Source organism: Roseburia hominis A2-183 (assembly GCF_000225345.1).
Lineage (GTDB): Bacteria > Bacillota > Clostridia > Lachnospirales > Lachnospiraceae > Roseburia > Roseburia hominis.
Window position 1 is genome coordinate 315858 of the sequence record NC_015977.1, and the last position, 57671, is coordinate 373528.

Here is a 57671-nt window from a genome sequence, read left to right on the forward strand (position 1 = left end):
AAGCCTGAACGTAAAGGATGACGATTTCGACGGGGATGTCACCATTCCGGATTACGTTGAGGTAAAGGCAAAGGTTGAGAACTTCAAGCTTGATACCACGATGACGGTGGTTATGAATGCAACGAACTTCATCAGCGCCGACAGTGACAATGACACCTCGAAGCTGGATGAGGTATTTGATACTCTCGCAGACGCGATGGATCAGCTGACCGACGGTTCCGCAGAACTGGCAGACGGCGTAGACACCTTGAAGTCCAAGATGGGCGACTTTAAGGACGGCGTTGGCACCCTGCAGTCCGGCGTTCATGCATACACGGACGGAGCGGGAAAAATCGCAAGCGGTATCACGCAGCTTTCCGACAGCATTCCGACATTATCTAACGGTGTCGGCACATTGAACAGCAGTGCGGCAACGATTGCGGACGGCGTAGAACTGTTAGACAATACTTTAAAGACTTCCTTCACCGATCAGGAGAAGGCAGCGATGCAGACACAGGCATCGTCCGCAGTGGATGCACAGGCAGAGGCGATCAAGAACCGGGCATCCGCTGCGGTAGATGCGCAGGCAGAAGCGATTAAAAATCAGGCATCTTCCACGGTAGATGCACAGGCAGAAGCGATCAGGAGTCAGGCATCTGCAGTGGTAGATGCGCAGGCAGAAGCGATTAAGACACAGGCAGAGGCAGTAGTGGACGGTCAGGCGGAAGCGATTAAGAATCAGGCGACACAGCAGGTAACCGCAAAGTTTGATAATGGCAAGTATGATGAGGTCAAGAATCAGGCGGCGCAGGAGATCGGCGCGAATATGAGCAGCATGACGGGCGCCCTGACATCTTCCGCGGATGTGCAGACCCTGATTAACGGAGCGGCGTTTGCAACGATCGCGGCGCAGTATCCGACAGAGACGGCAGCAGAGATTCAGACAAATCATGCAGCTGAGATCGCAGCCGCACAGCAGCAGATTGCAGCGCAGTTTGGAAATACAATCACAACTGCGATGGGCGGAGCGGTAGATACCCTGGCACAGGGCGTTGCAAATGCAGCAAAGCAGGCAGCACTGGAAGCAGCCGGAGAGGCAGCCTTAGGCGGAGCGAAGATCGCAGCCGGGGAAGCGGCGGTAACCGGAGCGAAGCTGGCAGCCGGAGAGGCAGCGGTAACCGGAGCGAAGGAGGCGGCCGGGGAAGCGGCGGTAACCGGAGCGAAGATCGCAGCCGGGGAGGCAGCAGTAACCGGAGCGAAAGCAGCGGCCGGAACGGCAGCCGTGTCAGCGGCAGAACAGACAAAGTCCACGATGGCGGCAAGTATTGAGCAGCAGAGCTCGGGCGGATACAGTCTGGTAACCGGAGCGAGAGCACTGGCTAATGGTACCCAGAGTCTGGCAGATGCGGTACCGGCACTGACATCCGGTGTGGCGCAGCTTAAGAACGGAAGTGCAGAACTGGTTTCCAACAATCAGAAGCTCAACGATGGCGTCAACGCGTTAAGTGATGGTACCGACGCAGTGATCGACGGTGTGGATCAGTTATCGGACGGCGCACATCAGCTGGCAGACGGAATCGTTACCTTCAACGAGGAGGGAATTGAGAAGATCTTAAATTCCTACCACGGTGATATTGAGCCTCTGATGGATCGTATCCAGGCGGTTCTGGATGCCGGTGAGGACTATCAGACCTACACGGATATTGCGGACGGCGTGAACGGAAGCATTAAGTTCATCTACAAGACAGATGCGGTGAAAGAGGACTAATGAAAATTGTCTCAATAAATCCGTATTTGTTCTGGAAATATTGTAAGAAGAGAGTATAATAATAAGGAGTCATGTGAGGGAGGACGGAAATGAACTGGATAGAGAATGTTCTGATTATAGCGGGAGTGTCGCTTGATATTTTCGCGGCGATGGAGTGCCAGGGCGCATTGGTCGCAAAAGTGGACAAAAAACAGTTGTCCGTCATCTGCGCGTTGATCGCTGTATGGCAGCTTTGCGCGCTGGCGCTCGGGAACTATCTGTCCGGTCTCCTTTACAGAAATGAGCTGGCACACGATGAGAATTTTGTAGGACTTGTGATTGCGGCGGTGATCTTTTTCGGACTCGGCATCCGTCTGATTGCGAAGGCAATCAAGAACGAATGGGTCAATGAGCGCCGGGAGGAGAGCCTTGATGTGAAAAAGTTCCTGAGGATGACTGCGGTGACAAGCATCTATACGCTGCTTGCGGGGATCGCATTCGGATTCCTGGGGACGAACGTTGCGCTGATGCTGATCATCATCGTATGTATGACGATTGCATTCGTTGTGCTTGGCGTGTATACGGGTTATCATCTGGGATTTCAGCACAAGACAAAAGCATATGTCGGCGGAGCGCTTCTGCTTTGGATTGCCGGCATCGATGTGATTGTAAGACACATCATGTGCTAAAAAGAGGGAGAGTATTTCAAATAGAACCAGAGACGGTTGGGGAGCTGTCTCTGGTTTTTTCTGATCGGGGTGCGTTTACTCGTCGTTGAAAGAATCGGTGTGATACAGTATAATATTCTAGGAAGAAAGTATTACGTTTCGTAATGAGGGGAAAAGATGGAGAAGATCAGACATGACAGCAGCTATGAATGGCTGAGTGGCGAAAGCTGGAAGGAGTGGAGCGCGAGCTTCTTTTCGATGGGCTGGAAGATCTGGGGCGTGGTGTTAATCACAGAACTGTTTTTGTTTCTGTTTTTTAAGCCGACTGCAGACTGCGGCAGACTGCGCTATGGATGGCTGTTCATTGTGCGGCCGAGCGGGCTGCAGCTGTTGCTTCTTTTTGTGTACCGCCTGCTGACCGGCAGACAGAAGCGTGTATACAGCAGACGGGCGATGGCGGGATGCGCCATATTCCTGCTGACATCCTACGCGGCTGTGATGGCGTGGGTGCATACGAGCGTGACGCTGATGCCGATGGTTCTGTTGCTGCCGATGCTGCTGACGCCGCTCTACAAAGACCAGGTCATGACGCTTGTGCAGGCGGCGCTGCTCGTTGCAGCCTATGTGCTGGACTGTGTCTATTTTATACCTGCCAGTTCTTATTTCCCGCTGACAACCCCGTTTATTGAGGGCAGCATCTTCGTGGGAACGGTGTGCGGTATGCTGGTGGCGCTGGAACTGGTCAACGATTCGGCGATCGTGAACGATGAGCGTTCCAAGCGGGATTCCCTGACCAAGCTCTACAACCATGAAAGCTTTTATGAGGAGTTAGAGTATTACCAGAGAAGGTACGAGGAGAACCGGGAGCGTTTTTCGCTTGCGGTGATCGATATTGATAATTTTAAGAATGTCAATGATACCTACGGACATGCGTTTGGAGATGTCGTTTTAAAAGAAGTGGCAGACATCTGCGCCAGACACAAAGGCGCGGCGGGATTCTGTGCCCGCTATGGCGGCGAGGAGTTTGCCATCATATTTAAGGGAGCGGGAGTCGGACAGGCGGAAGAGATGGCGGAGCAGATCCGGCAGGAGTTTGAACAGAAAATGTTTACAACGCCGCAGGGGGAGCGGTCGTTTTCCGTGAGCATCGGTGTGGCGGAGTACGACAGGGCTTATGCGGGTGCCAGCGCATTTTTTGAAGTGGCGGACGCTGCTCTTTACCGCGCAAAAAGAGAGGGCAAGAATCAGGTGAGACGATGAAAGTATTGTTGACGGCGGTGAATGCAAAATACATTCACTCAAATCTGGCAGTGTATGATCTGCGCGCCTATGCGGAGGCTTATGGCACCGGCGGGGCGCAGGTGGAGATCGGGGAATATACGATTAACCATACGATAGACTACATATTGGAAGGAATCTATAAGGCAAAGCCGGATGTGCTTTGCTTTTCCTGTTATATCTGGAATCTGGACTATGTGGAACAGCTGATGGACGAGTACCACAAGATCTGCCCCGAAGTGCCGATCTGGGTCGGAGGTCCGGAAGTGTCTTATGAGACAGAGGCGTTTCTAAAGGAGCATCCGCAGGTGACCGGGGTGATGGTCGGCGAGGGAGAAGAGACTTTTCTGGAACTGTGCGAGAGTTACGCAAAAGCGGGTATCGGTGAGATGGCGGAGAAGATGAATCTTTCGGGAATCAAGGGAATCATGTACCGTGCCGGAGAGAGCCTTGTAAAAACCGGAGCGCGCGAGCCGCTGGATTTAAACCGGATTCCGTTCTGCTACGGAGGCGTCGAAGATTTCCGGAACCGCATCATCTATTATGAATCGAGCAGAGGGTGTCCGTTCCGGTGCAGTTACTGTCTTTCCTCGGTGGAAAAGACACTGCGGTTCCGGGATGTGGAGCGGGTGAAAAAAGAACTGGCATTTTTTCTGGAGCAGGAAGTCGCGCAGGTGAAGTTTGTGGACCGCACCTTTAACTGCAGGCATGAACATGCCATGGAGATCTGGAAGTTTTTAATCGAACATGATAATGGCGTGACCAACTTCCATTTTGAGATATCTGCCGATCTTCTGACGGATGAGGAGATTGCGCTGATCGGTCAGATGCGGCCGGGACTGATCCAGCTGGAGATCGGCGTGCAGTCCACGAACGACGCCACAATCACCGAGATTCACCGGACGATGCAGCTGGACCGCCTGAAAGCGGTAGTAAGGAGCATCCAGGAAAAAGAGAATATTCACGAGCATCTGGATCTGATCGCAGGTCTGCCCTATGAGGGCTATGAGACATTTGCGCGTTCGTTTGATGAGATTTACGCGTTAAAGCCCAATCAGCTTCAGCTTGGATTTTTAAAAGTGCTAAAAGGTTCTTACATGTATGAGCATGCCACAGAGTATGGTCTGATCTACCGCAGCAGACCGCCGTATGAGGTGCTTAAGACAAACTGGCTGGGGTTCGGGGAGATCCTTCGCATCCGGCAGGTGGAAGAGATGCTCGAGGTGTATTACAACAGCGGACAGTACGCCACAGCAATCCGGCTTCTGGAGACGCAGTATGCGAGTGCGTTTGCCATGTTTGCGGAACTGGGAACTTTTTATGAGGAGCACGGTTATTTTGGAATGGGTCATTCCAGGATGCGCAGGGCGGAGATCCTGCTGGAATTTGCAAAAGAGCGTAGGCCGGGGGTGCTCCCAGTGCTTGGAGAGGGTCTGGTATATGACCTGTATGAAAGAGAGAATCTCGGAAGCAGACCCGCGTGGGCAGCAGATGCGAATGAATGGAAACAGATGACGCGTCAGTATGGTAAAAATGGAAAGCAGTCGCACATTGAGCGGTTTTTCTACCGGTTTTCCGGTCACAGACAGGATACCGCATCGCTCCCGGAGAGGCTGGAAGATCCGGTCTATGTGAGATTTGACTATACCAGAAGAGATCCGCTCGATCATCAGGCGCAGCATGAATATCTGGAGTATTCCGGGGAATAACCGGAAAGAGGGGAGAATAGATTGTTAGAGGATTATGTGGTCATTGATCTTGAGATGACGGGATTGAATGCGAAGACGGATGCCATTCTGGAAGTGGGAGCCGTGCGCGTCAGAGACGGCAGACAGACGGAAACGTATGGCGCTATTTTAAAGTGCGGGCGGGAACTGTCAGAGCGTGTGGTAGAACTGACGGGCATCACGCCGGAGATGGCGGCAGACGGCAGGGAACCGGAAGAGGCGATGCAGGAATTTTTTACATTTCTGGGGGACGATGTGCTGGTCGGTCAGAATGTGATTTTTGATTACAGTTTTCTGAAACAGTGGGCGGTCAACCACAGGCAGACATTTGAGCGAAATGCCGTGGATACCTTAAAGCTGGCAAGGCGCTTTCTCCCGGCGGAGCAGAAAAAGGATCTGGAAAGCCTGTGTACCTATTTCGGAATCGGGCGTGCGAGGGCGCACCGTGCACTCGATGATGCGATGGCGACCGGAATCGTGCTGGAGAGATTAAAACAGGAGTACGGTACGGTACAGCCGGAGGCGTTTCTGCCGTATGCGCTCTGTTACCGCACAAAAAAACAGACGCCCGCAACGGGGCGTCAGATGGATGGTCTCAAGAAATATGCTGCGCATTACGGCATCCCGGAGACGGAGATCCCGGAGCAGATGACGCGGAGTGAGGCGTCGAGACTGCTTGACCGCTGGATCGCCGTGCACGGGCGGATGCCCCGGGATTAAGCATTTACTTTTTCCTCGAGCAGTGCTACGATGGCACTCTGTCTGGGGGATTCCAGTGCTCTGGCAGAGGCGAGAAGACGGTCGAGTGCGGCGGAATCCCTGGCGTTTAGATAATAGTCTGCGAGCATCCGGTAGTTTCCGCTGTGATCGGACCCGCAGCTGATGCCGTACTCGAGAACCCGGACTGCCTCCGCGTCATGACCGAGCTTTTTCAAACATTCGGCGTACTCATAGATGGTGCGGCAGAGGGTGGTGTAGTTCTCGTCACAGGCGGAGAGCGTTTCCAGATTGGCAACGCCGTACTCCAGTTTGAGATCGGTGTTGGTCTTGCCGCCGAGGTTTAAGATTTTCTGTCCGGCAAGCGATTGGAGAGTCTCCTCATATTTTTTTAATTCGGGATTGTCATAGATACCCATTGGAAAATCGGCAAGAGGTATGGTAATATAGGGAAGTCCGCTGATGTCCTTGCGGCGTGTGTGGTTTGCTTCGTTCTCGCGGTTCCAGAAGCTCTCGGCTGCGGCTTCTTCGGCAGCGGTGCTTTTATGGCGCAGATAAGCGAACATACATACAAAAAAGATAAAAAGTCCTAAAAAAATCATGAGAATCATCCCTTCTTGTGGTATAGTGTAAAAGGTTCGCGCGGTATACAGGGCGTGAACGGAAAGGTGGTAGAACGAAATGTACGATTTTGGTAAAAAAAAGAATAAAAAACTGCTTGCAGGAATCATCATTGTGGTTGTGGCAGCCATGCTTCTGACAACGGTGCTTGCAGCGTTATTATAAGCGCATTCCGCCGTTTTGCTTTCATGTAAAATATACTAAAAATCTCAGAGTGAGTCAAACATATTCGTGTTTATGCACCTTGAAAAGAAAGGCGCGTATGGGCTATAATGAGCGGAAGCAGAGTATATGCTTGGCAAAACAGGCGTTAGCAGAGCAGAGAACAGATATTTCAGAGGGAAGAATATGAAAAAGGGAACAGGTTTTTTGACATTGTTTGGAGGTGCGGTGGCACTTTGTGCATTGCTGGCGGCACCGGTTTCCATGAGAGCACAGGGGACGGAGACGATTGAGGACGGTGTCTATATTGGCAATATTTATGTGGGCGGCATGACGGAGGAAGAAGCGGTCAGCGCGGTAGAAGCGTACGTGGAGAGCGCAGATTCGGCGGAGATGACATTGAAGACCGGCGATAAGAGCGTTTCCGTGACGGCGGCTGATCTGGGAATATCTTTTTCCAATTTAAACGTGGTGGACGAGGCGATAGATGTCGGCAGAAGCGGCAACCTCATCAAGCGGTACAAGGACAAGAAGGATCTGCAGCAGGGGGACAAAGTGATTGCACTCTCACTGGATGTGGATTCCGATGCGGTGGCATCCATCCTTTCCGAGAAAGCGGCGCAGCTGAACCAGGAGGCTGTGGATAATGGTCTGGTTCGTGAGAACGGTGCGTTTAAGATCATTAAGGGCGAGCAGGGCATCGAGGTCAACGTGGAGGATTCCATTGCGGCGATCGAGAACTATATCAGCAGTGAGTGGGACGGTGGCAACGCCGAGATCGAGCTCGTGGCGGAAGTGGTGGAGCCGCGCGGCAGCGAGGAAGATCTGGAGCAGATCACGGATATGATGGGAAGCTATACGACGAATTACAAGGATTCCGGTCAGAACCGCTGCGACAACATCTCCAATGCAACCAGCAAGATCAATGGTACACTGCTTTATCCGGGCGAGGAATTTTCCGTCTATGAAGCGATCGGACCGCTGGATGCGGCAAACGGATACGAACTGGCAGGAGCTTATGAGAACGGTCAGACGGTCGAGTCCTACGGCGGCGGTGTGTGCCAGGTATCTACGACATTGTACAATGCGGTCATTCTGGCAGAGCTTGAGATCACGCAGCGCTCGAATCATTCCATGATCGTAAGCTATGTGAAGCCATCCATGGACGCAGCGATTGCAGGCGATTACAAGGATCTGCGTTTTGTCAATAATCAGGACATTCCGATTTATATTGAGGGATACACTGAGGGAAAGAATGTCACCTTTAAGATCTACGGACATGACACGAGACCGTCGAACCGGGTTGTGACCTATGAGAGTGAAGTGGTATCCGAGCAGGATCCGGGCACACAGTATGTGGCGACCGGAGATCCGGCGGGTTATATGAAGACTGCGCAGGGCAAGCATATCGGCTATGTGGCAAGACTTTGGAAAGTTGTCACGGTAGACGGTGTGGAGGAGAGCCGGGAGATTTTTAATAAGAGTACCTACAAGGCGTCTCCGAAGATTGTAAACGTGGGAACGGCATCAGCAGACCCGAATGTGTCTGCGGTGATTGGCGCGGCGCTTGCGACCGGGGATGAGGCAACCATCAATGCGGCGGTTGCACCTTATGCGGCGAGTGCGGCAGCAATCTTAAATCCGGCACCGGTAGAACAGCCGTCGCAGGAAGAGCAGGCGATTACCGGAACGGTGGATGAGAGCCAGATCACAGGCGGAGAATAAAAGTATAAGAGATTGTTTAAGGCTGCCTCAGAAGAGACAGCCTTAAGCTGTAAATAAACGGGAGAACACAGATGAAGATCGGAAAACTGCCGGAGAGCGTACTGAAGCGCTCCGTATTCAAACAAATACATACCAGACGCCCCGAGGTTGTCTTAGGAGCCGGCGTCGGAGAGGACTGCGCCGCGATCAAGCTGGCAGAGGATGAGACGCTTGTGATGTCCACAGATCCGATTACCGGAACGGCGAAGGACATCGGGACACTTGCGATTCAGATTACAGTGAATGATCTGGCAAGCGCGGGGGCGGAGCCGGTGGGCGTGCTGCTCACGGTGCTGCTGCCGGAGAGCGTGGAGGAGCCCGAACTGCGTGCCATGATGGCACAAGTGGAGGAAGCCTGCGCCAAGGCAAAGATCCAGGTGATGGGGGGACACACGGAAGTGACGGCGGTGGTCAATCAGCCGGTGATCTCCGTCTGCGGTGTCGGCAAAGTGAAGGATGGCTGTCTGATCTCGACCGGAGGGGCGAGACCGGGTATGGATATTCTTGTCACAAAGTGGATCGGAATTGAGGGAACTTCCATTATCGCAAAGGAAAAAGAGACAGAACTAAAGACAAAGTTCTCGGTGCCTTTTGTCGAGAAGGCAAAAGCACTGGATGCTTATATATCGGTACAATCAGAGGCCGCAGTCGCCGTCAAGTCTGGCGTTAGTGCAATGCATGACGTCACAGAGGGCGGAATATTCGGTGCGCTCTGGGAAATGGCGGAAGCATCTGGCGTCGGACTTGAAATCGATTTGAAAAAGATACCGGTCCGTCAGGAGACCATTGAGGTCTGTGAATTTTTCGGAATCAACCCCTACCAGCTGATTTCCAGCGGCTGTATGCTGATGGCGGCAGAGGATGGCAATCTGCTGGTAAGAGAACTGGAGAAGGCAGGAATCCCTGCAACGATTATCGGAAAGGCAACCGCGGGGAACGACCGCGTCCTTTTGAACGAGGAGGAGCGCAGATTTTTGGAGCCTCCGAAGGCGGACGAATTATATAAGGCGATATAAAGGAGAAGAAGCGATGCGTGAAAAGATTTTGACATTTATAGAGAAGAACAGCCGGATTGACTTAAAGGAGCTTGCCATTGTGCTCGGTGTCGATGAGACAACGGTTATGAATGAGCTTGAGAAAATGGAAGAGGAGCACATTATCTGCGGCTACCACACACTGATCGACTGGGATAAAGCGGGCATTGAGAAGGTGACCGCGTTAATCGAGGTCCGTGTGACACCGCAGCGCGGCATGGGCTTTGACAAGGTGGCAGAGCGGATCTACAACTATCCGGAGGTCAATTCCGTTTACCTCATCTCCGGAGGCTTTGATTTTATGGTGACGATCGAGGGAAAGACCCTGCGCGAGGTTTCGCAGTTCGTGTCTGATAAGCTTTCCCCGCTGGATTCCGTGCTCAGCACGAAGACCAACTTCATCCTGAAGAAGTATAAGGATCATGGAACCGTAATGGCAGAGCAGCCCAAAGATGAAAGGATAGAGATGTAAGATGAGAGATCCGTTAAATAAGACAATCACAACGATCCAGCCGTCTGGTATCCGAAAGTTCTTTGACGTCGTCCATGAGATGAAGGACGCGATCTCTCTGGGTGTCGGCGAGCCGGATTTTGATACCCCGTGGCATATCCGCGACGAGGGTATTTATTCCCTGGAAAAAGGAAAGACACACTATACATCCAATGCCGGACTCAAGGAATTAAAAGTGGAGATCGACCATTATCTGGACCGGCATTACGGGGTGTCCTATGATCCGGATCATGAGATCATGGTGACGATCGGAGGCAGCGAGGCGATCGATGCGGCGATGCGCGCCATGCTTGATCCGGGAGATGAGGTTTTAATCCCGCAGCCGAGCTACGTGTCCTACGTGCCGTGCGCCGTGCTTGCAGGAGGCGTTCCGGTGATCATTGAGCTGAAGGCGGAGAATGAATTCCGTCTGACACCGGAAGCGCTGGAGGCTGCCATCACACCGAAGACCAAGCTTCTGGTGATGCCGTTCCCGAATAATCCGACCGGCGCCATTATGGAGAAAAAAGATCTGGAAAAGATCGCGGACATCGTAAGAGAGCACGACCTTTATGTCATTAGCGACGAGATCTACTCGGAGCTGACGTATCTGGAGCGGCATGTGACGATTGCCTCCCTGCAGGGAATGCGTGACCGGACGATCGTGATCAACGGTTTCTCCAAATCCCATGCCATGACAGGCTGGCGTCTGGGGTATGCGTGCGGACCGCGCATCATCATCGAGCAGATGTTAAAGATTCATCAGTTCGCGATTATGTGTGCGCCGTCCACCAGCCAGTATGCGGGCGTGGAGGCACTGCGCAACGGAGATGAGGATGTGGCTGCCATGCGCGAGGAGTATAACGGCAGACGCCGCTATCTGCTGCACCGGTTTAAAGAGATGGGATTGTCCTGTTTTGAGCCGTTTGGCGCATTTTACGTGTTCCCGTGCATCAAGGAGTTCGGAATGACGTCCGAAGAATTTGCGACGGAGCTGCTCAATCAGCAGAAATTAGCCGTTGTCCCGGGCACTGCGTTCGGAGACTGCGGAGAGGGATTTGTGCGCATTTCCTATGCTTACTCGCTGGATAACCTGAAGAAGGCGATGAACCGCATGGAGGCGTTTATCACAGATCTTCGCAAGAGATCATAAGAAAAAGGGAGGAGGGCGTTTCCTCCCGAATGGAGACTGACATGGCAAAGCTGAATGTTGTATTATATGAGCCGGAGATTCCGGCAAACACCGGAAATATCGGCAGAACGTGCGTGGCGACAGGGACAAGACTGCACCTGATCGAACCGCTGGGATTCCATCTGGATGAGAAAGCAATCAAGCGTGCGGGCATGGATTACTGGAGTGAACTGGATGTGACCACCTATGTCAACTGGGAAGATTTCTGCGAGAAGAACCCGGGCGCTAAAATTTATATGGCGACGACGAAGGGCAGACATGTATACACTGAGGTATCCTATGAGCCGGACTGCTACATTATGTTTGGAAAAGAGAGTGCCGGGATTCCGGAGGAGATCTTAAAAGCCAATCCGGACACCTGTGTGCGGATTCCGATGATCGGCGAGACGCGGTCACTCAATTTATCCAATTCGGTTGCGATTGTGCTGTATGAGGCATTGCGGCAGAATGAGTTTGACCACATGAAGCTGCAGGGCGAGCTGCACCGGCTGCGCTGGGAAGATTAGAGAGGGTACAGATGGGAATTATCAAGGCAAGACAGTTGGTTCATGAATATATCAGACGCGATGAGGAGGGCAATGTGGAGTCCATCTCCACAGCGCTCGACCACGTCGATCTGGATGTGGAAGCGGGAGATTTTATTGCCATTTTAGGACACAATGGTTCCGGCAAATCCACGCTTGCAAAACACATTAACGCGCTCCTTCTGCCGAGCGAAGGCTCGCTCTGGGTGGATGGCAGGGATGTCACAAAGGAAGAGAATACATTTGCGGTGCGTCAGACTGCGGGTATGGTATTTCAGAATCCGGACAACCAGATCATTGCGAGCGTCGTGGAGGAGGATGTCGGCTTCGGACCGGAAAATATCGGCGTGCCGACGGATGAGATCTGGAAGCGCGTGGAAGAAAGCCTTGGTGCGGTAGGGATGCTCTCGTACCGTCATCATTCGCCGAACAAGCTTTCCGGCGGACAGAAGCAGCGCGTGGCGATCGCCGGGGTCATGGCGATGGAACCGAAGTGCATTGTGCTCGACGAGCCGACTGCCATGCTTGATCCGAACGGGCGGAAGGAAGTCATCCGCACGGCGCATGAACTGAACCGGAAAAAAGGCGTGACGATCATTTTGATCACACATTATATGGAGGAAGTCGTGGACGCCGACAAGGTGATCGTGATGGATCAGGGAAAAGTCGTCATGCAGGGAACACCGCGGGAAGTGTTCTCCCAGGTGGGAAAACTCAAGGAGTACAGACTGGATGTGCCGCAGGTGACGATTTTAGCAGATCTGCTGCGCCAGTCCGGCATTGATGTACCCGTCGGTGTGCTGCACCGCCAGGAACTTGTGGACGCGATTCTTCGTGTGGCACAGATCGGAGAGTAGAAATGTCAATTATTTTAGATAAAGTGAATTTTGTATATAGTGAGGAGACCGCGTACCAGATTCAGGCGTTAAAGGATGTGAACCTTGAGATTAAGGACGGACAGTTCATCGGCATCATCGGACATACCGGTTCCGGCAAGTCAACGCTGATCCAGCACCTGAACGGTCTGATGAAGGCAACCTCGGGAACGATCTATTTTCATGGACAGGATATTTATGAGGAAGATTTTGACCTGAGAGAACTGCGCAACCGGGTGGGACTGGTGTTCCAGTATCCGGAGCATCAGCTTTTCGAGACGACAATTTTTGATGACGTCTGCTTTGGTCCGAAGAACCAGGGACTTTCCAAGGAAGAGGCGGGACTGCGGGCGTTTGAGGCACTGCGCAGTGTTGGTATGCCGGAGGAGCTTTATTACCAGTCGCCGTTTGATCTCTCGGGAGGGCAGAAGCGCCGTGTGGCGATCGCCGGAGTGCTTGCCATGAAGCCGGAGGTGCTGATCCTGGATGAGCCGACCGCGGGACTTGACCCGGCAGGAAGAGACGAGATCTTAGACCTTGTGGCACGGATGCACCGCGAGCGAAACATGACGGTCATTCTGGTGTCGCACAGTATGGAGGATGTCGCCAAGTATGTGGAGCGCATTATCGTGATGAACCATGGACAGGTGATGTTCGACGACACACCGAAGGAAGTGTTCCGGCACTATAAGGAGCTGGAGACGATCGGACTCGCGGCTCCACAGGTGACTTACCTGATGCACGAACTGAAGGAGCACGGGCTTTCCGTGGATACGGAGGCGACGACGGTGGAGGAAGCCAGAGCCAGCCTGATGCAGGCATTGACGGGAATTGATTCCGGCAGGAGCGATATTCACCGGTAAGGTGTGCCGCGGCAGGAATCATTTTACGGAGGAAAGAGTCACCGGCGGGCGCCGATGAAGAATTCCGGTAGGGAGGAAGTTTATACATGTTGAGAGATATTACACTGGGCCAGTATTATCCGGCAGATTCTGTGATCCATAAACTGGACCCGCGTGTGAAACTGTTTAGTACAATGATCTATATCATATCCCTGTTCTGCTTCCGTGGCGTGGCAGCGCTTGCGATTGCAACGGTATTTCTGATTACAGTCATAAAGCTGTCGAAGGTGCCGTTTAAGTTCATGGTAAAGGGATTAAAGGCAATCATGATTCTGATGTTAATCACGGCGGTGTTCAATCTGTTTTTGACGCCCGGTGAGGCACTGGTAAGCGTCTGGCGTTTTACGATCACGAAGGAAGGCGTGACCAGCGCGGTGCTGATGGCGATCCGCCTGACCTATCTGATTCTCGGAACCTCAATCATGACGCTGACCACAACGCCGAACCAGCTGACAGATGGTCTGGAAAAAGCGCTGATGCCGCTTTCTAAGATCGGTGTTCCGGTGCACGCGATTGCAATGATGATGTCGATTGCGCTCCGCTTTATTCCGATTCTGATTGAGGAGACGGATAAGATCATGAAAGCGCAGATGGCACGCGGAGCCGATTTTGAGAGTGGCAATCTGTTAAAAAAAGTCAAAAGCATGATCCCGCTTCTGGTGCCGCTGTTCGTGTCAGCATTCCGGCGCGCGGATGATCTTGCAATGGCGATGGAGGCGCGCTGCTATAACGGCGGAGAGGGCAGAACGAAGATGAAGCCGCTGCGCTATGAGGGACGCGACCGCCTGTCCTATCTGATCATGTGGCTGTATCTGGCGCTCATTATTCTGTGCAGAATCTTTGTGCCGTGGCCACAATAAAGCTGCAAGGAGAAATGGTTTGGAGAAAGAGGTAAAACGTGTAAAAATGATCGTGGCGTACGACGGCACGAATTATAAAGGATGGCAGGTGCAGCCCAACGGAATCACGATCGAGGAGGTGCTGAACCGCCATCTTTCCTCGCTTTTGGGGGAGGAGATCACAGTGACCGGCGCGAGCCGCACGGATTCCGGCGTACATTCGCTGGGAAACGTGGCAATTTTCGATACGACGACGCGCATGCCGGCGGATAAGATTTCGTTTGCGCTGAATCAGCGTCTGCCCGAGGATATTGTCGTGCAGGATTCCTGCGAGGTTCCTGCGGACTGGCATCCGCGCTATCAGAACAGCCGCAAGACATATGAGTACCGCATTTTGAACCGGACATTCCGCATGCCGACGAGACGGCTGGATACTTACTTTTACCACCACAGCCTGGATGTGGAGAAGATGAGCCGGGCGGCGGTGTACCTGGAAGGAGAGCACGACTTCAAGAGCTTCTGTGCGGTCAACGCGCAGGTGAAGACCACGGTCCGGACAATCTATGCGTGCAGCGTCACAAAAGCGGACGACATCATCACAATCCGGGTGACCGGCAACGGGTTTTTGTACAATATGGTCCGCATTATTGCCGGGACGCTGATACAGGTCGGCGGAGGTCAGATCGAGCCGGAGCAGATAGAGCAGATCCTCGCGGCGCGCGACAGGGAGGCTGCGGGACCGACCGCACCGGCGCACGGACTGACCATGATGGGAATTGAATATATGGAAGAAAAAGATATTGACACGCAAGGAGTCGTGTAATATAATATGTAAGTCTGTGATAGTGAATAAATGTCATTCCAAAGCCCCGGAGTGCCATTTAACTATAAACAATATGACATGGAGGACAGTGTGCCGGACATTCACGCTGCCTGAGATGAACAGCATTTTTCTAGGAGGAATAACGATGAAGACTTTTATGGCTAGCCCAGCTACCATTGATAGAAAATGGTATGTAGTTGACGCTGAAGGTATGACATTAGGACGCCTGGCATCTGAAGTTGCCAAGGTATTAAGAGGAAAGAATAAACCAATCTTTACACCACATATCGATACAGGTGATTACGTAATCGTAGTGAACGCTGAGAAGGTAAAGGTTACCGGTAAGAAGTTAGATCAGAAGGTTTACTACAATCACTCTGATTATGTTGGCGGTATGAAAGAGACCACATTAAAAGAGATGATGGCTAAGCACCCGGAGAGAGTGATCGAGCATGCTGTTAAGGGAATGCTTCCGAAGGGACCTCTTGGAAGAGAGATGTATACAAAGTTATTCGTATACGCAGGTCCGGATCACAAGCACGCAGCTCAGAAGCCAGAAGCTTTAACATTTTAATGAGGAGGTAAAAGACATTGGCTAACGCAAAATATTACGGAACAGGAAGAAGAAAATCATCTGTTGCCAGAGTATACTTAGTACCGGGTACAGGTAAGGTTACAATCAATAAAAGAGATATGGACGAATACTTCGGATTAGATACACTGAAGGTTATCGTTCGTCAGCCGCTTGCAGCTACAGAGACAGCTGATAAGTTTGACGTATTAGTAAACGTTCGCGGTGGTGGTTACACAGGTCAGGCAGGAGCTATCCGTCATGGTATCGCCCGTGCATTACTGAACGTAGATGCTGATTACAGACCGATCTTAAAGTCCGCTGGATTCTTAACAAGAGATCCGCGTATGAAAGAGCGTAAGAAATACGGTCTCAAGGCAGCTCGTCGTGCTCCGCAGTTCAGCAAGCGATAATCGACTGCTCAGACTATATCAAAATGGTTCAAAAAGCCCGGAAAATCAAGGTTTTCCGGGCTTTTGCTATATCTAAACGGGCTGATATGGTTTGACCAAATTTGGCAAAACGAGAGCCGATTTCATCCAATTTTTAGTGGTCCGCAAGTGGTTAACTGGCCAAAAAGAGGGCAAAAAGAGGGGGAAGTGGTTCCCAAAGTGGTTAACCGAGAGCCGATTTTTGGGGTGCTTTTCAGCCCTCCTTCCCCTCGTTTTTTGGCTGTGGCAGTTTGGCATAGTTTGAGCTAATTTGAATAATTGAATATGAATTTGATGTAGCACACAGTATAAATGCTGGGTGCTTTTTTCATTTCAGGAACTCGTATTCCGGCGATAGAAAGAGCCGTCACTTCACTGTTAATTTTGAAGTGGCGGCTTTTTCTATTTCCAGAAACAACAGCAACAATCAGAAATGAGGTGAAGTCATGAACACACAAATCATCGCCATCGCCAACCAGAAAGGCGGCGTTGGCAAAACAACAACCTGTGCGAACTTGGGAATAGGTCTGGCACAGGCCGGAAAGAAAGTGCTTCTGATCGACGGGGACCCACAAGGAAGCCTGACAATCAGCTTGGGAAATCCGCAACCAGACAAGCTGCCATTTACACTGTCGGATGCAATGGGCAAAATTCTGATGGATCAGCCTATACGCCCCGGAGAAGGTATTCTGCATCATGCAGAAGGCGTTGACCTGATGCCTGCGGATATTCAGCTTTCCGGTATGGAGGTTTCTTTGGTAAACGCCATGAGCCGTGAAACGATTTTACGGCAATATCTGGACACACTGAAGGGACAATATTCCCATATCCTGATTGACTGTCAGCCCTCGTTGGGAATGCTTACGGTCAATGCGCTGGCGGCTGCGAACAGGATCATAATTCCCGTTCAGGCAGAGTATCTGCCCGCCAAAGGGCTGGAACAGCTTCTATCTACGGTCAGTAAGGTGAAACGGCAGATCAATCCAAAGCTCCAGATTGACGGTATCCTGCTGACGATGGTGGATAACCGCACCAACTTTGCCAAAGAGATTGCTGCTTTGCTGCGGGACACCTATGGAAGTAAAATCAAAGTCTTTGGAACGGAAATCCCCCATTCTGTCCGGGCAAAGGAAATCAGCGCAGAGGGAAAAAGTATTTTCGCCCATGACCCTGGCGGCAAGGTGGCAGAGGGGTATCGAAATCTGACGAAGGAGGTGTTGAAACTTGAAAAGCAGCGCGAAAAAAATAGAGCTGGCCTCGGTAGATGATTTGTTCTCCACCGAAGAAGGCCGTCAGGATGCAAAGCTGGAAAAGATTCAGGAGATTCCGCTGTCTGAACTGCATCCCTTTAAGAACCACCCATTCAAAGTCAAGGATGACGAAGCCATGATGGAAACCGCAGACAGTATCAAGCAGTATGGCGTTCTGGTTCCGGCGATTGCTCGACCAGACCCGGAGGGCGGTTATGAGCTGGTAGCCGGACACAGGCGGCACAGAGCCAGTGAGCTGGCAGAAAAGGAGACCATGCCGGTCATTGTTCGGGATTTGGATGATGATGCCGCCACGATCATTATGGTTGACAGCAACCTGCAACGAGAAAGTCTGCTCCCCAGTGAAAGAGCATTTGCCTACAAGATGAAGCTGGATGCCATGAAAAGACAGGCTGGCAGACCGAGTAAAGAAAATGTGTCCCAAGTTGGGACACAAAAGCGATCAGACCAGTTGCTTGCTGAACAGGTGGGGCAAAGTCGAAATCAAATTCAGCGCTATATCCGTCTGACAGAGCTGATTCCTGAATTGATGGACATGGTGGATGAAAAGAAAATTGCCTTAAATCCTGCTTATGAGCTGTCCTTTCTCAAAAAGGAGGAACAGGTAGACCTGTTGGACGCGATGGACAGCGAACAGGCTACCCCTTCTCTTTCTCAAGCCCAGCGGCTCAAAAAATACAGTCAGGAGGGGCATCTGACCCTCGATATGATGCGTGTCATCATGGGTGAGGAAAAGAAAAGCGATCTGGACCGAGTGACATTTACCTCTGACACCTTGCGGAAGTATTTCCCTAAAAGCTATACGCCCCAGCGGATGCAGGAAACCATCATCAAGCTGCTGGAGGCATGGCAGAAAAAGCGTCAGAGAGACCAGGAACGATGAAAGGAGCCGCCTATGAGGGATATTTCAGCCCGTGAGCTGAAAGGACACAAGATTCTCGCCGTAGAGAGATTTTGGGATAACACCCGCTGGATGATTGAGTTTTCCGTCCTGCGTCCCAGCACAGCTTACGGCAGCCCCGGAGAGGAAATGCGGCTGTTTTTGACCGAGGACGGGTATCAGGCTGCCCTGCAAAGCCAGCAGTGCCGGGAGATCAAGATCAAGCGTTACGCTCGTGTGATTGAGGGACATATCCTCGATTTCAAACCGGGAAAACGCCGCCGCTCATAAACTCATACAACGAAAGGAAAGGAATGACTATGTGTACGGTAAAGGAAATTCAAGAAGCAATCCGGGAAGATTGCAAATCTCAGCATGACATGGAATCAACTGATATTGACCGAGTGATGCAAACACTTCCTTTTGCCCAGGAGGAGCCATTTACAGAGGCGCGTCCTCGAAAGCCGCTGTTTTGGTTCTATGCAAGAAAATTTGAAAAGTGTTGAACACCGCAATTCTTTGGAATGAGGATTGCGGTTTTTTTGTACCCAAAATTCGGAAGGAGTGAGGTCGATGGCCGTTTTTCGCATTGAACGGACCCGTGATTATACCGTGATGAGCAATCATCATTTACGAAATGCAAACCTGTCGTTAAAAGCCAAGGGACTGCTTTCCATGATGTTATCTTTGCCAGAGGACTGGAATTACACCACCCGTGGTCTTGCAAAGATCTGTAAGGAGGGCGTGGATGCCATAGGCGCTGCGTTGCGGGAATTGGAGGCTGCCGGTTACATTGTGCGGCACAAGCTGCGTGACCGGCAGGGACGCATCAGCGATATAGAGTATGTCATATACGAGCAGCCACAGCTTAGAAAACCGGATACGGATTCACCAGATACGGAAAACCCGTATATGGATAAACCGGATACGGAAAAGCCCGCAGAATTAAATATAGAGAAATCAAATACTCAAAAACAAAATATTTATGGATCAAGTACCGATTCCATTCCCTTCCGGGATTGCGCGGCAGATTGTCTGCCGGAACGGAAAGGAAGGGATGCGATGTCACTCACAGAGATAGAGAGTTATCGGGAATTGATTCAGGAGAATATCGGGTATGAATACCTGTGTCAGCAGTATGAAACTTATCGGGAGGATTTGGATGAGATTGTGGAGCTAATCGTGGAAACGGTCTGTGCAAAGCGAAAGACCACCCGTATTGCAGGAAGCGATTTTCCGCATGAAATCGTTCGTTCCAGGTTCTTGAAGCTGGATAACTCGCACATTGAGTTTGTCATGGACTGTTTACAGAAGAACACCACGGAAATTCGCAACATGAAGCAGTATCTTCTGACCGTTCTGTTCAATGCACCGACCACGATAAGCAATCATTACACCTCACAAGTAAATCACGATCTGTATGGCGGCTGGTAAATGGTCGCTTTTTTATTGCCCGGAACTGCCGGGAGAAAGGAGCAAGCATGATGTCTGAGGGAAAGACCATAGGGCAGCTGATGGAAGAAATGCGGGCAAAGGCAGGAGCGCAGAATTATCACGGTCATGGATATATGGACCTCCAGCGTTTTGCGGAGGACACCCGGCACATGATTATTTTTGATGTGCTGACAAACGATTCCCCTGTTGGCTGGAAAGGCGAACGAACCCGCCTGTTCCTGTCGGATACCGGTTATGAAAAAGCACTGGATAGTCAGGAAAAGGGGCAGATTAAGATTTTGAGCCACGCAAAGGTACGCCAGGGCAATCTGCACTATGACCATTCTGACCAGTTACGCTAAGGAGGGCGGTATGAAGCGTTATCTTCTGCGGCGGCTGGTGGTTCCGCCTTAGCAAAAAAAGAGATTCCCTGCAAACTTCGTGGAAAGGAGGCGAGAAAATGCAGGAAGAAGTGGAAAACAGAACTTTGACGCTGGTTGTCAGTGGAACAAAGTTTACCGGCAGAATGTTTAAGGCTGCCATAAGCAAGTACATGGCACATCGAAAGGAAAAGAAGCTGGAAAAACAGAGAAGCCGTGATGCGCCGGTTGTTCCGCATGGAAAACAGACTGTGAAGCAGCTTGTCGGGCAGAATCAGGGAATATCCAACATTGAGATCACAGACCCCTCTATCAAGGAGTTTGAGAAAATCGCCCGGAAATATGGTGTGGATTATGCGGTGAAAAAGGACCGCAGCAGTTCTCCGCCAAAGTACCTGATTTTCTTCAAGGGTCGCGATGCGGATGCGCTGACAGCAGCCTTTACAGAGTACACCAATAAAAAAGTCAAGAAGGCCGAGAAAACGGAACGCCCGTCTGTGCTGGCAAAACTCAGTCAGTTCAAAGAGATGGTCAAAAATGCTGTGGTGGATCGCACCAAGCGAAAGGAGCTGGAACGATGAAAAAGACATTGGACATCAAAAAGCTCGTTTTGCTGAATATGCCGTATATCCTGCTGGGGCTGTTTGCTACCAATTTTGGAGAGGCATGGCGAATGGCACAAGGGGCGGATGCTTCAGAAAAGTTTCTTTCGCTGGTTGCGGTTCTGCCTGGGGCGCTGCAAAGTTTCTGGCCAAGCCTGCATCCATTGGACTTGTTGGTAGGGCTGTGTTGTGGAGGCTGTCTGAGGCTGGCGGTTTATCTTAAAAGCAAGAACGCTAAGAAATATAGACATGGATTGGAATATGGTTCGGCCCGCTGGGGAACCCGTGAGGATATTGCACCTTACGTTGATCCTGTATTTCAGAACAATGTGATTCTGACGAAAACGGAGAGCCTGACCATGAACAGCCGCCCCAAGGACCCAAAGACTGCCAGAAACAAAAATGTACTGGTGATTGGCGGCTCCGGTTCCGGTAAGACCCGCTTCTGGCTCAAACCGAATCTGATGCAGATGCACAGCAGCTACGTCGTGACTGACCCGAAGGGAACCATTTTGGTGGAGTGCGGAAAAATGCTCCAAAGGGGCGCACCCAAGCCGGGGAAAGACGGAAAGCCCATGAAGGATAAGCACGGCAAGGTCATTTATGAGCCGTACCGAATCAAGGTCCTAAATACAATCAACTTCAAGAAGTCCATGCACTATAACCCTTTCGCCTATATCCATAGCGAAAAGGACATCTTGAAGCTGGTAACAACGCTGATCGCCAATACCAAAGGCGAAGGCAAGGCTGGAGACGATTTCTGGGTCAAGGCGGAAACATTGCTGTATTGCGCATTGATCGGATATATCCACTATGAAGCTCCGGTGGAGGAGCAAAACTTCTCCACCCTCATCGAGTTCATCAACGCCATGGAAGTCCGGGAGGATGACGAGGAGTTCAAAAATCCTGTAGACCTGATGTTTGATGCACTGGAATCGGAAAAGCCAAACCACTTCGCAGTGCGGCAGTATAAGAAATATAAGCTGGCAGCCGGTGTTGTATGCTCTAAAAGACTTCTTAATCAAGCGGTTGGGAAGTCTCTTAGAACACACAACCTAAAACCGAAGAAAGGAGCACAAGTTATGAGAAAAAACGAGAAAATCACAGCTCTGTACGAACGACTGAGCCGTGATGACTTCGGCAAAGATGATGACCAACAGCGTGAGAGCAATTCCATTTCCAATCATGATGTAATGTATAGAGGGTGGATTACACCAAAAAACATTACATCATGACTGGCGGCTCATTTGTGGCGAATGAAAAGACAGTTATGATAAAGGAGGGATGCCCTCAAACCTACCGTAACTGTCAACCACATTCTCACGAAAGGAGCCTTGTATGGAACTGACTTACACCCAATGCGGCGACTATCTCATTCCCAACCTTGTGTTAGCAGACACCAAAGAGTACCATATCGGGAAATATGGCCGGATGCGCCGTGCCTACTTAAAAGAACATCGGCCCATTCTGTATACCGATCTCATTGTCACTGAAAAGCTGCTTCCCCACTTGGAGGAAATCGACATCGCCTGCCGGGAGCGGCTGGAAATCATTGAAAAATCCATGATGCAGCAAGAGGGCGTCACAGAAGCCCTGAAAGCTGCCGACCAGATGGCATGGGTGCGCTCCATGAACTCCATCCACAACAGAGCCGAGGAAATTGTCCTGGCTGAGCTGGTCTACTGTTGAGGGAGGGAACACCATGATTTTAGAAGCCATGTATAATGGAGAGTTTTATCCCTGTGAAACAGTCGTACCCACGTCCCCGGAATACCACAAGGCGATCCAAACCTGTGCAGCGTTGATGGAGCAGTTATCCCAGCGGCTCAGCAAAGAGGACTATGCGCTGGTGGAGGAACTCCGGGCGCAGAACGCTATCGCCCAATGCGAGGAAAGTGAGAGCCATTTCAAGTATGGCTTTTCGGCAGGGCTGATCGTCCATCAGGAAGCCTATGAACAGCTGCAAAACAAGAAATAAGCGATGGCCGAAAAAGCCCACGCAGCCGGAAAGAGAACCGGAAGCGTGGGTTTTCTGTGTATATGGTTATTCTGTCAGATCATCCGAAGTTTCCGCAACCAGCCTGTCAAAGTCGCTCTGATAGCTTCTGTCCTGCAATACCCGGAACTTTTCAAACTCTTTCTCGGCAAAGGCTTTGGCAATAGCGGCGGTCACCTTGCCCTTATCATGCAGAATATCTTCCTCGTTGAACTGTAAAAATGCGTCAAGCCGCTTGACCCAATCGGCCATATACATGACATTTCCCCGGCGGGCCTGCCGTTCCGCATAGTCCAGATACATGGTGACGATCTCGTTCAGGTTTCGCATTTCCGTTTCGTTCAGATAGTTTTTGGCGACGGTGACATCCGATTTACGGATGCGGCCTTTGGGGGCGTTTTTCCATGTGGTCAGCCCCATGTTGGGCTTGGTGCTGTCGGCACGGTCGTATACGATCTCGGCGGCGGTATGATGGGTGACCGCATAGTGGAGCTTGTTCTGCACCGTGGCAAAAAACTCCTTTGTGATGGGGCTTTCCACATCGTAGTCGGCGCTGCACTGAGAATAGATGTCCGTGATTTTCTGGTAAAATCTTCTCTCGCTGGCCCGGATGTCCCGGATACGCTCCAGCTGTTCCTCAAAATAATCCTTGCCGAAAAAGTTCTCCGGCTCCCGCAGCCGTGCGTCATCCATCACATAACCTTTGATGATGAACTCTTTCAACACCCGGTTCGCCCAAATGCGGAACATGGTCGCCTTTTTGGAGTTCACACGATACCCCACAGCGATAATGGCGTCCAAATTGTAATAGTTGGTCTGATACCGTTTCCCGTCCGCCGCAGTTGTTTCCATTTTGGAAACAACTGAATCCTCGTTCAGTTCTCCAGATTCAAAAATGTTTTTCAGATGCTTGGAAATAGCCGCTTTCTGCACCTCGAACAGTTCTGCCATTTTTGCCTGTGTCAGCCAGAGGTTTTCCTGAAAGAGCAGGATTTCCACCCGCACTTCTCCGTTTTCGGTCTTGTAAAAGAGGATTTCTCTGGTTTCATACGGGGTCAGTCCCTGTTCCTCGCTCATTCCTCGTCACCTCCATCCGTCCGGTTCTTTCCCCGGCTCTTGTAGACATTATACTGGTTCTTGCACCGTGGGCTGCAAAAGGCGGCATTGGACCGGCTGCCCAGGAACACCTTCTGGCAGTGCTTGCACAGGCGCAGGGGCTGGTCACCGTCTACCAGCATGAAGCTGAACATCATCTGGATGCCCAGCAGCAGCGAATGGAAATCCCAATAGATGGTGGGCTTATCCAACAGCTCAATGTGGTAGCTGGGGGCAATCCCGCCGAACGCAGCCATGGCCTTGCGATACAGCCCCCGTGCGTCCTCGTCAATGGAATCATAGTCATTGTAGTACAAAATGGCGGTGGTCAGTGTAAAGGCCCAATCTTTGAACTGCTGGGCAACCCAGTCGTAGGGTTCCGCATATTCCCGCTGGAAGCTCATGTTCTTCGCCATCGGCTCGTCCATGAAGGTCATGGTCAGGGCAACCATCGTCCGGTCACCGGACACATTCCATGTGGATTCAATGCCTTTCTTCACCAAATCCAGCTGATCAAAGGGATAAAACAGGGACAGATATTTGTCCGTCGCCATGGATTCTTCCTTAATAAAGTGGTTTTTCGGTAGGTACACCGCCTCATAGTCCATAAAAGACGGCGTGGTGGGCAGGGCGGTCATCAGCCCCAGCAGGCCGTACCGGGTGACAAACTCCATCACTGCCTTTTCCACTTCTGCTTCCGGCTTGCGTCCCATCATCAACATCCCTACATTCAGGGCATCCAGCACAATGTTGGGGACCTCTTTCAGCGGATTGTAGACATCCGGCTTTGCACTCTTGCCGGGGGTGATGTACCGCTTGCCATCTTCCGCTGTTTTCAGCTCGTAGTGATCGTACCGCACCCAATGGGAACGGGACTGTTCAAACAAATTTTTCATCATACACGCCCTTTCTCCTTAATCGTCCCAATTATCAGGGGCGGTTTTTCTTTTTTCTGCGCTTGGTCTTGTTTTCCCGCCGGATCACGGCGTCCTTGCCCTGTTTTCTTGCGATTTTCGAGTATTCCTCCAAAAATTGGCGTTCCCGCAAGGTCAGGCTGCCGCCATGCTCCTGCTTGCCGCACAGATGGTCATACATCTGGCGCTGCAATTTCTTGTGGATGGTTTTCCGCAGTTTGCGAATGTTGCGGTCAGACTGCCCACGAACAGCGGCAAGCCGGGTGGTGCTGTACAGCCGCAAAGAGAGGAAATACAGGACTTCCTTATGTTCCTCGCTTAATTCCTCCACCATGCGGGATATAAAGGCGTCAGCGGTCAGGTTGTGCATCTCATAGGGGCAGTCAAACAGGATGTCCAGAAAGTTCCCGGCCATCAGCTGCCGGTATGCGGGATTGTTCATCCAGCGGGGAATGAGCTTGGGTTCCGGCACCGCCTGATATTCCAGCGGCACATCCCCACGAAGGTTTTCGTGGTCCCGTTCCCGGCGCTCCCGGTTCCGGTCCAGCTTGTTCCATTCCTCCACCACGGCCCGGAAATCCTTCTCCGTGCGTGCTGCTTCCTCCAGCCGCCGCACAGCTTCCGCTCGAATCTCCCGTTTCAGCCGCTTTTCGTTGACCGGGGCGGCTTCTTCTTCCTCGTCCTCCAGCTCCGCTTCATAGTCGATGGGATGCTCGTCCTGCTCCAGCTCACTTTCCAGCTCGGCCAGACGTTCTTCCGCAAGCGCCTGTTCCAGCGTTTCCTCCGTTGCACCAGCGCCTGTCTCATCGTCCCATCCGGTGAAGCCACCCTCGGTATCCAGAAGCTCGTCATCAGACAGATACGCCATGACCCCACCTCTTTTCAAAAAAATATTTTGCGATTTTTCAAAAATGGTTCCGTTTTGCACCCCGGATTTCTCCTATTAGTGAAAGAGTAATCTAAAAACAAGTTACTTGGGTTACATTCGCTCATTCACACAGGAGAAAGGGGGCTTTCGCCATGTTCAGGCTTGACACAAAAAAGTAACATAATCGCAGGTTACAAATAACGGAACCATAACAACAGTATACACCGGATGCGCCGAAAGCGCAAGAAAGAGAGGTTCTATGGCAGATAAAAACGCCGTGTTTCTGACCCGGCACATTGGCAACACCACCTATAAAGTTCGTGTCTACCTCAGCGAAACCGCCGAGGAAACGATGGAAGATAAAATTCTGCGGCTGATCCGCAATGACGGGCTGGCAAACCAGCCGGAATGTGGTATAATGGAACTGCCACAAATGAGCCGTCCGTCTGAAAGGAGCGCCTGATATGGCAAACAGACAGACGGAAGAAAAAATCACTGCGCTCTATGAGCGCCTGTCCCGTGACGATGACCTCACGGGCGACTCGAACTCCATTCTGAACCAGAAACGTTATCTTGAAAGCTATGCAGCACAGCGGGGCTACACCAATATCGTCCACTACACAGACGATGGGTGGTCCGGCGGCAACTTTGACCGTCCCGCATGGAAGCGCCTTGTGGCGGACATCGAGGCGGGAAAGGTGGCCCACCTGCTGTGTAAGGACCTAAGTCGGATCGGCAGAAACTATCTGCAAACCGGCTTTTACACCGAGGTAATGTTCCGGCAGAATGGGGTTCATTTTGTTGCTGTTGCCAATAACATTGACAGCGAGGAACAGGACAGCGGCGAGTTTGCCCCCTTTCTCAATATCATGAACGAATGGTATCTGCGTGACCAGTCCAAAAAGGTTTCGGCAGCATACCGTGTCAAGGGCAAGGCGGGCAAGCCCACCACCAACAACGCCATCTATGGCTACAAAAAAGACCCGGAGGACAAGGACCACTGGCTGGTGGACGAGGAAGCTGCCACTGTGGTGCGGCGAATTTTCCGGCTTGCGGTGGAGGGACACGGCCCCTATGAGATTTCCAAAATGCTCACAGCCGAGAAGGTGGAGTGCCCCGCCTATTATCTGGCCCGCAACGGCAGGGGCAGCCGGAAGAATACCGTGGACACCAGCCGCCCCTATGACTGGTACGGCTTTACGGTCAGCTCCATGTTGGAGAAACCGGAATATATGGGGCATACCGTGAATTTCCGTTCCTCCAAAAAGTCCTACCGGGATAAGCGGGTAAAAAATGACCCGTCCGACTGGCTGATTTTTGAGAATACCCACGAGGCCATTGTTGACCCGGAAACCTGGCAGCTGGCCCAGCAGGTGAAGCGGACGGTGCGCCGGACAGATACCACTGGCGTCGCCAATCCCCTGACCGGCCTTGTGTTCTGTGCCGACTGCGGAGCAAAGATGTATAACCACCGGGGCAAACACACACGGGCAGATGGCAAGGAGTACAGAAACGACACCTATAACTGTTCCACCTACTGCTTGACCATCGAACGAGAAACCCAGATGTGTTTTTCCCACAGCGTCAGCACCAAGGCTCTGAACGCCCTGATTCTGGAAACCATCCGCACTACCGCCAGCTATGCCATCCAGAACAGGGAGGAATTTATTCAGAAGGTTCGCAGCATTTCACAGGTTCGCCAGCAGGAAGCAGCCAAGGAGCTGAAACGCAAGGTCGCCAAGGAGCGCAGGCGCAGCGCCGAGCTGGACGTGCTGATTAAAAAGCTGTATGAAACCTATGCCATGGGCAAGTTGGAGGAAAAACGGTTCGAGCTGCTGTGTGCCGAATATGAGAAGGAACAGGCCGAGCTGGAACAGCTGCTTGCCTCCGAGCAGGCGCAGCTGAACCAGTTCCATGAGGACACGGACCGTGCCAGTCACTTTCTGGCGCTGGCACAGAAATATACAGATTTCACCGAGCTGACCGCCCCTATGATCCATGAATTTGTGGAGAAGATTCTGGTCCATGCCCCGGACAGAAGCACCGGGGAACGGGTTCAGGAAATCGAGATTTACCTGAACTTTATCGGGAAATTTGAAGTGCCCATGCCCGAACCCACCGAGGAAGAACTGGCTGCGGAGGAAAAGCGCCGCCAGAAGCGCATCCGTGACCATGAAAAATATCTGCGCCAGAAGGAGCGCAAACAGAAGATTGCCGAAGGGCTGATCGTTCCGGGTGAACCGTACCAGCTGGTGTGCCAGTGCTGCGGAGAGTCGTTCCAGTCTATCCGCCCCAACGCTAAATTCTGCAAACCCGCCTGCCGGGAGAAGTTCTACCGGCAGGAAAAGCGGAAAGCCAAAGAAACGGAAGCATCACAAACTGCATAAGGATTGCGGCCTGCCCAAATAAACCGGGCAGGCCGCATTTTTTATGCCCTGAAACGGAGGGATTTTTTATGACACTCTTTGAACTGGTAAAACAGAATATTTGTGTGCCCGATGCGGCTGAACACTATGGGCTGCAAGTCAGCCGAAACGGGATGTGCAGCTGTCCGTTCCATGAGGACCGGCACCCCAGCATGAAGCTGAACGAGCGTTATTTTTACTGTTTCGGCTGCGGAGCCACCGGCGATGTGATCGACCTTGTGGCGAAGCTGTTTGACCTGAGCAGCTACGAGGCAGCACAGAAGCTGGCCCAGGATTTTGGGATTGGCCCGGACAAGCCGCCTGCGGCAGCTGCCCTGCCCAAACCGGAGCGTCCCCTGCTGAAAGCATACCGGCAGGAGCAAGTGCGCTGCCTGCGGGTATTGTGCGATTATCTGCATCTTCTGGAACGCTGGAAGGTGCAGCACACACCCAAGACACCGGAAGATGTTCTGGATGACCGGTTTGTGGAAGCCTGCCAGATGCTGGACTATGTGGAGTATCTGGCAGATTTGCTCATTGCCGCCGAGCTGGAACAACGGGTAAAAATCGTAGAAATGCTGAACAAGGATGGTCTGATCGCCGGTTTGGAGGAACGGCTGGACAGGCTGAAAAAGGAGGACGATGCCCATGAAAAACAAAGCGCAGCTTGACGGGATGCCCGTCTGGTTTGATGGAAAAAGCATCAACGAAGCCCTGTTTTGTGAGGAGTTCTTGCAGACGCACAAGATCATCTTCACAAACGGGGCTTTTTTCACGCCCGAAGGCCGTGTGACAGACGAACTGCCCCTGCGGGGAGAGATTTTTGAGGAGCTGAAATGCTGTGCGGTCAGCAACATTCCCCGCAAAATCAGCAACATTGTGGAGCTGATGAAGCTGGCGGCGCTGGTGGAGGATTTTCCCCCGGAGCCGGACCGGATTCACCTTTCCAACGGGACGCTTTTTCTGGATGGAACCTTTGCGGAGGGAAAGCCGGAAAACGTCCGCAACCGTTTCCCCGTGGCCTACAACCCCAACGCCCCAAAGCCTGTTCTCTGGCTGCAATTTCTGGATGGTCTGCTCTACCCGGAGGATATTCCCACCTTGCAGGAATATATCGGCTACTGCCTGATCCCCAGCAATAAGGGACAGCGGATGATGGTGATTAAGGGCAGCGGCGGCGAAGGAAAGTCGCAGATCGGCGCTGTGCTGGGAACTTTGTTCGGTTCCAACATGAAGGACGGCAGCATCGGGAAAATATCCGAGAACCGGTTTGCCCGTGCTGATCTGGAGCATATCCTCCTGTGCGTGGATGACGATATGCGGATGGAGGCTCTGCGCCAGACCAACTATGTAAAATCCATCGTCACCGCCCAGGGCAAAATGGATTTGGAGCGCAAGGGCAAGCAGAGCTATCAGGGATGGATGTGCGCCCGGCTGCTGGCTTTCTCCAACGGAGATTTGCAGGCGCTGTTTGACCGGAGCGACGGATTTTACCGCCGTCAGCTGGTGCTGACCACAAAAGAAAAACCGGCTGGCCGTGTGGATGATCCCGACCTGGCCGAGAAGATGAAAGCCGAGGTGGAGGGTATTCTGCTGTGGGCTTTTGAGGGATTGCAGCGGCTGGCCGCCAACAACTTCAAGTTCACCGAAAGTGACCGCACCAGAGAAAACCGGGAGGCAGTCAAACGGGACAACAACAATGTCTATGATTTTCTGGATTCTGACGGGTATGTTCGCCTGAAAGCCGATCTATCTGCCAGCTCCAAAGAACTGTACGAAGCATACCAGATTTACTGCACCGAGAACAACCTGCCTGCCCTGAAACCACGCAGCTTCAGCGAAGCTCTGATCGCCTGCCAGAGCCGCTACAATCTGGAATACTGCAACAATGTGACCAACGCAGCCGGACGGCGGGTGCGTGGTTTTCTGGGGGTTGAAGTATTGGTGAGAAATCATATATCAGTGTTTTCCGGCGATTCGATGCGTACGTACGTACCGGAAGATGTGCCGGAGGAATGGCGGCGCTGAATCGTGTACGTACGTACGCTTTGATTGACAGTTGTTCTCCCTTTTATAGCAATTCAGCGGTTGTATATCAAAAATCGCTGGCAAAATCGGAGGGGTAAATCAAGGCAAGTGGGAATCGAAAAGTATTTGACGGTTGGAAGAAATCATTTTGCGAAACCGTGCTTCTCACCCCGGTGAACCGAGTGCATGGAACCATGGGAAAATGCACGGTTTCAAACCAAGTCACACGGAACGGGAAAGTCGGAAGGTGCGACCTATGGACGGGACATCACACCGGCAATTCTGAACGGATTTATTGATAAGAGAATTTTTCACGACACAGCGAAGCGGCTATGCCAGAGGGCGTACCGGCTTCGCTTTTTTATCAAGTAAATTTAGGAGGATTTTTGATGATGACGGTACGCAACGAAATTAAGGCACAGATCGTCCGGGCGGGATACACCATGCAGGAGCTGGTTGACCGGCTTCATGAGGAATACGGCTGGTCGGACAGTGTTTCCAACCTGTCCGCCAAGCTCCAGCGAGAATCTATTCGCTATAAAGAGGTCGTGGAGCTGGCCGATGTGCTGGGCTATGACCTGATCTGGCAGAAACGGAGGTAAACCTATGACAAGTGAAGAAAAGAAACTGTTACAGGCAAAGCACCGCTTGGAGGAAGCCCAGGCACGGGACCGGGTGAAGGCACGAAAAGCCCGGACAAGGCGGCTCATTCAGGAGGGCGCTGTGCTGGAAAAAGTGCTGCCGGAAGTACAGGCGGTAGGGCTTGATAATCTGGAAGAATACCTGCGGCGAAAGCTGGCAGCGCACGATTGAAAATGGCTGGGAGGTCTCCGGGAAACCGGGGGCCTTCCTCTTTTTCATCCCGAAGGGCGCACTTACTCACCACCTGCTAAAGCAGGCGGTGGTAGCCCTCCCGTTGGTCGGGCACGTGCGCTCTCCGAGAGGGATTGCGACTCCTGCGGGAGCCGCTGGACAAGGCTGCATTTCTGCCAAACTGCCAGCCTTGCCCATGCAGTCGGCGCAGGGGTTTTCGTTTTGGAATCCCCTGTTCATGGGGTGGTATATTGCCACCCCATCCCGCCGCCTGCCTGCGTCAACCTGCCACCGGCAGCTTGACACAGATACAGGGGTGGAACGATTCGCTCCACCCCTGCTGGTGGTACGTCGCATTTCACGACGTACCTGTTGTAATCGAGTACGGAAGAAGGGCTGCTGCGTTTCACAGTAGCCCTTCGGAAAGGACGATAGACAATGGCGATTTATCATTTGGAGGCCAAAATAGTCAGCCGTGGAGCTGGACGCTCCGCCGTAGCTGCTGCGGCCTATCTGAGCTGTTCCCGGATGCTCAACGAGTATGACGGGGTGCAGCACGACTACACCCGCAAACAGGGCCTTGGGTGGCGGCAGGTTTTTCTGCCAGCCACCGCCCCCGCAGAGTGGCAGGATCGAGAAATCCTGTGGAACGCTGTGGAGGAAACCGAAACCGCAAAGGACAGTCGCCTTGCCCGTGAATTTGTGGCGGCGCTGCCCATAGAGTTAAGCCGGGAGGAACAGATTCAGCTCCTGCAAGATTTCATCAAGGAGCAGTTTGTGGCAGACGGAATGTGCGCTGATGCTGCTATCCATGACCCGTATCCCCCCGGACACAATCCCCATGCCCATATCCTGCTGACAGTGCGCCCGCTGGATGAAAAGGGAAAATGGCAGTACAAGACCGAGAAAGAATATCTCTGCGTCAAAGACGGCGAAGAACAGGGCTTTACCGCCGCTGAGTTCAAACAGGCACAGGCCGACGGCTGGGAGAAACAGTACCAGTACAAAGTGGGCAAAAAGAAGGTGTATATGGCCCCGTCCGCAGCGCAGGCGCAGGGCTATGAACGGGTATCCAAATATCCTAAAAGCACCAAATATGGCAGGCAAAATCCCATCACGGAACACTGGAACAGCGACGAGCAGCTTGTTTTGTGGCGGGCTGCATGGGCGGATGTGGCAAACCGCCATCTGGAGCGCACCGGGCACGAAGAACGCATCGACCACCGCAGCCATGCCGAGCGTGCTCTGCTGGAGCGGCCCACGGTCCATGAGGGTGTGGTTGCCAGAGCCATGGAGAAAAAGGGCATTATCTCTGACCGGTGCGAACTAAACCGGCAGATCAAGGCGGACAATGCCCTGCTCCGGGAGCTGAGAGGACAGGTCAAAAAGCTGGCGCAGGCAGTTAAAAATACCATCCCGGCGCTCGCCGAGACCATGGAGAATCTGCGAAAAAATTTGCTTCTGTTCTGCTATCAGCTGGGGTATCTCCGCAAGGGCAAGGAACGCCTGAATGCTTCGCTGAATACGCTGCGCCCTGCCCTCACACAGTACAATCAGCTTGCAAAGGACATTCGGGATAAGACGAAGGAGCGCCGCAGTCTGCTTTCCGAGAAAAAGGCGCTCTCTGCGGTTCATGTATTCTGGCACCGGGAACTGGCGGCTAAGATTGCGGCACTGACAGAGGATTTGGAGGAACTGCGTTCGGAGAAAAATCTGCTTCTGGCGTCGCTGGCATATTCCGAGGAAGATGCCGCCGATAAATTTCCCAAAGACATCGCCGCCATGGAGCAGAGCCTGAAACGGCTGGAAGAACAGGAACAGAAATATTCCGCCGAGTTGGACGCTGCCCTGAACGAGTATGCCGGGCTTCGGGAGCAGGCCCAGGGCTTCGACCCAGTGCAGCTGTATGAAGCAAGACAGGCCATCCGCCCCGGCAAAGAACAGGAAGCGGAGAACCAGGCACAGCAGGTTTACGTTGAGAAGTACAGCCCACTTCTGATGTTTGACAGTAAAAAGGCGGTGTCCCGGATGCTGGACGAGGATGCAGAGCGGCTGGCCGTGCGGAGAATGGTGCGCCAGACGCAGAAGGAGCAGCAGATTTCCAACAAGGGAAAGCGCAAGAATCAAGGACGAGATGTGAGATAAAAAGCTCTTTCTATCTCTGTCAAATGCGCTTGCGCAGCTCCGTCCAACTGGTTGCAGTCTCCAGCTCCACACCTGCGTCCAGTGCTTTGAAATGCTCCTTGCCGCAGTGGATTTTTAGCTGCTCACTGGTTTTCAGGTGCATAAAGCTGGTGTCACCCTTGGTTTCCAGGACGAAGTACAGCTTTTCCTCACCGTTCTTATTCAGATACACAGCCCAGTCGGGGTTGTACGTGCCAATGGGGGTTTCAATTTTGAAGCGGCTGGGAATCTTGAAGAACATCTTCACATCCGGGTCGTTGTCCAGGGCCACCGCCACCGGCTTCTCTACCGTGGAGCTGTCGTAAACCACATAGTCATAGACGCTGTGTTCCACCTTTACGGCGTTTCGATCCAGGTTAGCAAGCAACTCCGTGGTGTCGAAGATTTCCTGCACATAATATTCCTGGCCATCCAGCTTCACATAACGGATACCGTCGATAGCCAAGGCGTGGCGGTGGCTGCGGATTAGCTCTACGGCTTGCTCCAGAAATGCCTCCGGATTGTTGAGGAAATCGCCACACCGTCCGCTCTCTACCAGAATCCGATTGACGGTAGCCGGGGTCAACAGCGTTTCATCGCTGATGGCGGTGATGATGTCCGGCAGGGCCTGATAATCGTTGGCAATCTCCATCGTCCGCATTTCCCGTTCCATGTGGCTGATCCCGGACTGCTGGATGTGAATATCGGCAGTCTGGGACACCAGACGGGTTTTGGGGATATGGGGCATTTCCTGAAAGGCTTTGACGCAGTTCTTCACCAGCTGCTCTGTGTCAATGCTCACCCGGTAGGCGGTTTTCTGCTTGATCTTGCTCCACAGCTCCAGGAACTCCGGGGAGAGCATGACCTGTTTGTTGAGCCGTACCACCACATCACGGGAGGCATCCCGCACCGGGGGCTTCCGGTCGGCATTGGCGATAATCTGCTCAAAACGCTCTCTGGCAGCTTCATATTTTTTCGGCAGGTCAAGGGTTCCGTTCTTCAAAGCGTTCTTCATGGTATCCTTGACCTTACCGGTGCTGGTGATATACCCCTTCTGCTCAAAATGCTCCAGCAGCTCCGTAGCTTCCTCGTGGGTGACGGTATGTTCCTCTACGGTAGTGATTGTACTGGTGATTCCAATAATTGCCTCTGCTGCCTGTTCAGCGGTCGCACCGTTTTTAATTTGGCGCATGACTTCCGTTACGGGGCTGGGCGGTTCGGTGATTTTCCCTGATTCCAATTCCGCTGTAATTTTTTCTTCCGCTGCCGTCATTTCGGGGTCGGCCATCCATTTGTCAATGGAGCCGTCGTCCATCCAGGTTTTTACCAGCTCGTGGGCCTCTTCTCTGTCAATCGTATGCTCACGGGTAACTTCTTCCTGATAGGTCATCCCAGCAAACAAACTGAGCTGGAGTACACCAAACTTGACGCCAGTTTCGTCCTCGATCTCTTTCTGGAGGGTGGAAGCAAACTCGGAAAAGCTCTCGTTGGCCATGACGTGAAGGACATTGATATTCTTGTCCTCGATGCGTTCACCGTCCTGGTTCACGCACAGGCGCAGGCCACGGCCCACCTTCTGGCGGCAGGTAAAGGTGGACTTCTGCTCGATCAGGGTGCAGACCTGAAACACGTTGGGGTTGTCCCAGCCTTCCCGCAGCGCCGAGTGGGAGAAAATAAACCGCAGCGGACACTCAAAGCTGAGAAGCCACTCCTTGTCCCGCATGATGGTGTTGTAGGTGTCATCGTCGGCCTGGGTGTCGCCCTTGGTGTCCTTCAGGCGTCCTTTCTTGTCCTGAGAGAAGTAGCCGTTATGTACCTTGCTCACATCTGTGGTGAATCGCTCTCGGAGGAGCGCATACTTGGGCTTTGCGATCAGCTCCTGATAGCACTCCTCAAACATAGTGGCGTAGATGCCGGGTGTGCCGTCCTCGTGGCGGTACTTGTCCACCTTATCGATGAAGAACAGGGACAGTACCTTGATCCCCTTGTCCAGATACCGCAGCTCTTTGTCAAGGTGGGTTTCGATGGTGCGCCGGATTTGCGCCTTCTTGACGATGTTCTCGTCCACGTCTCCAATGGCCTTGCCCAGCTTGACCTCCTGGGTATTGCCAAACTCGATATGTTCAAAATCGGGAGTGCAGTCAATTCCGGTAACGGTGTAGCCTTCGTACAGTTCCCGCCCGCCGGACAGCAGGAATAAATCGTCGCCCGGCTTGACAGTCATGGCCTTGCGGGTCACGGCTCCGGTCTTGCCCTTCACATCCAGTTCCACTCTGGCCTTAAAGCCCTTGTCGTTGCTGACGGAAAGCAGCCGCACATAGGCTTGATTGAAGCCACCGGCAACCTGATTGGAGGATACGGCGATCTGCTTGACCAGCCCCATCTGGTAGGCGTCTACCGGAGTCAGGCGGTAAAGCAGATTGATTTTTTCTCGGTGGGTGGCGGAGTACCGCAGCACACACAGGGGATTGAGCGTGGCAATGGCTTCCTTGGCCTTGGGGGTGTTGTCCACGCTCTGGGGTTCATCGATGATAACGATAGGGTGTGTGTTCTGAATAAAGCCCATAGCCGTTTCACCGTTGAGCCGATCCTGCGCTTGATTGATGATGTTCTCCGCTTTCTTGAAAGCGTCGATGTTAATAATCATCACTTCGATATTGGAACTGGTGGCAAATTGCCGCACGTCGGACAGCTTGGCAGAGTTGTAGATGAAGTACCGGCATGGCACGTTGTCGTATTGCAGGCCGAAATGCTCCTGCGTGACCTGAAAGGATTTGTAGACGCCCTCCCGGATGGCCACCGACGGCACCACGATAACAAACTTGGTGAATCCGTACTTGCGGTTCAGCTCAAAGATGGTCTTGGTGTAGACGTAGGTCTTGCCGGTGCCAGTTTCCATCTCAATACAGAACTGGCAGCCTTCCGCTGTGGGGGTCAGGGGCAGGTTATTCCGCTTCTGGACGGTGTGCATATTGGCGGTCAATGTTTCCTGGTCAATGTAGAGAGCATTGCCCTGGCCCAGCTCATTTAAGAAATTGGTCTGGGCTTCCTCCATGACGGAGAAGGTGCTCCGTGTTTTCTCCTGGCCGGCAAACAAATCCACCACAGCGTTGACTGCATCCATTTGGAAGGCTTGATTCTTGAATTTCAGTTTCATGCCTGTTCACCTCTTAAATAACCGCAGGAACAGGGTATAGTTCCATAAGAGATTATCTGCTTCAATGGAGTGCTGAATATTGATAATCTCATATTTGATTCCAACAATATTTTTGCTGTCCATGTAGAGCTTGAGATTTTTATAGCTCTGCACAACATCAAGTTGATTTAGTATCCCATTGTCAAGCACCTGATCTATTTTTGAAGTTAAGTTCCGATATATGTCTTGATTTCCTGTTTCACAATACAGGGCTGCTCGTTCGTAGGCGGTTTTTAGTGCTAATAGTGCATCTTTGCGTATGTCAATCTGCATTTTTCGCACACCAACAATAATTACTTCGTATATCGTAAAGCAAAAAGCAATCCGCTCAATCCAAAGCCACAAAGTATTACCGCTGGAGATAGGGGAAATGAATGTAGAAAGACAAGCAAGTAAAAATGGAATACCAATGTATTCGATTGTTCCAAGTAAGCAATGTACAATGGTTTTTGTGATTACATGAAACCATTTTAGAGTGTTATTCATATCTTTCTCACACCAGTTTCAGCTCAATCCCATGATCCCGCAGGATATAGTAGGCATTAGCCATAGCGGTATCGTCAGCAAAGCTGTCACGGGAGATGATGATTTTTGCCGGGGCATATTCGGTCATCTGCTCCACGTCCTCGGGCTGCACATCCTCGGCCAGACAGACCAGCAGCAGGCAGTCATCGCCCACGCCATAGACAGTCTTGTTATTGATGGAGAACGGTGTCACGGAGTAGGTCAGCGGCACACCCAGTTTGAGCATGATTTCATAAATCATATCCAGGTCGGTGCGCTCCGGCTTCACCCGATGAATCATGCTGTTCATCCGCCGATACAGCAGGTCGAGCTGCTCGTCCTCAATGGGGGTGGCGTCCCAGGTTTCCAGATTGGAGGTGTCCAGCTTGAAAACACGGAAGCCCACATCCAGTTTTGCTGCCATTTCTTTTTTTGCATTGATTACCTCTGGACTTTCTTCCCACTCCGCATAAGCAAATCCTTCAAGTGAATCATGCTGATCTTGATGGCGTTTCATTGCACGAACAAACAAACCGGAACTTTCAAGCGCATCTTTTAGCATTTTACCAGCCCGCCGGATTCGCTCCTTACCGATCTCGCAGATATTCTTGTACCCGGTCTTGTATGCCTCGCTCTTTTCGTCGCACAGTTCGGGAAGCTGTACCAGAATAAAGCGCCGATTTCCACCGTCCTCAGCGTTGAGCTGCATCACTGCATGGGCGGTAGTAGCAGAACCGGAGAAGAAGTCAAGGATGATGTCATCCGTGTTAGACACTTGGGAAACTAATTGCTTAATAACCTCGACTGGCTTTGGAAAATCAAATAAATACTTATTAAACAATCCTCCAATTTCCTTGGTTGCAGTATTTGTATAAACGCCAGTGCTGAAAACAGATGAAAAACCAGGAAGATTGTCTGACAGCTCGTTCAAAAATGATTTTTTGCGCGGCCGCCCATCTGGGTTGTCGGGCCAAATAATCCTGCCCTCTTGAATGAGCCGATTCATGGTATTTCGATCATATCGCCAGCCTTTTTCGGGGCATCCGTAGTTTCTTCCATCTGCCGGATTGATTAAATCATAGTGCAAATTTGGACGAGCATCGGCAGTAGCAAGTCCTACCAAGACGAAGAGGATGAAGAGGATGAGGAGGCAGATTGCCTTGAATATATTGACAATACTGATAAGATAATATATCTTTACTACCAAGACGATAAATGCGTCGGAAAAGTTAAACTGCGAAAAAATTGGAACCGGTACGCTTATATAGAAGATATCGCCGTATGTAAGGATTTCAGGGGGCAAGGCATAGGCAGCGCGCTTATCAATATATCTATAGAATGGGCAAAGCATAAAAACTTGCATGGACTAATGCTTGAAACCCAGGACAATAACCTTATAGCTTGTAAATTCTATCATAATTGTGGTTTCAAAATCGGCTCCGTCGATACTATGTTATACGCCAACTTTGAAAACAACTTTGAAAAAGCTGTTTTCTGGTATTTAAGGTTTTAGAATGCAAGGAACAGTGAATTGGAGTTCGTCTTGTTATAATTAGCTTCTTGGGGTATCTTTAAATACTGTAGAAAAGAGGAAGGAAATAATAAATGGCTAAAATGAGAATATCACCGGAATTGAAAAAACTGATCGAAAAATACCGCTGCGTAAAAGATACGGAAGGAATGTCTCCTGCTAAGGTATATAAGCTGGTGGGAGAAAATGAAAACCTATATTTAAAAATGACGGACAGCCGGTATAAAGGGACCACCTATGATGTGGAACGGGAAAAGGACATGATGCTATGGCTGGAAGGAAAGCTGCCTGTTCCAAAGGTCCTGCACTTTGAACGGCATGATGGCTGGAGCAATCTGCTCATGAGTGAGGCCGATGGCGTCCTTTGCTCGGAAGAGTATGAAGATGAACAAAGCCCTGAAAAGATTATCGAGCTGTATGCGGAGTGCATCAGGCTCTTTCACTCCATCGACATATCGGATTGTCCCTATACGAATAGCTTAGACAGCCGCTTAGCCGAATTGGATTACTTACTGAATAACGATCTGGCCGATGTGGATTGCGAAAACTGGGAAGAAGACACTCCATTTAAAGATCCGCGCGAGCTGTATGATTTTTTAAAGACGGAAAAGCCCGAAGAGGAACTTGTCTTTTCCCACGGCGACCTGGGAGACAGCAACATCTTTGTGAAAGATGGCAAAGTAAGTGGCTTTATTGATCTTGGGAGAAGCGGCAGGGCGGACAAGTGGTATGACATTGCCTTCTGCGTCCGGTCGATCAGGGAGGATATCGGGGAAGAACAGTATGTCGAGCTATTTTTTGACTTACTGGGGATCAAGCCTGATTGGGAGAAAATAAAATATTATATTTTACTGGATGAATTGTTTTAGTACCTAGATTTAGATGTCTAAAAAGCTTTAACTACAAGCTTTTTAGACATCTAACTATTTGATAACCTTCTGTTATCTGAAAAAGTTAATTTGGAATTGCAGGGAACAGAGAATGCAGAACATGGCTGTCTGTCATTGCGCTATGCTGTGAAAAATAAGGATTAGTGCAGCATACTTTAAAAAGTGTCTGTTGGGACAGTGTCCTAAAGGAAGCATAAGCTCATGGCTAGCGGCGGTGTTAAAGTAACGGCACTCGGCCCCAATATATAGTTGATATGCCCCTAAGCCTTTGAGGGCAAGGCGGTCAACCGCGCCTTTTCCGGTCCGCATACAGTCGTTCAATGAGGGTATCAAGCTCGGCAATGCGGCGGTGCTTCTCGGTGGTTCGTTTCTTCGCCGCCGTTTTCGGCTAATTCTAATTGATCCGAACTGTAAGGATAAGCAATTATCCGGGGCTAGTTAAGTATCTTAGAGAGGAAGATAAAGATACCTTATTGCCCTTGGAAGAGTTAGATAATTACCTAAAGGGCGATAAATTAATAAAGGTTCTAATTGATAAAGATTGTAGAATTAAAAGGGACATAGTTCCGACTGATATAGATTATCATGTAAGAAAGCCAAGCGCAAGGGAGTATGATGATTGCTGCAATGAATTTTGGAATGTAACACCTTATGTTATTAAAGGATTGTGCCGTAAGGAAATTTTATTTGCTATTGATCATTTTAATCAGATTGTTCGCCATGAGCTGCTGAGAATGATATCATGGAAGGTCGGCATCGAAACAGGCTTTAAATTAAGTGTAGGCAAGAACTATAAGTTTATTGAAAGGTATATATCCGAGGATTTGTGGGAGAAACTTTTGTCCACCTACCGGATGGATTCCTATGAAAACATATGGGAAGCATTATTTCTATGCCATCAATTGTTCAGGGCGGTATCCGGTGAGGTGGCGGAAAGGCTTCATTATGCCTATCCGGAGTATGATACCATGTTAGCACTTGTCCAAGGGCCACGGGGGTCATTGTCAGGATTCTTATATTGTTCTGTTTTTCTGTCGGTTCCACGGAATACCCGGTGTCCGAATTGCTTTGTATAACACACTACATACTCGTGGTCTATTGAAACACCGGTAATGTTTCGATTATCTTTTCATTTTTTCTTCCAGCTCCATATCCAGCCGCATGGCGTCAAAGAACTGGCTCTCCTGGTGCTTCATATATTCCTGCCGAAGCTGGTTGATTTTCTTCTGTGCAGCCAGACGTTTCAGCCGGTCGCCGGTGACGGCCTCCAGCTCCGCTTGCGCCTGCTGTACCTGGCTGTCCAGGGTGTTCAGTTCTCGGCTCAATGCCGCCTTATCAGCGGACACTTGCTGCTTCATCCGCTCCATTTCCTCGGCCTGGGCAGGCGAAAGGCGCTCCAGTTGCTCCGCCATCATCTTATCACTCGGCACCAGCCGATCCAGCGGGTGGGGGCGGCTGGTTCCTTTTAACCAGTGGGGGGATCTCCGCTCATCCTCCGTGCTGCTCTCCACCGGCAAGTCAAAGATGCTGCGGCAAGCTGCATCGTCCAGGGCCTTGCCGCTATCCGTCAAACCGCACAGTACGGCGTGTTCTGTGCGGCTGGAGCCTGAAACCAGGGTGACAGTATAAAGGGCTATCTGGCACGGCGCCTGCACCGTCGGGATGGTCAGCACTCCCTCGTTGGCACACTCCAGCTCGTGGAGAATCCCACGGCCTATGATACTGGACAGGGTAATCTGTCCGGCCTTGGGTTTGAAGTCTTTTGCCATGCCGTACATCTTCTGGCTGCGATAGGGCCGGTTCCGGCTCCCCGTCCAGTAGTAGAACAGCACCGGCAGTTCCCGGTACTCCGTGGCCGTGATCGTACGGTTGAATTCGTCAATCACAAAACGGCAATCATCGTTCTTTTCATTATAACGAGTAAAAAACCATTTGGTAATTTCCCAGAGGTCGTTGTTCAGCTCCTGTCCACGGCGATTCACATACTTGGGATTGATCTTCACCTTGTCGGCCAGTTCCTTGGTGAAGGTGGTAAACAGAATATCCTCCGCTGCGGAGACGGTCTGCCGGTTATCTTCCTCGTGGGTACTCAGGGTCTGGCGGTATGCCTGCTCAATCTGTGCCCTGGGCCGCAACCGCTGGGCAATGACCGGAAAGGCTGCTTTTACATCATCTGTAAAACCGCCCAGCACGTCATCGGTAATACCAAAGACACCGTCTGTCACCAACATCCGCTTGTTGACCAGCTCCAGCTTGCGAACATCGGCAAAGTTGTTCTTGTCGATGAAGGCCACTGACAGCACATCGTTTTCCTGACCCAGCCGGTGGCAGCGGTCGATACGCTGCTCCAGCTTTAAGGTGTTGTACGGCAGGTCGTAGTGGATGATGAAAGCAGCCTCCTCCAGATTGAAGCCCTTGGCACCGTTATCGGTGGAAATCAGCACCTCGCCATCCTCCTTGAACTGGCGGATCACGGAGTAATCGGCGCTGCCGTTGTAGGCCAGAGTGCGGTACCGGTCAGAAAGAAGATTCTGGAGCATCTTCTGGGTTTCCACGCTCTCGGTGAAGATAACCGCTTTCTGTTTGGCTCCCGTTTTCTTCATCAGGGAAAATCCCTGTTTGAGAACGGTCAGCAGCTCACCGGCCTTGGCATCCTGGGGAATGCTTTCGGCTGCGGTTTGAATCTCTTGCCATTGGCTTAGTTCGTCCGCTGCGTTTTCCAGCCCCTGGAGCCGCTTGACGATACCTTTGATGGTTTGCAAAATTGCCGCCGTAGAGGAACCCAACAGGCCCAGCAGCCGCAGAGCCAGGTCATATTGGTTCATTTCGGGAAAGGCTCGCTTTTCCGGCTGGTTGATGTAGGCGTACAGCAGCTCATAGAGCTGCCGCTCTGCCTTGCCGGGGGTGTACTCCACGGTCAGCAGCACACGTTCCGTCACCTTGGCGTAGTGCTTGGCCTGGGAACGGAGGGTACGGAAACAATAGCGGCTGACCTGTTCGCTGAGTTCCGGGTAGTTCTCTGGTCGGCGCAGATACCGGGCCAGAAACTCTTTTTCTCCCGGCAGCAGCGTTTCGTCGATGAACCAGATCAGACCGTATAAGTCCATGATGTTCTTTTCAATGGGAGTGCCGGTCAGCAGCAGCTTGAAGGAGTCTCCGGCGATCCGCTTGAGGGCCTTGGCCTGCTTGTTGTCCTCCCGGTAGACTGGAGAGAGGGCATTGGCTTCCTCGAATACCGTCAGATCCCAGTTAACTACCTTTGCGGCCTCCTCATTGTCGGCGGCGAAGTCGTAGGTAGTAATAACAATGGCATCTTGGATAAAAGCGTTGGAGTTGTCCTCACTGGTGTTCTGCCGCCATTGGTCCCGATTGGTCAGCACCACATATGGGACGGTATAGAATCGCTCCAGCATTTCCGTCCACTGGTGCAGCAGGTCGGCATTGGGAATGACCAACAGAATCCGGCTGTATCCCTCCAGCCACTTTTGATTGATGACCAGCATGGCCTCGTGGCTCTTGCCCATACCTGCTTCATCGCACAGAACGGCACCTTTCTGATAGGGGGAACGCAGGGCAAAGCTGGCCGCTGCAATCTGAAACGGATAGATTTCAATATCCGATGATGCAAAGACCGGAAGGAACTGTTCTGCTTCCGGCAGTTGTTCCAAAAGTCGGGCCTTGTAATAGGCATGAAACGGTGTTTGCGGCATGGCAATTCCCCCCTTTTTCTTTTATTTACACTTCTTTTTATTATGGCAGATATTGACGAAAAACGCAACGACGATTGATTCCTTTATTTAAGGGGAAAATGTCATTTCCAAAATAAAGACCACAATCAGTGCCGGACTGATTGTGGTCAAAAAGCATTATAAAAATGTGATATTGTTTATGCCTTAATTCGTTGCTGAATGGTAAAACACCCTTGACAAATCTCTTTCCAAAAAGCTATGTTGGAGGAGTTCGCCGCCCGGCAGGGCTTTACAAACATTGTCCATTTCACGGACGATGGCATTAGTGGTACTTGCTTTGACCGTCCCGGATTTTTAGCAATGATGAAAGAAGTGGAAGCCGGGAATGTGGAGTACCTGTGTATCAAGGACATGAGCCGCATGGGGCGTGACTATCTGAAAGTCGGTCAGATTATGGAAATCCTGCGTCAGCGTGGCGTTCGCCTTATCGCCATCAATGACGGCGTGGACAGTGCCAAAGGGGACGATGATTTTACCCCTTTCCGCAACATTATGAACGAGTATTACGCCAGAGACACCAGCCGTAAAATCCGTTCCACTTTCCAGTCAAAAGGCAAGTCCGGCAAGCACCTCACAGGCACGGTCATTTACGGCTATCTCTGGAACGAAGCCAGAGACCAATGGTTGGTTGACCCCGAAGCCGCTGATGTGGTCAAGCGCATCTTTGCCATGACGATTGACGGCTACGGTCCGTATCAGATCGCCAGCAAACTGAAATCGGAAAAGGTGCTTATTCCGTCTGCTTACCTTGCCCAACACGGCGAGGGCGTGAACAAAAACAAGACTTTCAAAGATGTGTACGGCTGGGGTTCTTCCACCATCTGCAACATTCTTGAAAAGCGTGAATATCTGGGACACACCATCAATTTCAAGACCCGAAAGCACTTCAAGGACAAGAAAAGCCATTATGTCCCGGAGGACGAATGGACAATTTTCGAGAATACCCATGAGCCTATCATTGACCAGCAGACCTTTGACCTTGTGCAGAAAATCCGTGGGAATGTCAGACGCTACCCGGACGGCTGGGGCGAAGCAGCTCCCCTCACAGGCTTGCTTTATTGTGCCGATTGCGGCGGCAAGATGTATGTCCACCGTACCAACAACGGCAAGCGTATTTCTCAATATACCTGTTCCCAATACAGCAAAGTCCCAGTTGGAAAGCTCTGCAAGACCCAGCACCGTATCAATGAAGATGTGGTACTGTCCCTTGTCTCTGAAATGCTCAAAGCCATTGCCGAGTATGCGAAGCATGACCGAGCCGAGTTTGTCCGTGTGGTGCAGGAAGCGCAGTCCAGCCAGCAGACAGCAGAGGTTAAGAAACAGCGGATACGCCTTGCCACCGCAAAGCAGAGAGTGTCGGAGCTGGAAGTCCTGCTCTGTAAAATCTATGAGGACAACATTTTAGGAAAGCTGTCCGACAGCAGATACGCCACTCTGGACGCTCAATACGAAAAGGAGCAGACCGAGCTTACCGCTGAAATCTCTGCTCTGGAAAAGGCAGTCAAGAGCTACGAGAAGCACGAAAAGGACGCTGACCGTTTTATCGCTCTGATTGACAAATACGAGAACTTCGACAAGCTGACCATTGCTATGCTCAACGAGTTTATCGAGAAAATCCTTGTGCATGAGCGTGACCGCAAAGGCAGTATACAGACCACACAGGAGGTCGAGATTTACTTCAATTTTGTCGGGCGATTTGTTCCCCCGGCGTTTGGAGAAGTGGAGCTGACCCCGGAAGAATTAGAGGAAATCCGCAAACGTGAGGAACGCAAGGACAGGCTTCATCAGAACTACTTGAAGCGTAAAGCCAGCGGAGCGCAGAAGCGATACGAGGACAAAATCAAGGGGAGAAAAAAGGCAGAAATCGAAGCCAAGAAAGCCGCTATTCGTGCGGAGGATATTGCAAAGGGAGTGTTCGTCCCTGTCAGCAGTTTACCGCAGAGAGAGCCGATGAAAGGAGTACAAACAGCATGAATATCACTTATACACAGAACGGCGATTATCTTATCCCGAACATCGTTATCCGCAAGACCAAGCCCCTCGGACACTACGGCAGACTTCGCAAGGCGTATCTGGAAATGCACCGTCCGATACTGTTCAATGAGCTGGTGCTATCCGACAAGCTCTTTGAGCATTGCGCCGAGATTGACGAAGCGGCACGAAACCGCATGGAGCTGATCGTGCGGTCACTGGCAGAGCAAAACGGCGTGACCGAGCAACTAAAAGCCAAAAACCAAATGGAATGGGTGCGGCAGATGAACGCTTGCAAGGCACAGGCAGAGGAGATTGTGAAAGCGGAATTGATTTATGATTGAGCGAGGAAGTCCGGGCAGAAAACTGTTCGGACTTTTCTCATGTAGTCCAAAGTTGCGGTAGAATTGTTCACGAGTTTTATGGTACAATTTATGCGAATAAAGAAAACGGAAAATTAGAATCTAACAAGAGAATGTGGTTGTATGAAAAAATCCATATTAGTATTTTGGGCAATCGTGTGTCTGTTACCTATTCAAAGGAGGTTTAAGAATTTCAAATGAAACATATAAGAAATATATTGCTGTTGATTACGATTATTTTTGCTTTTGTTATGCAAGCTGAAGTATATCAAAATATGCTCTGGAACTTTAATGGTGCTTATTATTTATCGTCCAGATACACAACTACTAATGACGATATGGATTCATTTTTAGCCAATGCAGAAGATACAGCTGAGAAGCATGGTGTTCATATTTTTTCGACTTTTAATCAGAGAGTTTCTAATTATCAGACAAGACTTTATATTTATGGTGATGATACCGTTGTTCGGGATAGTCTTAAAAGCACAATGGATATTGAGGAAAAAACATATACGGCTTTGATAGGTGGAATCACCGTAATAGAATTTGAAGATTTTAGAGAAGCAAAAAACACAGGCAATGGACAGGAAATAATGGTCAGCTATATCGGTGATGATGATGACATTATTGCCACATATCAAGATTTGGCAAAAGAATATTCTATATCGCAGCCAGAGTTTTGGCAATCAACCGAAACTGATATGATGTTCATTGTTTGGGGCCTGGTTGCCATATTGATGATTGTACTTAATATGATTGAGGTGATACGCAGGCAAAAGGAAGTAGTTGTACGAGCTTCTCTGGGCGAAAATGCTGCTGTGATTGCTCTAAAAGCTGTAGTGGCTGATATGATTTCATATGCTGCATTATTCGTCTTAGCAAAGTTGCTTGTTTCTCAATTTATATCGGGAGCGTATGAAGATCATCTCATTTTGGCAGTGTATTGTGCCGGAGCAGTTCTTTCCGTAATTCCTTATGCTGCTTTTGTCCGCTTTGATGTAAAAAAAGCCTTTGCCAATGCTTCAGATAAAAAAGGTATGTTTTATCTTCTGAACGGTCTTAAAGTATTTGCTACTGCCATGACAATTTTTACAATAACTACAAATCTCAGTAGCATTCAAGGTAATTTACTTACAAACACTACTCTTTTAGAAAATCATTATAATGATTATTATTTTGGAGTTATGCAGATTGAACCTCCTTTTGAAGAAAATGAGGAGGAATCCAAAGAGAGCAAATTTTGGAATGACCTTTACGAAAATGAATACAACACGATAAATCCGGTGGTCTGCATAGGCAGCCGGATAAGCGATACGGATAATTATATTTTTGTAAATCATAATGCCAGAGATATGCTACAAGGGTTTTCTGATATGCTTACTGAAGATGATGAAAAAGAGGATATCGTGGTCTTCGTGCCAAAGGGAAGAAATGCGGAATCATACAAAGATATCGCAAAAGAGGAAATTGGCTCTCTTACCCAAAATGCAGAAGAACTGCGTGTTGTTTATAAAGAATATTCTGGCAGAGAACAATTTTATTATCTCAATTCGAACAGAGAAGAGGCTATTGACGGATTGTCAAGAGTAACAAATCCGATTGTGATTTATCAGGCAAATGAGGCTGTTGCTTTAAATGGAAGTTATATCGAAACAGGAACATATAATGGTGAGGTAATCTACGGATGCGATGAAAGCACAATTCGCAGTGTTGCGAAAAAATATTCAGAACAGCTTGGTTCACACTATTTTATGCTGACGAATGTCGGAGAGGATTACATTTATAGTCATAGTTTCCTCGTGAAACTGATTGGCTTTATAAGCTCTCTTTGCGTATTAGTATTGCTGTTAGATATCGCTATCATCATATCTGAAGTGAAAATGGAATTTAGACTTAATGCGATGGAAATCTCCCTCAAAAAGGTTTTGGGCTATCGCTTTTATGAAAGGCACAAAAGATTTATTTCCGTTAATCTCTTAGAAAATATAGCCGTTGTGATATTGATTTGCATTGTTTCGATTTTTATATCTAACGCAAGTGTCGGGATTGCTTTACTGATTGGAGCGTTGCTCACCATTATTGAAATGGCAATCATTTTCACAAATATTATGTGGGTTGAAAAAACAAATATCTCAAAGTCATTGAAGGGAGGATGTTTATGATTATAATTCGTGGCTTAAATAAAGCATTTGGAGAGAAAATAATTTTCTCTAACTTTAATTTAGAAATTCCGGATGGAAGTTTTGTAGTAATCAGCGGCGATAGCGGCAGTGGAAAAAGCACTTTACTCAATATGATTGGTGGTATCGAAAAACCGGATAGCGGCAGTATCATAATCGAAGGGCTGAATATTACCCGGCTTAAAAATAAAAACAGTTTTTTTGCGGATACAGTGGGGTTTCTTTTTCAGAATTTTGCACTGCTTGAAAATAAGACAGTTAAAGAAAATTTAAGTTTGATTAAAAAATCAAGCCGAACTAAAGTATCACTTAAAGAAGCTCTTAATCGTGTGGGGTTATCAAAGGAAGTTAACAAAAAAGTTTATCAGCTTTCCGGTGGTGAACAACAGAGAGTTGCTTTAGCTCGTCTTATGATGAAAAAATGTTCTGTTGTTTTGGCAGATGAACCTACTGGCTCACTTGACAAGAAAAATAGAGATATTGTTATGAGGTTATTGCACGAACTCAATGAAGAAGGTAAAACGGTTATCATTGTTACCCACGATCAGGGTATTATTGAAGATGAACCTTATGTTGTGAAAATCTGAGAGTACCTCTTAGAAATGTCTTGATCTACATTTTATATAATTTGGGTCAGAAGAAAATCCCTTTAGGAACTAAAGGGCGCACTTCTATACTCTCCTATCGGGAGTATGTGCGTCCTGCGGAGCTTCATTCTCTGTCAGCAGAAGAAAACTGCCCGACCGAGAAAGTTGCGTCACTTCGTTCCGTCAAGGTGGCTACACCCCCTTGCGCCGCTAATGCGGCTATCCCCTGTGGACTTGCCGTCCGCAAACAGCATAAAATGCTGTTCGCCGCCAGCAAGTTTGGAAAAATAAATACCGAAAATCAGACCGTTGACTGGTCGCACTATGCGAAAAGTTGACGGTCTTTTTTTATCCCCAAAATCAAAAAAGGAGGTCAATCACAATGACAAAACCGAAAACCCTTGACCAGCTCCGAGCCGAAAAGGAACGAGCCGAGACGCAGCTTGCACAGGAACAACACAAGCTGGAGCGTCTGGAGAACAGAAAGAAGTATCTGGAGAAAGGCGAACGCACCAAGCGCACCCACCGCCTTTGCAATCTGGGCGGCACGATTGAGAGCCTTGCCCCGGAGGTCAAAGATCTCACACGCACCGAAATGACAGAGCTGATGGAACACATCTTTTCCCTGTCCGAAGTCCAGCGAGCCGTCCGTCACATGGCGATTACTCATATCAGCCAAGCAAACAGAGAAAAGGAGTTGAAAGCCGATGGCACTATTTCATCTGAGCGTCACGCAGACTAAGCGAAGCGCAGGACAGTCCGCTATCGCTTCTGCCGCCTACCGAGCCGGGGAGCGATTGTATAGCGAGTATTACGGCGAATACAGCGACTACACCCACAAGGGCGGCGTGATCTGCTCCGACATTCTCCTGCCGTCCCATGCACCGCCCGAATACGCAGACCGCCAGACCCTATGGAACGCCGTGGAAAAAGCCGAGCGTGGAAAGAACGCCCAGCTTGCATACAGCTTTGACATTGCCTTGCAGAATGAATTTTCCCTTGAGGAAAACATCGCTCTTGCAAGGCAATTTTTATTGGAGAACTTTGTGAGCCGGGGCATGGTGGTTGACTTCGCCGTACACCAGCCAGACCGGGAGGACGGTGGCATACCAAATCCACATTTTCATGTGCTTTGCCCTATCCGCCCCATCGAGCAGAACGGCAAATGGGGGCTAAAGCAACGCCGGGTGTATGAGCTGGACGAGGACGGCAACCGTATCCGGGACCAGAACGGCGAGTTTGTTTTCAACGCCGTTCCCACTACCGACTGGGGCAGTCCCGAAACGCTGGAATACTGGCGGCAGACATGGGCAGAGTTATGCAACGCCAAGTTTGCGGAAAAGGGGCTTGACGTTCGTATCGACCACCGAAGCTATGAGCGTCAGGGCGTAGAGCTTCTTCCCACCGTCCATGAGGGCGCAACCGTCCGGGCAATGGAGAAGAAAGGCATACGCACCGAGAAAGGCGAGTTCAACCGCTGGATCAGAGCAACCAATGCCGTTATCCGGGACATCAAGAAGAAAATCGCTCTCCTGTTTGATTGGATTGCCGAAGCAAAAGCGGAGCTTGCCAAGCCGCAGGCACCCGACCTTGTTTCTCTGCTGAACGCCTATTACACCCAGCGCAGAGCCGGGGCATATTCGCAGAAAGGCAAGGTCAGCAACCTAAAGGAGATGAACGAGACTTTCAATTATCTCCGGGCAAACGGCATTTACTCCCTTGAAGATTTGGAACACCGTGTCAGCGAACACAGTGCTGCCACAGAGAGCTTGAAGAAAACGCTGGACGAACAGACCGCCCGAATGAAAGCAATTAAGCAGCTCTATGACAGCTCCGCTGCTTTCCAGAGCTTGAAGCCTGTCTATGACGGCTTGCAGAAAATCAAGTTTGAGAAGCCCAGAGCCAAGTACAAGGCAGAGCATGAAGCGAAACTGAAACAGTTCTACGCCGCCAGACGCAAGCTGACCGGAGAGTTCCCGGACGGCAAGGTGGATATGAAAAAGCTGACCGAAGAGTATGACGAGCTGGAACAGGCGCACGAAACCACCTATGGCGAGTTTAAGACCGTCAGAGACGATTTACACCGTCTTTGGAAGGTCAAGTCATGTGTAGATACTGCCGCCCGATTTAACGAGCGTACAGAGGAACAAATGCACCAAAATCGACCCCAAACACGACACAAAAAGGAGGAACTATCCCGATGAATTACACCCAAGCACAGATTGACCGGGCGAACGCCGTCAGTCTGGAAGATTTTCTCCGCACACAGGGAGAGACACTTATCAAAAGCGGACGGGAATACCGCTGGAAAGAACATGACAGCCTGACCGTCCGGGGAAACAAATGGTTTCGCCACAGCCAGAGCAAGGGCGGCTATCCCATTGATTTTGTCATGGAGTTTTACGGCAAGTCCTTTCCCGAAGCAGTCCAGCTCTTAACCGGCGAAAGCGCCGAGGGACAGAGCGAAGCCAGCACAGCACCGCCCACAGCGTTTCACTTGCCCTTGCACAACAGAACAGCCGACAGAGCAATTCAATATCTTTGCGAAAGCCGAGGTCTCAACAAAACGCTTGTTGAGGCTTTTCTTCTTTCCGGGGATATTTACGAGGACGCAAAGCGGCACAATGTTGTGTTTGTCGGCAGAGACCGAAGCGGTACGCCGAGATACGCCCATGTGCGAGGAACGGCAGACCCATTCAGACAGGACATTGCCGGGTCTGACAAATCCTATCCGTTCCACTATGAGGGAAACGGCAACCAGCTCTTTGTCTTTGAAGCACCGATTGACCTTTTGTCCTTTATCTGCCTTTATCCGCAGGACTGGCAGGCAAGGAGCTACCTTGCCCTGGGCGGCGTTTCAGGCAAAGCCCTTGACCGTTTTCTTTCTGAACGCAAGGACACCCGAAAAGTGTTCCTCTGCCTTGACAGCGACACCGCAGGAAGTGAAGCCTGCACCCGGCTGGCACAGGACATTCCCGGCGAGATCGCCGTCATTCGCCTTGTCCCGGCAAGGAAAGACTGGAACGATGTTCTCCGTCAGCAAGGGGACATTCCCAGCCGCAAATTCATAGCCGAGACAATCACGCTGCGAGAGCTGCCCACCGCCCAGCCTGTTCCCATGCTCCGCATGGCAGATGTGGAGCTGACGAGCGTGGATTGGCTATGGTTTCCCTATATCCCCTTTGGAAAGCTGACGATTATACAGGGCAACCCCGGCGAGGGCAAGACCTACTTTGCCATGCGTCTTGCGGCGGCTTGCACCAACCGAAAGCCTTTACCCGGTATGGAGACCCTTGAGCCTTTCAACATCATCTACCAGACCGCAGAGGACGGTCTGGGCGATACCGTCAAGCCCCGACTGATGAAAGCGGAAGCAGACCTTGAAAGAGTGCTTGTCATTGACGATAGGGACACACCGCTGACCCTTGCCGATGAGCGCATAGCAAGGGCAATCCGGGAAAACAACGCAAGGCTGGTTATCATTGACCCGGTACAGGCGTTTCTGGGCGCAGATGTGGACATGAACAGAGCAAACGAGGTGCGCCCGATATTCCGCAGTCTGGGAGACATTGCACAGGCTACCGGGTGCGCTATCGTGCTGATTGGACACCTGAACAAAGCCGCAGGAACGCAAAGCACCTACCGGGGATTGGGGTCTATCGACATTACGGCGGCAGTCCGCAGTCTGCTTTTTATCGGCAAGCTGAAGGACAGCCCTACAACGAGGGTGCTTATCCATGAGAAAAGCTCCCTTGCGCCGCCCGGACAGTCCCTTGCATTTTCTCTGGGAGACGAGAAAGGCTTTGAGTGGATAGGGGCTTATGACATTACCGCTGACGAGCTTCTTACCGGGACAGACACCGCCAAGACGGAAAGTAAGACCGCACAGGCAGAAATGCTGATACTGGAACTGCTGGCAGACGGAAAGAAAATGCCGAGTGCAGAGCTGGAAAAAGCGGTCAATGACAGGGGCATATCCTCACGCACGATGAGGACAGCTAAAAGCCGTATTGGAGACAGGCTTGTGACCGAGAAAGACGGCACAGCATGGGTCTGCTATCTCCGAAGCTGACGCAGGAACACGGCAAGCATGGCAAAGACGGCAAGGTTTTTATAGATACCTTAATGTTGCCGCCTTGCCTTGTTCCCTCATACCGACACCGCCCGATGATGAACAGTCACCGGGCATTTTTCATTTACAGGAGGATTTTGAATGAACAATACCGCAACCAACAGCACCACTTGCCCTACTGTCAGAAAGCAGATTGGCAAGACAACCTATATCGTCCGTGTCCATTTCAGCGAGACCGCCAAGGAGACGATGGAGGACAAAATCAAGCGTATGCTCCGTGAGGAAGTCCGCAAAATGTGACTTCTTTGTGAATTTGATGAAAAAGTCCTTGACTTTTCGTCTCTGGAAAAACCGCTAAGTCGATTTTGATTTCCTGCGGTGCGCGTCTGGCCGTATTTGATATTGCGGAGCTGCGCGAGGTTACATCCTACGATGAGTTGGAACTGGATACGCTGGGAGACAGAAAAACGGCTCTGTTCCTCATTATGAGTGATACGGATGACAGTTTTAACTTTCTCATTTCCATGTGCTACACCCAGTTATTCAACCTGCTTTGTGAAAAGGCCGATGATGTGTATGGCGGCAGGCTTCCGGTTCATGTGCGCTGTTTGATTGATGAGTGTGCTAACATCGGGCAGATTCCGAAGCTGGAAAAGCTGGTGGCCACCATCCGAAGCCGTGAAATCTCTGCCTGTCTGGTGTTGCAGGCACAGAGCCAGCTCAAGGCAATTTACAAAGATAATGCCGATACCATCATCGGCAATATGGATACTTCCATCTTCCTGGGTGGCAAAGAGCCAACAACGCTGAAAGAGCTGGCGGCTGTTCTGGGAAAGGAAACCATAGACACTTACAACACCGGAGAGAGCCGGGGACGGGAGACCTCCCACTCGCTCAATTATCAGAAATTGGGAAAAGAGCTGATGAGCCAGGACGAGCTGGCAGTTATGGATGGCGGCAAGTGCATCTTGCAGTTGCGCGGTGTGCGTCCGTTTCTTTCAGACAAGTATGACATTACCAGACACCCTAATTTCAAATACACAGCTGATGCAGACAAGCGAAATACCTTTGATATTGAAGCATTTTTGTCTGCCAGACTAAAACTCAAGCCTGATGAGGTCTGCGATGTATATGAAGTAGACACGGAGGGCGTGTAATACGGTTCCGCTGAGAAAGGAGTGATCGTATCTATTTGCCGCAACTGCCTCTGTTGAGGCCATTGGCGTACAAAGCGGGCAATCATCAACAAAATAATGAAAAAGGAGGACAGCCGGAATCAGGCTCTCATATATCGAGGGCAGATTGTTCCGGCTTTTGTGCGCTTATGAAACAAACCTAACTAATCATTCAAATGATTCCGGCTAATATTATTTATGGCATTTTTTGAACAGGCAATTACCGTTCTTCAGACTCTCGTTATCGCTCTGGGCGCTGGTCTTGGTATCTGGGGTGTCATCAACCTGTTGGAAGGTTACGGCAACGACAACCCTGGCGCCAATGCTCATGTACGGTAAGGAAGCAAGCAACCGAAAACAAGAGATAGACCGCCAGCACTACACTATTCCGAACCAAAGACCAAAAGATAAGCATTGTGGGAAAATCTAAACTTTTGGATTTTCCTACAATGCCAACTACGGCGGAATCCCTCCCACTCCTTATATCTTTCTGTATACATTGAATTTGTATTTAGTAAAATGCAGACAACACCACGGATCGGCTTTTGGCTGGACAATTCCAACCAAACACCACAGCAGACAGCAGAAAACATTCTGAACGCTAGGAAGCCGGTATGATTGTTACATATAAGGGGAAGAAAAATTTCTTTTAGGTACTTGCTTTCCTAAAACTGATGTGATACAATGATTTAATCCAGAAAAGGAGTAAAAAATATGCGGCAAGGTATTCTTAAATAAAACTATAATCAAATAGTGGGAACAAAGGATTATGATAGCTCCTTTTGTAGGGGCTTAGTTTTTTGTACCCAATTTAAGAATACTTTTGCCTTATCAATTTTGACATATCCCCAAAAACAGCAATCACAAACAGGTGTATGCTGTATATGTGTATGTCCGCAACTTATAATCCCCAGTGGTAAAAGTATTTTACTGCTGGGGATTTTTATGCCCTTTGGGGCTGTAAAGGGAGGACAATCACATGAAAATAATCAATATTGGAATTCTTGCCCATGTAGACGCTGGAAAGACGACCTTGACGGAGAGCCTGCTATATGCCAGCGGAGCCATTTCAGAACCGGGGAGCGTCGAAAAAGGGACAACGAGGACGGACACCATGTTTTTGGAGCGGCAGCGTGGGATTACCATTCAAGCGGCAGTCACTTCCTTCCAGTGGCACAGATGTAAAGTTAACATTGTGGATACGCCCGGCCACATGGATTTTTTGGCGGAGGTGTACCGCTCTTTGGCTGTTTTAGATGGGGCCATCTTGGTGATCTCCGCTAAAGATGGCGTGCAGGCCCAGACCCGTATTCTGTTCCATGCCCTGCGGAAAATGAACATTCCCACCGTTATCTTTATCAACAAGATCGACCAGGCTGGCGTTGATTTGCAGAGCGTGGTTCAGTCTGTTCGGGATAAGCTCTCCGCCGATATTATCATCAAGCAGACGGTGTCGCTGTCCCCGGAAATAGTCCTGGAGGAAAATACCGACATAGAAGCATGGGATGCGGTCATCGAAAATAACGATGAATTATTGGAAAAGTATATCGCAGGAGAACCAATCAGCCGGAAAAAACTTGCGCGGGAGGAACAGCAGCGGGTTCAAGACGCCTCCCTGTTCCCAGTCTATCATGGCAGCGCCAAAAATGGCCTTGGCATTCAACCGTTGATGGATGCGGTGACAGGGCTGTTCCAACCGATTGGGGAACAGGGGGGCGCCGCCCTATGCGGCAGCGTTTTCAAGGTTGAGTACACCGATTGCGGCCAGCGGCGTGTCTATCTACGGTTATACAGCGGAACGCTGCGCCTGCGGGATACGGTGGCCCTGGCCGGGAGAGAAAAGCTGAAAATCACAGAGATGCGTATTCCATCCAAAGGGGAAATTGTTCGGACAGACACCGCTTATCAGGGTGAAATTGTTATCCTTCCCAGCGACAGCGTGAGGTTAAACGATGTATTAGGGGACCAAACCCGGCTCCCTCGTAAAAGGTGGCGCGAGGACCCCCTCCCCATGCTGCGGACGACGATTGCGCCGAAAACGGCAGCGCAAAGAGAACGGCTGCTGGACGCTCTTACGCAACTTGCGGATACTGACCCGCTTTTGCGTTGCGAAGTGGATTCCATCACCCATGAGATCATTCTTTCTTTTTTGGGCCGGGTGCAGTTGGAGGTTGTTTCCGCTTTGCTGTCGGAAAAATACAAGCTTGAAACAGTGGTAAAGGAACCCTCCGTCATTTATATGGAGCGGCCGCTCAAAGCAGCCAGCCACACCATCCATATCGAGGTGCCGCCCAACCCGTTTTGGGCATCCATAGGACTGTCTGTTACACCACTCTCGCTTGGCTCCGGTGTACAATACGAGAGCCGGGTTTCGCTGGGATACTTGAACCAGAGTTTTCAAAACGCTGTCAGGGATGGTATCCGTTACGGGCTGGAGCAGGGCTTGTTCGGCTGGAACGTAACGGACTGTAAGATTTGCTTTGAATACGGGCTTTATTACAGTCCGGTCAGCACGCCGGCGGACTTCCGCTCATTGGCCCCGATTGTATTGGAACAGGCATTGAAGGAATCGGGGACGCAGCTGCTGGAACCTTATCTCTCCTTCATCCTCTATGCGCCCCAGGAATACCTTTCCAGGGCTTATCATGATGCACCGAAATACTGTGCCACCATCGAAACGGCCCAGGTAAAAAAGGATGAAGTTGTCTTTACTGGCGAGATTCCCGCCCGCTGTATACAGGCATACCGTACTGATCTGGCCTTTTACACCAACGGGCGGAGCGTATGCCTTACAGAGCTGAAAGGATATCAGGCCGCTGTCGGTCAGCCGGTCATCCAGCCCCGCCGTCCAAACAGCCGCCTGGACAAGGTGCGCCATATGTTTCAGAAGGTAATGTAAAGATACATAATCGTCAAGACGGCAACAATCAGAAGTTATGGAGGGTAACAATGGAATATAGTAAGGAAGATTTAATGGAAGCAAAAAAGCAAATTTGGGGAGTGGGAGAGAACATGGGAACAGAGGAAAGTAAAAAAATCTGGGAGGAGAACGCACAATTTTGGGATAATGCAATGGGTGACGAATCTAATGAATTTCACAGAGAGGTAGTGCGTCCCAAAGTAACGGAACTTCTATCTCCTAATCCTGCGGATTACATTTTGGATATTGCGTGTGGCAATGGAAATTATTCTTCGTATCTTGCACAAAGAGGCGCTTCGGTTGTCGCTTTTGATTACAGCAAAAAAATGATAGAATTGGCTAAAAGACGGCAATCACAATATGCAAAACAAATTGAATTTTGTGTGGCGGATGCGACCGATAGAAAAAGTATATTAGAATTAAAAAGAAATCGAGCCTTTACGAAAGCAGTTTCTAATATGGCAATTATGGATATTACGGATATTGAACCACTTCTTATGGCTGTTTATGAACTGTTGCAGGAAAGCGGAATTTTTGTCTTTGCAACGCAACACCCTTGTTTTGTCACGTTGACTGAAAAATATATGACACCGCACAGTTACTATGATATAGCGATTGAAGGGCAACCGAAAGAGCAGATTTATTATCATCGTTCCATACAAGATATTTTTAACCTTTGTTTTAGAGCTGGATTTGTCATTGATGGATTTTATGAAGAATGTTTTAAAACCAACAAAGAAATTCCTATGGTAATGATAGTAAGGCTTAAGAAGGTAAAACGTGATAGCTTAAAATAAATTCAAGTTTGTCGGGTAAATAGCAAACCCAGCCGAGCCAGTCAACGGTCAAGATGAACGGCGCATATGCGCCGTCGTTGACAGCCCCGCCCGCCTTTGCTGGTAGGCAATCAAGGGGCGACAGCAAGAAGTGCCACCGCCCCGCACTATTATTCAGAAAGGGGAATTTCCATGACCGACCAGATAGCCTATCAAGAATATATCCAGCGCAGGTACAACGCCTTTTGCAAGACTGTTATCCGCTGTGCCGCCTTGGACAAGATTTTGAAGCTTAAACGGCAATGGGAACGGCAAGTTTCCCTTGACTATCTGATGAACGAGAAGTTTGTCCAGTTTGCCGCGCCGGAGCCGGACGAGGAATACCCATTTACCGTCTGCGGTCAGACCGTCCTGCTCTGCAACGCCGCCCTTGCCGACGCGATCTCTGTTTTGCCGGAGCAGACGCGGGAAGAAATCCTGCGCTATTACTTTCTGCGCCAGCCGCAGCGCGTGATCGGCGCGTGTATTGGCCGGTCACGCAGCACAGCGGGGCGGCATATCCAGC

At 50.5% G+C, this 57671-nt stretch carries 53 protein-coding genes and 5 pseudogenes (2 of these 58 cut by a window edge); 50 read left to right on the plus strand and 8 right to left on the minus strand.

What is annotated here, in order from left to right; translation table 11 throughout:
- The 5 genes from RHOM_RS01340 to RHOM_RS01360 all read left to right on the plus strand — a co-directional run.
- Positions 1 to 1747 carry the 3' portion of a flotillin family protein gene (locus RHOM_RS01340; RefSeq protein WP_014078494.1) on the plus strand. Its footprint begins 770 nt before the window's first position, so the window shows 1747 of its 2517 coding nt (coding positions 771–2517); its start codon lies off the left edge, out of view; its stop codon occupies positions 1745 to 1747.
- A gap of 89 nt (positions 1748 to 1836) precedes the next feature.
- Complete coding sequence (locus RHOM_RS01345; protein WP_014078495.1) at positions 1837 to 2415, plus strand: manganese efflux pump MntP; 579 nt, start codon at positions 1837 to 1839, stop codon at positions 2413 to 2415.
- Positions 2416 to 2571: 156 nt separating this feature from the next.
- A complete protein-coding gene (locus RHOM_RS16450; RefSeq protein WP_014078496.1) occupies positions 2572 to 3654 on the plus strand; it encodes a GGDEF domain-containing protein in 1083 nt (360 codons plus the stop codon).
- Complete coding sequence (locus RHOM_RS01355; protein ID WP_014078497.1) at positions 3651 to 5381, plus strand: B12-binding domain-containing radical SAM protein; 1731 nt, start codon at positions 3651 to 3653, stop codon at positions 5379 to 5381. The genes RHOM_RS16450 and RHOM_RS01355 overlap by 4 nt, the downstream gene beginning before the upstream one ends.
- A gap of 21 nt (positions 5382 to 5402) precedes the next feature.
- The gene (locus tag RHOM_RS01360) at positions 5403 to 6119 is read left to right on the plus strand and encodes a 3'-5' exonuclease (RefSeq protein ID WP_014078498.1); all 717 of its coding nucleotides are present in this window, start codon (positions 5403 to 5405) and stop codon (positions 6117 to 6119) included.
- On the opposite strand, the gene RHOM_RS01365 is transcribed toward RHOM_RS01360, so the two are convergent.
- Positions 6116 to 6718, minus strand: a complete 603-nt coding sequence (locus tag RHOM_RS01365; RefSeq protein ID WP_014078499.1) for a hypothetical protein — start codon at positions 6716 to 6718, stop codon at positions 6116 to 6118. The genes RHOM_RS01360 and RHOM_RS01365 overlap by 4 nt on opposite strands.
- 367 nt (positions 6719 to 7085) lie before the next feature.
- Between RHOM_RS01365 and RHOM_RS01370 the strand changes: the two genes are divergently transcribed.
- The 21 genes and pseudogenes from RHOM_RS01370 (at position 7086) to RHOM_RS01470 (ending at position 22889) form a co-directional block, all read left to right on the plus strand.
- Positions 7086 to 8624 carry a VanW family protein gene (locus tag RHOM_RS01370; RefSeq protein WP_044024765.1) on the plus strand — a complete coding sequence of 513 codons (1539 nt, stop codon included), beginning with the start codon at positions 7086 to 7088 and terminating at the stop codon, positions 8622 to 8624.
- Between the two features lie 71 nt (positions 8625 to 8695).
- On the plus strand, positions 8696 to 9679 hold the full coding sequence (locus tag RHOM_RS01375; protein ID WP_014078502.1) for an AIR synthase family protein: 984 nt from the start codon (positions 8696 to 8698) through the stop codon (positions 9677 to 9679).
- A 13-nt stretch (positions 9680 to 9692) separates the two neighbouring features.
- Entirely contained in the window at positions 9693 to 10169 is a 477-nt protein-coding gene (locus RHOM_RS01380) for an Lrp/AsnC family transcriptional regulator (RefSeq protein WP_014078503.1), read from the plus strand.
- A gap of 1 nt (position 10170) precedes the next feature.
- Complete coding sequence (locus tag RHOM_RS01385; RefSeq protein WP_014078504.1) at positions 10171 to 11340, plus strand: pyridoxal phosphate-dependent aminotransferase; 1170 nt, start codon at positions 10171 to 10173, stop codon at positions 11338 to 11340.
- Between the two features lie 41 nt (positions 11341 to 11381).
- Positions 11382 to 11885 (plus strand): tRNA (cytidine(34)-2'-O)-methyltransferase, encoded by a 504-nt coding sequence (locus RHOM_RS01390; protein WP_044024766.1) that lies wholly within the window; start codon positions 11382 to 11384, stop codon positions 11883 to 11885.
- A gap of 11 nt (positions 11886 to 11896) precedes the next feature.
- Positions 11897 to 12760, plus strand: coding sequence for an energy-coupling factor transporter ATPase (locus RHOM_RS01395; protein ID WP_014078506.1), 864 nt, complete (start codon positions 11897 to 11899; stop codon positions 12758 to 12760).
- 2 nt (positions 12761 to 12762) lie between these two features.
- On the plus strand, positions 12763 to 13641 hold the full coding sequence (locus tag RHOM_RS01400; protein WP_014078507.1) for an energy-coupling factor transporter ATPase: 879 nt from the start codon (positions 12763 to 12765) through the stop codon (positions 13639 to 13641).
- Positions 13642 to 13727: 86 nt separating this feature from the next.
- On the plus strand, positions 13728 to 14540 hold the full coding sequence (locus tag RHOM_RS01405) for an energy-coupling factor transporter transmembrane component T family protein (RefSeq protein ID WP_014078508.1): 813 nt from the start codon (positions 13728 to 13730) through the stop codon (positions 14538 to 14540).
- Between the two features lie 46 nt (positions 14541 to 14586).
- Positions 14587 to 15342 carry a tRNA pseudouridine(38-40) synthase TruA gene (truA, locus tag RHOM_RS01410; RefSeq protein WP_044024767.1) on the plus strand — a complete coding sequence of 252 codons (756 nt, stop codon included), beginning with the start codon at positions 14587 to 14589 and terminating at the stop codon, positions 15340 to 15342.
- A gap of 145 nt (positions 15343 to 15487) precedes the next feature.
- On the plus strand, positions 15488 to 15916 hold the full coding sequence (rplM, locus tag RHOM_RS01415) for a 50S ribosomal protein L13 (RefSeq protein ID WP_014078510.1): 429 nt from the start codon (positions 15488 to 15490) through the stop codon (positions 15914 to 15916).
- Positions 15917 to 15933: 17 nt separating this feature from the next.
- On the plus strand, positions 15934 to 16326 hold the full coding sequence (gene rpsI, locus RHOM_RS01420; RefSeq protein ID WP_014078511.1) for a 30S ribosomal protein S9: 393 nt from the start codon (positions 15934 to 15936) through the stop codon (positions 16324 to 16326).
- Positions 16327 to 16790: 464 nt separating this feature from the next.
- Positions 16791 to 17612 carry a ParA family protein gene (locus RHOM_RS01425; RefSeq protein ID WP_014078512.1) on the plus strand — a complete coding sequence of 274 codons (822 nt, stop codon included), beginning with the start codon at positions 16791 to 16793 and terminating at the stop codon, positions 17610 to 17612.
- Entirely contained in the window at positions 17569 to 18498 is a 930-nt protein-coding gene (locus RHOM_RS01430) for a ParB/RepB/Spo0J family partition protein (protein ID WP_014078513.1), read from the plus strand. The genes RHOM_RS01425 and RHOM_RS01430 overlap by 44 nt, the downstream gene beginning before the upstream one ends.
- Positions 18499 to 18510: 12 nt before the next feature.
- Positions 18511 to 18786 (plus strand): DUF5720 family protein, encoded by a 276-nt coding sequence (locus RHOM_RS01435; RefSeq protein WP_014078514.1) that lies wholly within the window; start codon positions 18511 to 18513, stop codon positions 18784 to 18786.
- A 23-nt stretch (positions 18787 to 18809) separates the two neighbouring features.
- On the plus strand, positions 18810 to 19001 hold the full coding sequence (locus tag RHOM_RS01440) for a hypothetical protein (protein WP_007886609.1): 192 nt from the start codon (positions 18810 to 18812) through the stop codon (positions 18999 to 19001).
- Positions 19002 to 19068: 67 nt separating this feature from the next.
- The gene (locus RHOM_RS01445; protein ID WP_014078515.1) at positions 19069 to 19929 is read left to right on the plus strand and encodes a DUF6017 domain-containing protein; all 861 of its coding nucleotides are present in this window, start codon (positions 19069 to 19071) and stop codon (positions 19927 to 19929) included.
- A gap of 50 nt (positions 19930 to 19979) precedes the next feature.
- Positions 19980 to 20291 carry a DUF5720 family protein gene (locus tag RHOM_RS01450; RefSeq protein ID WP_044024580.1) on the plus strand — a complete coding sequence of 104 codons (312 nt, stop codon included), beginning with the start codon at positions 19980 to 19982 and terminating at the stop codon, positions 20289 to 20291.
- 98 nt (positions 20292 to 20389) lie between these two features.
- Positions 20390 to 20890, plus strand: coding sequence for a PcfB family protein (locus RHOM_RS01455; protein ID WP_014078517.1), 501 nt, complete (start codon positions 20390 to 20392; stop codon positions 20888 to 20890).
- Positions 20887 to 22143: pseudogene (locus tag RHOM_RS01460) on the plus strand (type IV secretory system conjugative DNA transfer family protein); the annotation flags it as partial. The gene RHOM_RS01455 and the pseudogene RHOM_RS01460, both read left to right, overlap by 4 nt.
- A 106-nt stretch (positions 22144 to 22249) precedes the next feature.
- Positions 22250 to 22600, plus strand: coding sequence for a TnpV protein (locus tag RHOM_RS01465; protein ID WP_007885050.1), 351 nt, complete (start codon positions 22250 to 22252; stop codon positions 22598 to 22600).
- A gap of 13 nt (positions 22601 to 22613) precedes the next feature.
- Complete coding sequence (locus tag RHOM_RS01470; protein ID WP_007885051.1) at positions 22614 to 22889, plus strand: DUF6809 family protein; 276 nt, start codon at positions 22614 to 22616, stop codon at positions 22887 to 22889.
- A 66-nt stretch (positions 22890 to 22955) separates the two neighbouring features.
- Here the strand turns inward: RHOM_RS01470 and RHOM_RS01475 are convergent, their stop codons facing one another.
- From RHOM_RS01475 to RHOM_RS01485, 3 genes are read right to left on the minus strand one after another with little or no spacing between them, the layout of a single operon-like run.
- Positions 22956 to 23984: a virulence RhuM family protein gene (locus RHOM_RS01475; RefSeq protein ID WP_007885054.1), complete on the minus strand. Its 1029-nt coding sequence runs from the start codon at positions 23982 to 23984 to the stop codon at positions 22956 to 22958.
- Complete coding sequence (locus tag RHOM_RS01480; RefSeq protein ID WP_007885059.1) at positions 23981 to 24901, minus strand: hypothetical protein; 921 nt, start codon at positions 24899 to 24901, stop codon at positions 23981 to 23983. The genes RHOM_RS01475 and RHOM_RS01480 overlap by 4 nt, the downstream gene beginning before the upstream one ends.
- 31 nt (positions 24902 to 24932) lie before the next feature.
- The gene (locus RHOM_RS01485) at positions 24933 to 25784 is read right to left on the minus strand and encodes a hypothetical protein (RefSeq protein WP_044024581.1); all 852 of its coding nucleotides are present in this window, start codon (positions 25782 to 25784) and stop codon (positions 24933 to 24935) included.
- A gap of 259 nt (positions 25785 to 26043) precedes the next feature.
- Between RHOM_RS01485 and RHOM_RS01490 the strand changes: the two genes are divergently transcribed.
- From RHOM_RS01490 to mobQ (RHOM_RS01525), 8 genes are all read left to right on the plus strand, one after another.
- Positions 26044 to 26247, plus strand: coding sequence for a transposon-encoded TnpW family protein (locus tag RHOM_RS01490; RefSeq protein WP_007885061.1), 204 nt, complete (start codon positions 26044 to 26046; stop codon positions 26245 to 26247).
- Between the two features lies 1 nt (position 26248).
- Entirely contained in the window at positions 26249 to 28171 is a 1923-nt protein-coding gene (locus tag RHOM_RS01495) for a recombinase family protein (protein ID WP_014078520.1), read from the plus strand.
- A 68-nt stretch (positions 28172 to 28239) separates the two neighbouring features.
- On the plus strand, positions 28240 to 28860 hold the full coding sequence (locus RHOM_RS01500; RefSeq protein ID WP_009860802.1) for a CHC2 zinc finger domain-containing protein: 621 nt from the start codon (positions 28240 to 28242) through the stop codon (positions 28858 to 28860).
- The gene (locus tag RHOM_RS01505) at positions 28838 to 30217 is read left to right on the plus strand and encodes a DNA primase family protein (protein ID WP_009860801.1); all 1380 of its coding nucleotides are present in this window, start codon (positions 28838 to 28840) and stop codon (positions 30215 to 30217) included. The genes RHOM_RS01500 and RHOM_RS01505 overlap by 23 nt, the downstream gene beginning before the upstream one ends.
- 186 nt (positions 30218 to 30403) lie before the next feature.
- Entirely contained in the window at positions 30404 to 30589 is a 186-nt protein-coding gene (locus RHOM_RS01510; protein WP_009860800.1) for a hypothetical protein, read from the plus strand.
- 17 nt (positions 30590 to 30606) lie between these two features.
- Positions 30607 to 30819 carry a DUF6471 domain-containing protein gene (locus RHOM_RS01515; protein WP_014078521.1) on the plus strand — a complete coding sequence of 71 codons (213 nt, stop codon included), beginning with the start codon at positions 30607 to 30609 and terminating at the stop codon, positions 30817 to 30819.
- A 4-nt stretch (positions 30820 to 30823) separates the two neighbouring features.
- Positions 30824 to 31030: a hypothetical protein gene (locus RHOM_RS01520; RefSeq protein WP_009860798.1), complete on the plus strand. Its 207-nt coding sequence runs from the start codon at positions 30824 to 30826 to the stop codon at positions 31028 to 31030.
- Between the two features lie 438 nt (positions 31031 to 31468).
- A complete protein-coding gene (mobQ, locus tag RHOM_RS01525) occupies positions 31469 to 33175 on the plus strand; it encodes a MobQ family relaxase (RefSeq protein ID WP_009860797.1) in 1707 nt (568 codons plus the stop codon).
- 19 nt (positions 33176 to 33194) lie between these two features.
- Here mobQ (RHOM_RS01525) and RHOM_RS01530 read toward each other — a convergent pair whose 3' ends face one another.
- From RHOM_RS01530 to RHOM_RS17860, 3 genes are read right to left on the minus strand one after another with little or no spacing between them, the layout of a single operon-like run.
- Positions 33195 to 36350 carry a type III restriction-modification system endonuclease gene (locus RHOM_RS01530; RefSeq protein WP_009860795.1) on the minus strand — a complete coding sequence of 1052 codons (3156 nt, stop codon included), beginning with the start codon at positions 36348 to 36350 and terminating at the stop codon, positions 33195 to 33197.
- A 6-nt stretch (positions 36351 to 36356) separates the two neighbouring features.
- Positions 36357 to 36875, minus strand: a complete 519-nt coding sequence (locus RHOM_RS01535) for a hypothetical protein (protein ID WP_009860794.1) — start codon at positions 36873 to 36875, stop codon at positions 36357 to 36359.
- Between the two features lie 7 nt (positions 36876 to 36882).
- A complete protein-coding gene (locus RHOM_RS17860) occupies positions 36883 to 37899 on the minus strand; it encodes a DNA methyltransferase (protein WP_072850737.1) in 1017 nt (338 codons plus the stop codon).
- 105 nt (positions 37900 to 38004) lie between these two features.
- Here RHOM_RS17860 and RHOM_RS01545 point away from each other — a divergent pair.
- The 3 genes and pseudogenes from RHOM_RS01545 to RHOM_RS01555 form a co-directional block, all read left to right on the plus strand.
- Positions 38005 to 38406: pseudogene (locus tag RHOM_RS01545) on the plus strand (GNAT family N-acetyltransferase); the annotation flags it as partial.
- Between the two features lie 92 nt (positions 38407 to 38498).
- A complete protein-coding gene (aph(3')-IIIa, locus tag RHOM_RS01550; protein ID WP_001096887.1) occupies positions 38499 to 39293 on the plus strand; it encodes an aminoglycoside O-phosphotransferase APH(3')-IIIa in 795 nt (264 codons plus the stop codon).
- A 488-nt stretch (positions 39294 to 39781) separates the two neighbouring features.
- A pseudogene (locus RHOM_RS01555) lies at positions 39782 to 40390 on the plus strand (aminoglycoside 6-adenylyltransferase); the annotation flags it as partial.
- 45 nt (positions 40391 to 40435) lie between these two features.
- Here RHOM_RS01555 and RHOM_RS01560 read toward each other — a convergent pair.
- On the minus strand, positions 40436 to 43024 hold the full coding sequence (locus tag RHOM_RS01560; protein WP_007888782.1) for an SNF2-related protein: 2589 nt from the start codon (positions 43022 to 43024) through the stop codon (positions 40436 to 40438).
- Positions 43025 to 43243: 219 nt separating this feature from the next.
- On the opposite strand from RHOM_RS01560, the pseudogene RHOM_RS01565 reads away from it, so the two are divergent.
- The 13 genes and pseudogenes from RHOM_RS01565 to RHOM_RS01615 all read left to right on the plus strand — a co-directional run.
- Positions 43244 to 45037 (plus strand): annotated as a pseudogene (locus RHOM_RS01565) (DUF4368 domain-containing protein); the annotation flags it as partial.
- Positions 45034 to 45378: a TnpV protein gene (locus tag RHOM_RS01570; RefSeq protein ID WP_004845299.1), complete on the plus strand. Its 345-nt coding sequence runs from the start codon at positions 45034 to 45036 to the stop codon at positions 45376 to 45378. The pseudogene RHOM_RS01565 and the gene RHOM_RS01570, both read left to right, overlap by 4 nt.
- A gap of 215 nt (positions 45379 to 45593) precedes the next feature.
- Positions 45594 to 47558, plus strand: coding sequence for a bacteriocin-associated integral membrane family protein (locus RHOM_RS01575; RefSeq protein ID WP_004845300.1), 1965 nt, complete (start codon positions 45594 to 45596; stop codon positions 47556 to 47558).
- Entirely contained in the window at positions 47555 to 48163 is a 609-nt protein-coding gene (locus RHOM_RS01580; RefSeq protein ID WP_002593328.1) for an ATP-binding cassette domain-containing protein, read from the plus strand. The genes RHOM_RS01575 and RHOM_RS01580 overlap by 4 nt, the downstream gene beginning before the upstream one ends.
- A gap of 382 nt (positions 48164 to 48545) precedes the next feature.
- Complete coding sequence (locus RHOM_RS01585; RefSeq protein WP_003500140.1) at positions 48546 to 48905, plus strand: DUF3847 domain-containing protein; 360 nt, start codon at positions 48546 to 48548, stop codon at positions 48903 to 48905.
- Entirely contained in the window at positions 48871 to 50367 is a 1497-nt protein-coding gene (gene mobQ, locus RHOM_RS01590) for a MobQ family relaxase (RefSeq protein ID WP_014078525.1), read from the plus strand. The genes RHOM_RS01585 and mobQ (RHOM_RS01590) overlap by 35 nt, the downstream gene beginning before the upstream one ends.
- Positions 50364 to 52235 (plus strand): AAA family ATPase, encoded by a 1872-nt coding sequence (locus tag RHOM_RS01595; protein ID WP_014078526.1) that lies wholly within the window; start codon positions 50364 to 50366, stop codon positions 52233 to 52235. The genes mobQ (RHOM_RS01590) and RHOM_RS01595 overlap by 4 nt, the downstream gene beginning before the upstream one ends.
- Before the next feature lie 141 nt (positions 52236 to 52376).
- A complete protein-coding gene (locus RHOM_RS16740) occupies positions 52377 to 52535 on the plus strand; it encodes a transposon-encoded TnpW family protein (RefSeq protein ID WP_014078527.1) in 159 nt (52 codons plus the stop codon).
- A 41-nt stretch (positions 52536 to 52576) separates the two neighbouring features.
- Positions 52577 to 53392, plus strand: a pseudogene (locus tag RHOM_RS01600) (VirD4-like conjugal transfer protein, CD1115 family); the annotation flags it as partial.
- Positions 53393 to 53608: 216 nt separating this feature from the next.
- Entirely contained in the window at positions 53609 to 53749 is a 141-nt protein-coding gene (locus RHOM_RS16745) for a Maff2 family mobile element protein (protein ID WP_007037419.1), read from the plus strand.
- A gap of 640 nt (positions 53750 to 54389) precedes the next feature.
- Positions 54390 to 56309: a tetracycline resistance ribosomal protection protein Tet(W) gene (gene tet(W) / locus RHOM_RS01605; RefSeq protein WP_014078528.1), complete on the plus strand. Its 1920-nt coding sequence runs from the start codon at positions 54390 to 54392 to the stop codon at positions 56307 to 56309.
- Positions 56310 to 56359: 50 nt separating this feature from the next.
- Positions 56360 to 57127 carry a class I SAM-dependent methyltransferase gene (locus tag RHOM_RS01610; RefSeq protein WP_002586626.1) on the plus strand — a complete coding sequence of 256 codons (768 nt, stop codon included), beginning with the start codon at positions 56360 to 56362 and terminating at the stop codon, positions 57125 to 57127.
- A 171-nt stretch (positions 57128 to 57298) separates the two neighbouring features.
- A protein-coding gene (locus RHOM_RS01615; protein WP_014078529.1) for an RNA polymerase sigma factor crosses the window boundary here: on the plus strand, positions 57299 to 57671 show its 5' portion. 50 nt of this gene lie beyond the right edge of the window; the window shows 373 of its 423 coding nt (coding positions 1–373); the start codon lies at positions 57299 to 57301; its stop codon lies off the right edge, out of view.

Coding starts and splice junctions, on each gene's coding strand:
- RHOM_RS01400 (WP_014078507.1), top strand. CDS start 12,763: ATGTCAATTATTTTAGATAAAGTGAATTTTGTATATAGTGAGGAGACC.
- RHOM_RS01345 (WP_014078495.1), top strand. CDS start 1,837: ATGAACTGGATAGAGAATGTTCTGATTATAGCGGGAGTGTCGCTTGAT.
- RHOM_RS01505 (WP_009860801.1), top strand. CDS start 28,838: ATGAAAAACAAAGCGCAGCTTGACGGGATGCCCGTCTGGTTTGATGGA.
- RHOM_RS16450 (WP_014078496.1), top strand. CDS start 2,572: ATGGAGAAGATCAGACATGACAGCAGCTATGAATGGCTGAGTGGCGAA.
- RHOM_RS01390 (WP_044024766.1), top strand. CDS start 11,382: ATGGCAAAGCTGAATGTTGTATTATATGAGCCGGAGATTCCGGCAAAC.
- RHOM_RS17860 (WP_072850737.1), bottom strand. CDS start 37,899: ATGAATCGGCTCATTCAAGAGGGCAGGATTATTTGGCCCGACAACCCA.
- RHOM_RS01530 (WP_009860795.1), bottom strand. CDS start 36,350: ATGAAACTGAAATTCAAGAATCAAGCCTTCCAAATGGATGCAGTCAAC.
- RHOM_RS01580 (WP_002593328.1), top strand. CDS start 47,555: ATGATTATAATTCGTGGCTTAAATAAAGCATTTGGAGAGAAAATAATT.
- RHOM_RS01405 (WP_014078508.1), top strand. CDS start 13,728: ATGTTGAGAGATATTACACTGGGCCAGTATTATCCGGCAGATTCTGTG.
- RHOM_RS01610 (WP_002586626.1), top strand. CDS start 56,360: ATGGAATATAGTAAGGAAGATTTAATGGAAGCAAAAAAGCAAATTTGG.
- RHOM_RS01380 (WP_014078503.1), top strand. CDS start 9,693: ATGCGTGAAAAGATTTTGACATTTATAGAGAAGAACAGCCGGATTGAC.
- RHOM_RS01395 (WP_014078506.1), top strand. CDS start 11,897: ATGGGAATTATCAAGGCAAGACAGTTGGTTCATGAATATATCAGACGC.
- mobQ (WP_014078525.1), top strand. CDS start 48,871: ATGGCACTATTTCATCTGAGCGTCACGCAGACTAAGCGAAGCGCAGGA.
- rplM (WP_014078510.1), top strand. CDS start 15,488: ATGAAGACTTTTATGGCTAGCCCAGCTACCATTGATAGAAAATGGTAT.
- RHOM_RS01435 (WP_014078514.1), top strand. CDS start 18,511: ATGAGGGATATTTCAGCCCGTGAGCTGAAAGGACACAAGATTCTCGCC.
- RHOM_RS01500 (WP_009860802.1), top strand. CDS start 28,240: ATGACACTCTTTGAACTGGTAAAACAGAATATTTGTGTGCCCGATGCG.
- RHOM_RS01535 (WP_009860794.1), bottom strand. CDS start 36,875: ATGAATAACACTCTAAAATGGTTTCATGTAATCACAAAAACCATTGTA.
- RHOM_RS16740 (WP_014078527.1), top strand. CDS start 52,377: ATGAACAATACCGCAACCAACAGCACCACTTGCCCTACTGTCAGAAAG.
- RHOM_RS16745 (WP_007037419.1), top strand. CDS start 53,609: ATGGCATTTTTTGAACAGGCAATTACCGTTCTTCAGACTCTCGTTATC.
- RHOM_RS01480 (WP_007885059.1), bottom strand. CDS start 24,901: ATGATGAAAAATTTGTTTGAACAGTCCCGTTCCCATTGGGTGCGGTAC.
- RHOM_RS01355 (WP_014078497.1), top strand. CDS start 3,651: ATGAAAGTATTGTTGACGGCGGTGAATGCAAAATACATTCACTCAAAT.
- RHOM_RS01510 (WP_009860800.1), top strand. CDS start 30,404: ATGGAACCATGGGAAAATGCACGGTTTCAAACCAAGTCACACGGAACG.
- RHOM_RS01470 (WP_007885051.1), top strand. CDS start 22,614: ATGATTTTAGAAGCCATGTATAATGGAGAGTTTTATCCCTGTGAAACA.
- RHOM_RS01560 (WP_007888782.1), bottom strand. CDS start 43,024: ATGCCGCAAACACCGTTTCATGCCTATTACAAGGCCCGACTTTTGGAA.
- RHOM_RS01440 (WP_007886609.1), top strand. CDS start 18,810: ATGACTATGTGTACGGTAAAGGAAATTCAAGAAGCAATCCGGGAAGAT.
- RHOM_RS01575 (WP_004845300.1), top strand. CDS start 45,594: ATGAAACATATAAGAAATATATTGCTGTTGATTACGATTATTTTTGCT.
- RHOM_RS01515 (WP_014078521.1), top strand. CDS start 30,607: ATGATGACGGTACGCAACGAAATTAAGGCACAGATCGTCCGGGCGGGA.
- RHOM_RS01520 (WP_009860798.1), top strand. CDS start 30,824: ATGACAAGTGAAGAAAAGAAACTGTTACAGGCAAAGCACCGCTTGGAG.
- truA (WP_044024767.1), top strand. CDS start 14,587: ATGATCGTGGCGTACGACGGCACGAATTATAAAGGATGGCAGGTGCAG.
- RHOM_RS01370 (WP_044024765.1), top strand. CDS start 7,086: ATGAAAAAGGGAACAGGTTTTTTGACATTGTTTGGAGGTGCGGTGGCA.
- RHOM_RS01585 (WP_003500140.1), top strand. CDS start 48,546: ATGACAAAACCGAAAACCCTTGACCAGCTCCGAGCCGAAAAGGAACGA.
- RHOM_RS01445 (WP_014078515.1), top strand. CDS start 19,069: ATGGCCGTTTTTCGCATTGAACGGACCCGTGATTATACCGTGATGAGC.
- RHOM_RS01570 (WP_004845299.1), top strand. CDS start 45,034: ATGAATATCACTTATACACAGAACGGCGATTATCTTATCCCGAACATC.
- RHOM_RS01475 (WP_007885054.1), bottom strand. CDS start 23,984: ATGAGCGAGGAACAGGGACTGACCCCGTATGAAACCAGAGAAATCCTC.
- RHOM_RS01495 (WP_014078520.1), top strand. CDS start 26,249: ATGGCAAACAGACAGACGGAAGAAAAAATCACTGCGCTCTATGAGCGC.
- RHOM_RS01425 (WP_014078512.1), top strand. CDS start 16,791: ATGAACACACAAATCATCGCCATCGCCAACCAGAAAGGCGGCGTTGGC.
- mobQ (WP_009860797.1), top strand. CDS start 31,469: ATGGCGATTTATCATTTGGAGGCCAAAATAGTCAGCCGTGGAGCTGGA.
- RHOM_RS01465 (WP_007885050.1), top strand. CDS start 22,250: ATGGAACTGACTTACACCCAATGCGGCGACTATCTCATTCCCAACCTT.
- RHOM_RS01490 (WP_007885061.1), top strand. CDS start 26,044: ATGGCAGATAAAAACGCCGTGTTTCTGACCCGGCACATTGGCAACACC.
- RHOM_RS01385 (WP_014078504.1), top strand. CDS start 10,171: ATGAGAGATCCGTTAAATAAGACAATCACAACGATCCAGCCGTCTGGT.
- RHOM_RS01595 (WP_014078526.1), top strand. CDS start 50,364: ATGAATTACACCCAAGCACAGATTGACCGGGCGAACGCCGTCAGTCTG.
- RHOM_RS01375 (WP_014078502.1), top strand. CDS start 8,696: ATGAAGATCGGAAAACTGCCGGAGAGCGTACTGAAGCGCTCCGTATTC.
- RHOM_RS01450 (WP_044024580.1), top strand. CDS start 19,980: ATGTCTGAGGGAAAGACCATAGGGCAGCTGATGGAAGAAATGCGGGCA.
- RHOM_RS01365 (WP_014078499.1), bottom strand. CDS start 6,718: ATGATTTTTTTAGGACTTTTTATCTTTTTTGTATGTATGTTCGCTTAT.
- RHOM_RS01485 (WP_044024581.1), bottom strand. CDS start 25,784: ATGGCGTATCTGTCTGATGACGAGCTTCTGGATACCGAGGGTGGCTTC.
- RHOM_RS01455 (WP_014078517.1), top strand. CDS start 20,390: ATGCAGGAAGAAGTGGAAAACAGAACTTTGACGCTGGTTGTCAGTGGA.